Annotated in this window: 46 protein-coding genes and 1 riboswitch (2 of these 47 only partly in view); of the genes, 25 read left to right on the top strand and 21 right to left on the bottom strand. The window is 66.1% G+C overall.

The annotated features are described in order from the left end of the window. From ACLIMP_RS21020 to ACLIMP_RS21030, 3 genes are all read right to left on the bottom strand, one after another. Window positions 1-2,459: the 5' portion of a TonB-dependent receptor plug domain-containing protein gene (locus ACLIMP_RS21020; protein ID WP_443478248.1), read on the bottom strand. Its footprint begins 364 nt before the window's first position; only the first 2,459 of its 2,823 coding nucleotides appear in the window; the start codon lies at window positions 2,457-2,459; the stop codon falls past the left edge of the window. 137 nt (window positions 2,460-2,596) lie between these two features. After that, a complete protein-coding gene (locus ACLIMP_RS21025; RefSeq protein ID WP_054435995.1) occupies window positions 2,597-3,304 on the bottom strand; it encodes a TetR/AcrR family transcriptional regulator in 708 nt (235 codons plus the stop codon). A gap of 156 nt (window positions 3,305-3,460) precedes the next feature. Beyond that, window positions 3,461-3,811: a hypothetical protein gene (locus ACLIMP_RS21030; RefSeq protein WP_054435994.1), complete on the bottom strand. Its 351-nt coding sequence runs from the start codon at window positions 3,809-3,811 to the stop codon at window positions 3,461-3,463. A gap of 182 nt (window positions 3,812-3,993) precedes the next feature. On the opposite strand from ACLIMP_RS21030, the gene ACLIMP_RS21035 reads away from it, so the two are divergent. Further along, entirely contained in the window at window positions 3,994-6,054 is a 2,061-nt protein-coding gene (locus tag ACLIMP_RS21035; RefSeq protein ID WP_324699719.1) for an AsmA family protein, read from the top strand. A 235-nt stretch (window positions 6,055-6,289) separates the two neighbouring features. Next, window positions 6,290-7,780, top strand: a complete 1,491-nt coding sequence (gene proP, locus ACLIMP_RS21040) for a glycine betaine/L-proline transporter ProP (protein ID WP_443478249.1) — start codon at window positions 6,290-6,292, stop codon at window positions 7,778-7,780. Between the two features lie 60 nt (window positions 7,781-7,840). Here proP and ACLIMP_RS21045 read toward each other — a convergent pair whose 3' ends face one another. Beyond that, window positions 7,841-8,650, bottom strand: coding sequence for a S1/P1 nuclease (locus ACLIMP_RS21045; RefSeq protein WP_324699720.1), 810 nt, complete (start codon window positions 8,648-8,650; stop codon window positions 7,841-7,843). Window positions 8,651-8,858: 208 nt separating this feature from the next. Here ACLIMP_RS21045 and ACLIMP_RS21050 point away from each other — a divergent pair, with 208 nt between their 5' ends. Then, window positions 8,859-9,881 (top strand): phosphatase PAP2 family protein, encoded by a 1,023-nt coding sequence (locus ACLIMP_RS21050; RefSeq protein ID WP_443478250.1) that lies wholly within the window; start codon window positions 8,859-8,861, stop codon window positions 9,879-9,881. Between the two features lie 14 nt (window positions 9,882-9,895). Here ACLIMP_RS21050 and soxR read toward each other — a convergent pair whose 3' ends face one another. Further along, a complete protein-coding gene (gene soxR / locus ACLIMP_RS21055; protein ID WP_292636565.1) occupies window positions 9,896-10,360 on the bottom strand; it encodes a redox-sensitive transcriptional activator SoxR in 465 nt (154 codons plus the stop codon). A gap of 194 nt (window positions 10,361-10,554) precedes the next feature. Here soxR and ACLIMP_RS21060 point away from each other — a divergent pair, with 194 nt between their 5' ends. Genes ACLIMP_RS21060 through ACLIMP_RS21075 form a run of 4 tightly spaced genes read left to right on the top strand, consistent with a single transcriptional unit; the run spans window position 10,555 to window position 16,354 of the window. After that, window positions 10,555-10,710 (top strand): hypothetical protein, encoded by a 156-nt coding sequence (locus ACLIMP_RS21060; protein ID WP_443478251.1) that lies wholly within the window; start codon window positions 10,555-10,557, stop codon window positions 10,708-10,710. Between the two features lie 5 nt (window positions 10,711-10,715). Further along, window positions 10,716-11,834, top strand: coding sequence for an efflux RND transporter periplasmic adaptor subunit (locus ACLIMP_RS21065; RefSeq protein ID WP_443478252.1), 1,119 nt, complete (start codon window positions 10,716-10,718; stop codon window positions 11,832-11,834). Between the two features lies 1 nt (window position 11,835). Next, complete coding sequence (locus ACLIMP_RS21070; protein ID WP_443478253.1) at window positions 11,836-14,919, top strand: efflux RND transporter permease subunit; 3,084 nt, start codon at window positions 11,836-11,838, stop codon at window positions 14,917-14,919. Continuing rightward, window positions 14,912-16,354, top strand: coding sequence for an efflux transporter outer membrane subunit (locus ACLIMP_RS21075; protein ID WP_443478254.1), 1,443 nt, complete (start codon window positions 14,912-14,914; stop codon window positions 16,352-16,354). The genes ACLIMP_RS21070 and ACLIMP_RS21075 overlap by 8 nt, the downstream gene beginning before the upstream one ends. A 224-nt stretch (window positions 16,355-16,578) precedes the next feature. Here ACLIMP_RS21075 and ACLIMP_RS21080 read toward each other — a convergent pair whose 3' ends face one another. The 6 genes from ACLIMP_RS21080 to ACLIMP_RS21105 form a co-directional block, all read right to left on the bottom strand. Continuing rightward, window positions 16,579-16,737: a hypothetical protein gene (locus tag ACLIMP_RS21080; RefSeq protein ID WP_197282970.1), complete on the bottom strand. Its 159-nt coding sequence runs from the start codon at window positions 16,735-16,737 to the stop codon at window positions 16,579-16,581. Window positions 16,738-17,171: 434 nt separating this feature from the next. Then, complete coding sequence (locus ACLIMP_RS21085) at window positions 17,172-17,513, bottom strand: S24/S26 family peptidase (protein WP_443478255.1); 342 nt, start codon at window positions 17,511-17,513, stop codon at window positions 17,172-17,174. Window positions 17,514-17,536: 23 nt separating this feature from the next. Next, window positions 17,537-18,034, bottom strand: coding sequence for a superoxide dismutase, Ni (gene sodN / locus ACLIMP_RS21090; protein WP_324699726.1), 498 nt, complete (start codon window positions 18,032-18,034; stop codon window positions 17,537-17,539). Window positions 18,035-18,149: 115 nt separating this feature from the next. Then, window positions 18,150-18,743, bottom strand: coding sequence for a HupE/UreJ family protein (locus tag ACLIMP_RS21095; RefSeq protein WP_324699727.1), 594 nt, complete (start codon window positions 18,741-18,743; stop codon window positions 18,150-18,152). A 75-nt stretch (window positions 18,744-18,818) separates the two neighbouring features. Further along, window positions 18,819-19,880: a class I SAM-dependent methyltransferase gene (locus ACLIMP_RS21100; protein WP_185999850.1), complete on the bottom strand. Its 1,062-nt coding sequence runs from the start codon at window positions 19,878-19,880 to the stop codon at window positions 18,819-18,821. Between the two features lie 132 nt (window positions 19,881-20,012). Further along, window positions 20,013-20,612, bottom strand: coding sequence for a TetR/AcrR family transcriptional regulator (locus ACLIMP_RS21105; RefSeq protein ID WP_443478256.1), 600 nt, complete (start codon window positions 20,610-20,612; stop codon window positions 20,013-20,015). A gap of 125 nt (window positions 20,613-20,737) precedes the next feature. Here ACLIMP_RS21105 and ACLIMP_RS21110 point away from each other — a divergent pair, with 125 nt between their 5' ends. Beyond that, entirely contained in the window at window positions 20,738-22,495 is a 1,758-nt protein-coding gene (locus tag ACLIMP_RS21110) for a DUF4153 domain-containing protein (RefSeq protein ID WP_443478257.1), read from the top strand. A 31-nt stretch (window positions 22,496-22,526) separates the two neighbouring features. Here ACLIMP_RS21110 and ACLIMP_RS21115 read toward each other — a convergent pair whose 3' ends face one another. The 3 genes from ACLIMP_RS21115 to ACLIMP_RS21125 are packed head-to-tail and all read right to left on the bottom strand — an operon-like array spanning window position 22,527 to window position 26,555. After that, window positions 22,527-23,852, bottom strand: a complete 1,326-nt coding sequence (locus ACLIMP_RS21115) for a purine-cytosine permease family protein (RefSeq protein ID WP_221937317.1) — start codon at window positions 23,850-23,852, stop codon at window positions 22,527-22,529. Further along, window positions 23,837-24,940 carry an S-methyl thiohydantoin desulfurase family protein gene (locus tag ACLIMP_RS21120; protein WP_054436347.1) on the bottom strand — a complete coding sequence of 368 codons (1,104 nt, stop codon included), beginning with the start codon at window positions 24,938-24,940 and terminating at the stop codon, window positions 23,837-23,839. Before ACLIMP_RS21120 ends, ACLIMP_RS21115 begins: the two co-directional genes overlap by 16 nt. Then, on the bottom strand, window positions 24,930-26,555 hold the full coding sequence (locus ACLIMP_RS21125) for a hydantoinase/oxoprolinase N-terminal domain-containing protein (protein ID WP_443478258.1): 1,626 nt from the start codon (window positions 26,553-26,555) through the stop codon (window positions 24,930-24,932). Before ACLIMP_RS21125 ends, ACLIMP_RS21120 begins: the two co-directional genes overlap by 11 nt. 245 nt (window positions 26,556-26,800) lie before the next feature. Here ACLIMP_RS21125 and ACLIMP_RS21130 point away from each other — a divergent pair, with 245 nt between their 5' ends. The 8 genes from ACLIMP_RS21130 to ACLIMP_RS21165 all read left to right on the top strand — a co-directional run bounded on the left by ACLIMP_RS21130 (window position 26,801) and on the right by ACLIMP_RS21165 (window position 39,296). After that, the gene (locus ACLIMP_RS21130; protein ID WP_443478259.1) at window positions 26,801-29,533 is read left to right on the top strand and encodes a helix-turn-helix transcriptional regulator; all 2,733 of its coding nucleotides are present in this window, start codon (window positions 26,801-26,803) and stop codon (window positions 29,531-29,533) included. 204 nt (window positions 29,534-29,737) lie between these two features. After that, window positions 29,738-31,804 carry a TonB-dependent siderophore receptor gene (locus tag ACLIMP_RS21135; protein WP_165913248.1) on the top strand — a complete coding sequence of 689 codons (2,067 nt, stop codon included), beginning with the start codon at window positions 29,738-29,740 and terminating at the stop codon, window positions 31,802-31,804. 85 nt (window positions 31,805-31,889) lie between these two features. After that, window positions 31,890-33,674 (top strand): amidohydrolase, encoded by a 1,785-nt coding sequence (locus tag ACLIMP_RS21140; protein ID WP_443478260.1) that lies wholly within the window; start codon window positions 31,890-31,892, stop codon window positions 33,672-33,674. 1 nt (window position 33,675) lies between these two features. Beyond that, a complete protein-coding gene (locus tag ACLIMP_RS21145; protein ID WP_443478261.1) occupies window positions 33,676-34,272 on the top strand; it encodes an FMN-binding negative transcriptional regulator in 597 nt (198 codons plus the stop codon). A gap of 132 nt (window positions 34,273-34,404) precedes the next feature. After that, window positions 34,405-34,725, top strand: coding sequence for a hypothetical protein (locus ACLIMP_RS21150; RefSeq protein ID WP_054436354.1), 321 nt, complete (start codon window positions 34,405-34,407; stop codon window positions 34,723-34,725). Between the two features lie 229 nt (window positions 34,726-34,954). Continuing rightward, the gene (locus ACLIMP_RS21155) at window positions 34,955-37,093 is read left to right on the top strand and encodes a TonB-dependent siderophore receptor (protein ID WP_443478262.1); all 2,139 of its coding nucleotides are present in this window, start codon (window positions 34,955-34,957) and stop codon (window positions 37,091-37,093) included. A 2-nt stretch (window positions 37,094-37,095) separates the two neighbouring features. Beyond that, window positions 37,096-37,824 (top strand): hypothetical protein, encoded by a 729-nt coding sequence (locus ACLIMP_RS21160; RefSeq protein ID WP_443478263.1) that lies wholly within the window; start codon window positions 37,096-37,098, stop codon window positions 37,822-37,824. After that, on the top strand, window positions 37,821-39,296 hold the full coding sequence (locus ACLIMP_RS21165; RefSeq protein ID WP_443478264.1) for a PstS family phosphate ABC transporter substrate-binding protein: 1,476 nt from the start codon (window positions 37,821-37,823) through the stop codon (window positions 39,294-39,296). The genes ACLIMP_RS21160 and ACLIMP_RS21165 overlap by 4 nt, the downstream gene beginning before the upstream one ends. A 19-nt stretch (window positions 39,297-39,315) precedes the next feature. Here ACLIMP_RS21165 and ACLIMP_RS21170 read toward each other — a convergent pair whose 3' ends face one another. Both ACLIMP_RS21170 and ACLIMP_RS21175 read right to left on the bottom strand, forming a co-directional pair. Further along, a complete protein-coding gene (locus tag ACLIMP_RS21170) occupies window positions 39,316-39,552 on the bottom strand; it encodes a hypothetical protein (protein ID WP_132469219.1) in 237 nt (78 codons plus the stop codon). A gap of 12 nt (window positions 39,553-39,564) precedes the next feature. Continuing rightward, window positions 39,565-41,538: a TIR domain-containing protein gene (locus ACLIMP_RS21175; RefSeq protein ID WP_443478265.1), complete on the bottom strand. Its 1,974-nt coding sequence runs from the start codon at window positions 41,536-41,538 to the stop codon at window positions 39,565-39,567. A 148-nt stretch (window positions 41,539-41,686) separates the two neighbouring features. On the opposite strand from ACLIMP_RS21175, the gene ACLIMP_RS21180 reads away from it, so the two are divergent. Continuing rightward, on the top strand, window positions 41,687-43,645 hold the full coding sequence (locus tag ACLIMP_RS21180; protein ID WP_443478266.1) for a hypothetical protein: 1,959 nt from the start codon (window positions 41,687-41,689) through the stop codon (window positions 43,643-43,645). After that, a complete protein-coding gene (locus ACLIMP_RS21185; protein ID WP_443478267.1) occupies window positions 43,642-45,165 on the top strand; it encodes a CHAT domain-containing protein in 1,524 nt (507 codons plus the stop codon). Before ACLIMP_RS21180 ends, ACLIMP_RS21185 begins: the two co-directional genes overlap by 4 nt. A 60-nt stretch (window positions 45,166-45,225) precedes the next feature. Here ACLIMP_RS21185 and ACLIMP_RS21190 read toward each other — a convergent pair whose 3' ends face one another. From ACLIMP_RS21190 to ACLIMP_RS21205, 4 genes are all read right to left on the bottom strand, one after another. Beyond that, window positions 45,226-47,979 carry a T6SS phospholipase effector Tle1-like catalytic domain-containing protein gene (locus tag ACLIMP_RS21190; RefSeq protein ID WP_443478268.1) on the bottom strand — a complete coding sequence of 918 codons (2,754 nt, stop codon included), beginning with the start codon at window positions 47,977-47,979 and terminating at the stop codon, window positions 45,226-45,228. A 215-nt stretch (window positions 47,980-48,194) separates the two neighbouring features. Next, on the bottom strand, window positions 48,195-48,539 hold the full coding sequence (locus tag ACLIMP_RS21195; protein ID WP_443478269.1) for a DUF2322 family protein: 345 nt from the start codon (window positions 48,537-48,539) through the stop codon (window positions 48,195-48,197). A gap of 133 nt (window positions 48,540-48,672) precedes the next feature. Next, window positions 48,673-50,715 (bottom strand): TonB-dependent receptor, encoded by a 2,043-nt coding sequence (locus tag ACLIMP_RS21200; RefSeq protein ID WP_443478270.1) that lies wholly within the window; start codon window positions 50,713-50,715, stop codon window positions 48,673-48,675. A 175-nt stretch (window positions 50,716-50,890) separates the two neighbouring features. Next, a riboswitch (cobalamin riboswitch) is annotated at window positions 50,891-51,133 on the bottom strand. Between the two features lie 131 nt (window positions 51,134-51,264). Beyond that, window positions 51,265-51,717, bottom strand: coding sequence for a tRNA (cytidine(34)-2'-O)-methyltransferase (locus ACLIMP_RS21205; RefSeq protein ID WP_443478271.1), 453 nt, complete (start codon window positions 51,715-51,717; stop codon window positions 51,265-51,267). Window positions 51,718-51,880: 163 nt separating this feature from the next. Here ACLIMP_RS21205 and ACLIMP_RS21210 point away from each other — a divergent pair, with 163 nt between their 5' ends. Further along, window positions 51,881-52,135, top strand: a complete 255-nt coding sequence (locus tag ACLIMP_RS21210; RefSeq protein ID WP_054436368.1) for a hypothetical protein — start codon at window positions 51,881-51,883, stop codon at window positions 52,133-52,135. Between the two features lie 36 nt (window positions 52,136-52,171). Here the strand turns inward: ACLIMP_RS21210 and ACLIMP_RS21215 are convergent, their stop codons facing one another. Then, complete coding sequence (locus tag ACLIMP_RS21215; RefSeq protein ID WP_443478272.1) at window positions 52,172-53,911, bottom strand: cytochrome c biogenesis protein DipZ; 1,740 nt, start codon at window positions 53,909-53,911, stop codon at window positions 52,172-52,174. 156 nt (window positions 53,912-54,067) lie between these two features. Between ACLIMP_RS21215 and msrA the strand changes: the two genes are divergently transcribed. The 6 genes from msrA to ACLIMP_RS21245 form a co-directional block, all read left to right on the top strand. Next, window positions 54,068-54,778 carry a peptide-methionine (S)-S-oxide reductase MsrA gene (gene msrA / locus ACLIMP_RS21220; RefSeq protein ID WP_443478273.1) on the top strand — a complete coding sequence of 237 codons (711 nt, stop codon included), beginning with the start codon at window positions 54,068-54,070 and terminating at the stop codon, window positions 54,776-54,778. 76 nt (window positions 54,779-54,854) lie between these two features. Beyond that, window positions 54,855-55,430, top strand: a complete 576-nt coding sequence (locus ACLIMP_RS21225; RefSeq protein WP_185999865.1) for a sigma-70 family RNA polymerase sigma factor — start codon at window positions 54,855-54,857, stop codon at window positions 55,428-55,430. Next, entirely contained in the window at window positions 55,423-56,115 is a 693-nt protein-coding gene (locus ACLIMP_RS21230) for an anti-sigma factor (protein WP_324699740.1), read from the top strand. Before ACLIMP_RS21225 ends, ACLIMP_RS21230 begins: the two co-directional genes overlap by 8 nt. Before the next feature lie 83 nt (window positions 56,116-56,198). Then, on the top strand, window positions 56,199-56,759 hold the full coding sequence (locus ACLIMP_RS21235; RefSeq protein WP_443478274.1) for a fasciclin domain-containing protein: 561 nt from the start codon (window positions 56,199-56,201) through the stop codon (window positions 56,757-56,759). A gap of 84 nt (window positions 56,760-56,843) precedes the next feature. Beyond that, window positions 56,844-57,350, top strand: a complete 507-nt coding sequence (msrB, locus tag ACLIMP_RS21240; protein ID WP_443478275.1) for a peptide-methionine (R)-S-oxide reductase MsrB — start codon at window positions 56,844-56,846, stop codon at window positions 57,348-57,350. Between the two features lie 177 nt (window positions 57,351-57,527). Further along, window positions 57,528-57,671: the 5' portion of a TonB-dependent siderophore receptor gene (locus tag ACLIMP_RS21245; RefSeq protein ID WP_443478276.1), read on the top strand. 2,040 nt of this gene lie beyond the right edge of the window; 144 of the gene's 2,184 nt are visible here — the first part of the coding sequence; its start codon is at window positions 57,528-57,530; its stop codon lies beyond the right edge, outside the window.

Consider the following 57,671-nt stretch of genomic DNA (forward strand, 5'->3'; position numbering starts at 1 on the left):
CGGTCGGTCGAGGTGCCGTTGCTGATGTCCTGCCGCTGTTTCTGGAGATAGCTGGCGACAACGCGGAACTGCGTCGCCCCGCCCAGCATCCCGCCGCCGGGGCGGTAGCTCATCTCGAAGTCGATTCCCGCGCTTTTCACGCGGTTGAGATTGAGCGTCGGGGATTCGATGCGCGTGATCGCTCCGGCATCGTTACGGGTGATATTGGCGCAGAGCGCCGTCGCTCCCGCCAGGCACTGATCCAGCGTGATCTGCGGCGTCAGCGAGGAAATCACGCCGTCGAGATCGATCGAATAGTAATCCGCCGAAAACGTCAGTCCCGGCGCGAAAGCGGGGGTAAGCACGAGGCCGGCGGTGTAGGTCCTGGCGCGCTCGGGCTTGAGCTGGGCATTGCCCCGCGTGACCTGGATGATCGGCACGGTGACGCCGTTCTCGATCACCGAGCCGGTGTTCTGAACGGTGCCCGCGAACAGTTCGGGCACGTTGGGCGCCCGGATATCGCGCGAAACCGTGCCCCGCAGGCGGACACCCGAGACCGGCTCCCAGACAAGGCCGGCCTTCCACGTCGTCACCCCGCCGCTGGTGCTGTAATCGGTGTAGCGAACCGCCGCATTGAGATCGAGCGCGTGGAGGAACGGCAGGTCGCGCGCCAGCGGCACGGCGGCTTCGGCAAAGAGCTCCCACAAGTGATAGCCGCCCGAAACCGGGAAGACGTTGGTGAGCAGATAGCCGCCGGGCTGGTTGAGGTAAGCTGCTGGAAAACCGCGAATTCCGGTAGCGTCATTGACGCTCGGCCCGATGTCGTCGGAAACCTGGTCGAGCTCGATCCGCCGGTACTGCCCGCCCGCCGCCAGCGAGACTTCTCCCGCCCAGGTCGAGAACGGCCGCGCCCGTACCGAGATGTCGGCCACGTCCTGCGTGAAATCCGTCCGGTAGGCGGCCGTGCCTTCCACATAGTCGATCGCCTCCTGCGAAGGCGCGCCCTGACCGAAGAGGTTGAGCGGCACACAACCGGGGTAGAGACCGGGGTTGGTCAGGCTGACGCGGCAGACGATCTGGCCGCTGGCGGGATCGCGCACGGCATCGGCGGCGGCGTAGAGCCTTTCGAGCACCACGTTGTTGTCGGTCCGGATTTTCGTCCGGTTCTTGCTGTGGCCATAGTACCCTTCGACCAGCAGGTCCGAGGGCCCGGTGAAACGGAAGCCCGCCTTGAAATCCATCGTCCGCGCCTTGGCGGTGGCGTTGGCCGGGTCTCCGAAATCGAAGTTCAGGCGGCCCATCGCGAAGGCGGGAGTGTTGGTTGCGGTCAGCACCTGCTGCACGGAGGGATCGAGGAAAGCATTGCCGCTGTAGATCGTGAAGCCGTTGAAGCCGCCGAGGTTGAACTGCTGCACCTGGTTGTAGTGATTGCGCGCCAGGGCAAGGCTGCCTTCGCCGAACAGCGTCAGCGTCGGGGTCACGTCGAATTCGCCGTGCGCGAAGTAGCTTTGCGTGCGGATCGCGGCGGACAGGTTGCTGAACACTTGCGCGCCGTCGCCGCCCACCTGGATGAGGCCGGATTGCAAGGTGCCGCGAGAGAACGGCACGAGCGTGCCGTCCGGCGCGAACTGCTGCATCGCCAGCGGTCCGCTGAGGATCAACCCGCCGGGCTCCGCGGTCGAGGCGCGCAGGTCGTCGCGGAAGATGAGCTGGCCGGGGACCGCCGGATTGCTGAGGAAGCCGGTGGCCCGCCGCCCCCAGCTCCGCTCGGCGACGCTCTGCAGGCCGCCGGCATCGTAATAGGACGCGCTGGCGACGATCCGCCCGCGCCCTTCGGCGAAGCTGTGCCCGGCGGTGAGGCTGGCCTTGTAGGTGGGCACGTCGCCCCGCCCGGAAATGCCCGATTGCAATGTGGCCTTGAGACCGGTGAAGCGCGTGTCGAGCACGAAGTTCACCACGCCCGCCACCGCATCGGACCCGTAGGCCGCCGAAGCACCCCCGGTGACGACATCGACCCGCTTTATGAGCGGTTCGGGCAGGAGATTGATATCGGTGGAGCCATCCCGCGCGGAAGGCGCGGCGCGGCGGCCGTCCACCAGCACGAGCGTGCGCTGCGTGCCCAGATTGCGCAAGTTCAGGTAGCTGCCGGTTCCGGGGCCGGTAGCGGCGGTGAAGCCGCCGGTCGGCCGCGTGGAGCCGCGGAAGGCGGGAAGCTGGTTCAGCCCTTCCGCGATCAGGCCCGGCTGCGCCTTGGTGAGCGCATCGGACGAGATCACCGTCACCGGCGTCGGCGCCTGCGACCCGTCGCGGATGGCGCGCGATCCGGTGACGACGATGGCGGCGCCCTCCTGCGGTTCGGCCGGAGCCGCCGCGCGATCAGCCGCTTGCGCTATTTCCGCACCCGCTCCTTCCTGAGCCGAGACCGGCGCCGCGATCAATGCGGGCACACATGTCGATGCGAGCAGAATCCCTCGAAACATTCGCCGCCCTTTCAGTCGTGGGTCTGCGGCGCTTTTCGCACCGTCTGCCCATCCATCTCCTGACGGCGAAAGTCTCGCGTTGGACGGCGCGAGTCAATATATTTCTTTTCTCAAAAAGAAAGATGTTTGCGGGAACGTCAGCGCTCCGTTTCGCAAGCCTGCGCCGATGCGCAAAGCGCGCGGATTCCGCCGGCAACGAAAGCGGGAAGCCGGTCGGCGATACCGGCGAAATCCGAGGACCGGACTTCGCCTTTCGAAATCCGGTCGATGCGCCCGGTCTGCCCGAGCGAGAACGTGAAGGCGCCGGTGAGGAAGTGATACCCCCAATAGAGCGTCTCGATCGGGGCCTGCGGCATCAGGCGCTGCATGTCGGCGATGAGCACCTGGGAAACCTCGTCGAACACCTCGGACATCAGCGAGTGCATCGCGCCCTTCGAACTGTTCACATAGGCGACGATCGCCGCGTAATTGCGATGCCCCTCGTCCCGCTGGGCCATGTCGAAACCGGGGCGGACAAAGGCGTCGATCAGGCCCTCCAGCGTTCCCTTGTCGCCGTATTCCCGGCGATAGGCTTCCAGCGCTTCGTATCGGGCGGCATTGATGAGCGGGCCGCGCCGCCGGAAGACCGCCGCGAAAAGCTGCTCCTTGTCGCCGAAATAATAGCGCATCAGCGCGGTATCGACGCCTGCCATGGCCGCCACGCTCGCCAGCGTGGTGCCGTTGTATCCCTTGGACGCGAATTCCGCCTCGGCATGGTCGAGGATCAGCGTCATGGATTCCTCGCGCCGCTCGGCATTGGGACGGCGCGACGCAGGTTTCTTCTTCTCGTTCTGTTTTTTCGTCACTTACCGATCCCGGGCATGCTGCTCCGGCCGAAAGCACGACCGGGCTTGCTTCCCCAGATATCAATTTTGTCCGGCAAGTCGAAGCCGTAGACCGGCCCCTCCCACGATTTCCCTGTCGCAATCGCCGGCGCGAAGGCTCTCGCGATCGGTTACGACCTAGCGCCCGACGCTGGACAGGCGCACGAGATCGGAGCTTTCGCGGCTCGATGCATTGTCGGGATATTCGACAAGTCCGTCCGGCCGCAGGATCGTGAGGTCCGAATCCTCGACCGCGCCGTTGAGCGTTACCGGCCAGGTCACCGACATCGGCACCATCTGGCCCGGAATCCGGAAAGTATCGATCCGCCATGCCAGAATCTGGCTGGTCTCCGACATTTTCGCCGGATCGCCATCTCCATGAACGATGAAGAACCCGATCGGAGCGGGCACGCATGTCGTGGAGATCAGCTCGTAATCCATCCGGTTCTCCATGACCATGCCCCCATCGCGCCCGTCCGGAACGGACATTTGCGGCGCTCATGCCGATCTACCGCAATTCGGCTTACGGCAAACTTACAAGGTGGCAAGGCACGTTCATGCCCGCGAACCACTGCGCTCTGCGGGCGCACTTGCGCGAAGTTCGGCCCATCGGTTGCACGGCGCGTCCCGGCGGCGCAACCAAATGGCCTGCCCGCGCGCTTTCCCGCATCATGGACGCGCCTCTCCACAGCGACGATCGGGAAGCCCCGCCCGGCAATCCACACCGGGCGCGCGCCTTGCGCATCCTGCGCAATGTCGTGCTCGTGCTGGTCGGCGCGATCTTCGCGGTGTGGCTGGTGCTGTTCGTGACCAAGGGCCGTTTCCTCAAGCACTCGTTCGAGCGGATCGCCACATCGATGACCGAACGCAAAGTCAGCGTGAGCGGAGACTTCCAGCTCTACTTCGCGCCGCTGCGGATCAAGTTCGTGGCCGAAGGGCTGGACGTTGCCAACCCGCAATGGGCTAAACGGCCCAGCTTCTTCGCCGCCCGCCGCATGGAGGCGCGGATCGCGCCGCTTTCGCTCCTGTTCGGCCGCCGGCACTTTCACAGCCTTGACCTGACGCAGGGCGAGGCCGATCTCGAATGGGATGCCGCACACCGGCACAATACCTGGACTTTCGGCAGTTCCGGCACCGGCAAGCCGCTTGAATTCCCGCGCATCGACCGCGCTGCCGTTTCCGGCACCCGCATCCGCTACAGCGACCCGCAGATGCCGCTCACGGCCGACCTCCTGGTCGATCCCGTGGTTTCCACGGACGCGCGGATCGGCAAGGCCGTGGCGGTTCGCGGCACCGGCACATTGCGCAGCACCCCGTTCCAGGTCGAGGCGCGCCTGCTCACCCCCGATGCCACGGTCAATCGCGGCCGCAACGCGCTGGAGGCGCACATCCGGGCAGCGAACAACGTTATCGACGTATCGGGCACCCTGCCCTCGATCGCCGATGTCGAACGCGTCCCCCTTCGCGTGCGCGCGCAGGGCCGCGATCTCTCCGAACTGCTGGGCATCATAGACGTCGCGATCCCGCAGACCCGGCGCTACGCCCTGAAAGCGCAGATGGTGAAGGACGGCGAGACTTACCGCTTCACCGGCATGACCGGCACGTTCGGCCAGTCGGACCTGTCCGGCCGCTTCACGGTGACCAACGCCAAGCGCCTGCGGCTTGACGCCACCCTCGCCACGCGGCGGCTGGACATCGTCGATGCCGCTCCGTTCATCGGCTACAATCCCGATATCGTCGCCTCGAAAGGCGCGGTCGCGGCGGCGGCGGCAACGGGCGCGGGCGCGCAGCGCGTCCTGCCCGACGCCGCCCTGCCGGTGGAGGCGATGCAGCGCTTCGATGCCGGGCTGGACTGGAAAGTCGGCGTGGTCCGCTCGCGCAATGTGCCGGTGCAGGACATCTCGCTGCGGCTTGCGCTTGAACAGGGCCGGCTCAAGCTTTCGCCGCTGACATTCTCGATGGCGCGGGGCGACGTGTCCGCCGATCTCGTTTTCAACACCCGCCAGCGCCCTTCCGCCGTCAGTTACGATATCCGCCTCTCGCCCACGCCGATGGGCCGCCTGCTGTCGGGCTACGGCGTGGCGGAAGCGGGAACTTCCGGCACCATCCGCGGGCGGATCAAGCTGGAGGGGCGCGGCGATACCATCCACGATTCCCTTGCCACCGCATCCGGGCGGCTGGCTTTTGTCATGCCGCAAGGCACGTTCTGGACCCGCAACGTGCAGCTGGCCGAACTGGACCTCGGCACTTTCGCGTCGAAGATGTTCGAGGGCAAGCTCAAGAAGCCGGTCGAGATCAACTGCGGACTGGTGGCCTTCACCGTTCGCGGCGGCCTGGCGGCGGCCGACCCGATCCTGATCGACACCAGCAAGAACGTCATCACCGGGCGCGGTGGCTTCAGCTTCGATACCGAGGCGGTAGACCTTGCGATCCGTGCCGACGGGAAGAAGTTCAGCCTGTTCTCCGGCCAGTCGCCCGTCGGGATTCACGGCCACTTCGCGAAGCCCTCGCTCGACATCGTCAGCAAGCAGCTGGTCGGCCGGGCCGGGGTGGGGCTCGGCCTTGCGGTGGTTGCCACGCCGGTTGCCGGGCTGCTCGCCTTCGTGGACGTGGGCGACGCCAAGTCCGCCGCCTGCGGCCCGGTCCTCGCCGGGGCGACAGCAGCCGCGCAGCGCACCTCCAGGGGCAAACCGCGCGACGATCTGGGCAAGGCGGACAGCCGGAAAAAGTGACGGAGTCCTTTCGAACAAAGCGATTTTTGCGCGGCGCACGCCTTGCGCCTCGTCCCGGCCGAGGCACGGCTTGCCCATTAACGCCCCACATTTGCGATAGGCGTGCCTATGGGGGCGGTCCATCGCTTGATGCCCTGACGGGTATCGCACCCTTTCACGGCCGCCCTGCGGCCGCTCCCACCGGCTGATCGTGGCGCGCCCTTGCGTGCCTGCGCCGGTTCCATCGGAGACGTACATGACCAAACCCCATGCGCATCATGCGCATTTCGGCTGGTTCAAATCCAGCCGCGACCTCGTCGTAGACGATGTCACGCTGGTGGACCGCTCGCAGCTCAATCGCGCGGTTGCCGCCGCCGCGCTCGGCAATGCCATGGAATGGTTCGATTTCGGCGTTTACGGCTATATCGCGGTAACCCTGGGTCATGTCTTCTTCCCCACCGGCAATCCCGCCGTCCAGCTTATCGCCACGCTGGCGACGTTCGCCGCCGCCTTCCTGGTGCGGCCGCTCGGCGGGCTGGTGTTCGGCCCGCTCGGCGATCGGTACGGCCGCCACCGGATCCTCGCGCTGACGATGGTGATGATGGCCGTGGGCACCTTCGCCATCGGACTGATCCCTTCCTATGCCAAGATCGGCATGGCCGCGCCGCTGCTGCTGCTGCTGGCACGGCTGGTCCAGGGTTTCTCGACCGGCGGGGAGTACGGCGGCGCCGCGACGTTCATCGCCGAATACTCCACCGACCGGAACCGCGGGCTCATGGGAAGCTGGCTGGAGTTCGGCACGCTGGGCGGCTACATCGCCGGGGCCGGCACGGTGACCGCGCTGCAATTCGCGCTGAGCGATGCCGACATGCTGGCCTGGGGCTGGCGCATCCCGTTCCTGATCGCCGGCCCGCTTGGCCTGCTTGGCCTCTACATGCGCCTGAAGCTGGAGGAAACGCCCGCCTTCCGCATCTATTCGGAGCAGGCCGACAGGCGCGAAAGCGAGCGCCCCGGACTGCGCGCCCTGTTCAGGGGCCACTGGCGCCAGCTTCTGAAGTGCGCCGGACTGGTGCTGGTATTCAACGTCACCGATTACATGCTGCTCACTTACATGCCCAATTACCTGAGCGTGACGATGGGCTATGCGGAGAGCAAGGGGCTGCTGCTGATCATCATCGTCATGCTGGTGATGATGCCGCTCAACGTGCTTGGCGGCCTGTTCAGCGACCGGCTGGGGCGGCGGCCGATGATCATCGGGGCCTGCGCGGCGCTGTTCCTGCTGGCGATCCCTTCGATGCTGCTGATCGGCACCGGCAACGACTGGCTGATCTTCCTCGGCCTGATGACGCTGGGCGTGGCGCTGGTCTGCTTCACCAGTTCGATGCCCTCCACCCTGCCCGCGCTGTTCTACACCCCGGTGCGCTACAGCGCGCTGTCGATCGCGTTCAACCTCTCGGTCTCGCTGTTCGGAGGGACGACGCCGCTGGTCACGGCATGGCTGGTCGAACGGACCGGCGATCCCCTCATACCCGCCTATTACCTGATGGCGGCCGCCACCATCGGCATCGCCACGATGCTGCTGGTCCGGGAAACCGCCGGGATGCCGCTGCGCGGATCACCCCCCGCGGTGGAGACCAGGGCCGAGGCGATCGCCCTTGTGCGGAGCGACCAGCCGGTCACGGTGGACAGCAGCATGCCCCGTGCGCCCGAACCCGCTGCCGCCCCGGTCGGCGCGCTCCCCGCCTGACGCCGCGCTGACAGATGAAGCGACGGCGGCGGATATGCGCCGCCGCCGTCGCTCACGCGGCTACTTGCGCTTGGCCGGACGCAGGGCCGGCGCGGGATTGTCGAAAATCCAGTTGAGATAGGCCGCGATGCGGATGCCCGCCCGTTCGAGCCGGTCGTCCACCTCCTTGCGGTGCTGGTAGGCATAGTCCCACGAAAGCGCGGGGTCTGCCGGGTAGATCGTCTTGCGCAGGGCGATGCTCTCTCGCACCCAGACGGCCGGGTCGCGCTCGTTCCATTGCACGACCTGCTCGGGCGTGATCGCGCGGGACAGCCAGCCCGCATATTCCGAATAGGACAGCGATCGCTGTTCGATCAGCCCCGAATCCCACACCGAATGCAGGTTCGTGGCATTGCCGAACCACGTCACCTTCACGGTGTTGCCGCCGCGATCGTCTCCGCCACCGGCATGGAGCGGCTGGTGCAAATCGCCGATGATGTGGACGATGAAACGCAGCGCCGTGCGCCGGTCTTCCTGCGAGGCCTGCGGATCGCGCAAGGTCGCCGTGAAACGCGCAAGCGCGGTCAGCGCGTCGCCTTCGGGCGGGGCGTCGGACGGCTTGTAGGCGTCGCCCTCGCGCACGGTGACGTAGTGCCACGGGCTGGCCGTCTTCTTCCAGAATTCGGCCGGATCGGACTTCATGTCGTCGGGCCAGGTCGCGGCTTCGGCCAGATCCTCGGTCCCAAGCAGGATCCTGACATTGGCGCGGGCCATGCCGCTCAGGTTCTCCTGCGCGATGGCGCCGGTGATGCGATGGCCGATCGGCCCCCAGGCCTGGGCCGGCGAAGCCATTGCGGCAGCGGAAACGATTGCAAAGGTGAGATAACGCATCGGGCGTCCATACAACAACGCTATCGCCCTGCCACGCCCGGATTTTCAAATGTGGACATTGCACGGGACGCACGCCATGGCGCGCGCCATCGATTGTCCGGTTCATCGAGCCTTAAGCACGATTCGGGCTGATCGCCGCTCTCGTATCCCGCCCGCCGTTCATCCCTTCGGACAAGACGCAATGCCTTCGACGCAGCCATCCTGGTCCGTGCCAGCTCCTTCCGGCACGGCTTTCGGCGATCCCGGCCCTGCAGGCCCGGTTCCCGCCTGCGCCGCCGGCATGGTGACGGCCCCGTCAGCCACCGCGCCGCGCCCGGCACAGGCGTTCATCGTGCGCGGCCCCGCGATCAGGCGGCATTTCCTCGCGGGACTGCTGCTCAGCCTTGTCGTCCTGTCCGTGCTGATGCATTTCGCCCGGCTTCACATCGATCCGCTGCGCGCCAGCAACCTGCCGTACTACGCGGCGGGACTGGTGGCCGCCGCGCTGCGTTTCGCGCTGCCCCGGACAAGCTGGCGCCATGCGGAGGCAGTGGCCCGGTTCAGCGAATACGCAGCGCTCTTCACGCTCATCTCGCTCATGGGCGCTACCGCCAGCTACCCGGTCGCCGCGCTGACCCACGGCTATGCCGACGTGGCCCTGCAGCGAATGGACATGGCCATGGGGTTCGACTGGCTCGCATGGTACCGGCTGGTCGCGGCCCACCCCGCGCTCCAGTTCCTGGGAACGGTGACCTATCGCAGCATCTACGTAACGCCCGTGCTCCTGCTCTGGACCGCCGCCCGCAGCGGTCGTCAGGACGAGGCCTACCGGTTCATCGCCGGGTTCTGGCTGGCGGCGATCGTCACGCTGGTGGTGTTCAGCCTCATGCCCGCAGTCGGCCCGTTCTCGCACCTCTGGCACGGGCCGATCGCCTACATGCCCGAAAGCGAGCTGTGGCAATCGGGCCTGATCCCGGCCCTGCGCGCCCATGCCGTGCATGTGGTGGACCTCGGCCAGTTGCGCGGCATCGTGTCCGCACCCAGCTTCCACACGGCCGCCGCCGTCCTCTATATCGTGGCAGGCTGGCGCAACGCATCGCTGCGCTGGCCGATCGTGGCGCTCAATGCGGCCATGCTGCTCTCCACCCCGGTGGAGGGAACCCATTACCTGATCGACATGATCCTCGGCGCGGTGGTGGCCTCGCTCTCGCTCGCCCTGATCCGCCTTTACGAGCGCATCGCCGCAAGCTGAAAACGGCGGCGGCCTTACTCCGGCGCCTTTTCCGACTGGGCAGCAGCAAGCAGCCGGGCGCCCGGACCTTCGGATGCGAGCTGATCGCCCGGATTGCGCAGCGGGCAATCCTCCAGCGAGAGGCATCCGCAACCGATGCAACTGTCCAGCTGGTTGCGAAGCTGGATCAGGCTGGTGATGCGCTCGTCCAGCATCGCGCGCCAGTCCCGGTTCAGGACGTCCCACTGCGCCGCAGTGATCGGCATGGCCGGAAAGCGGTCCAGATGTTCCTTGATGAGCGAAAGCGGCAGGCCCGCGCGCTGGGCGATCCTGATGATCGCCACGCGCCGCAATATCCGGCGTTCGTAGCGCCGCTGGTTCCCCTCGGTTCGCCAGCCTTCGATCAGGCCCTTCTTCTCGTAGAAGTGGATCGTCGACACCGGCACGCCGCTGCGCTGCGCCACTTCGCCCACGGTCAGCGACCGGCTATTTTCCGCCACCCTCTATTCCTCAATCATGGTTCAGGATTTCCACGCGCGTATAGCCGTTAAAACCGCGCGAACATAATCGCTAAACACCCGCATCCTGATCGGAAAATACGATATTGACCTTAACTATAGTTGAGGTTGTAAGAGGCGTGTCGGCTTGCTCCGCGCAAGCTTCCCCCCATGGGAAATCCCCAAGAGGAGCCGACATGATCCTGTTTTACGAGCCCTTGAACCCGGCGATCCGTCCGCCGCTCGGCAAGCCTGCCGCGCACCGGATGGGGACCGGGCGGCAAGCGCCGCCCTGCACCGCCGCGCTTCCCCAGGCGGATGGCGGCACCTCCGGCCATGGCATGGCGGGGTGACGGCCATGGAGGAAACTTCGTCAGGCGAAACGCGCGCCCGGCCGGTTCGCGCCGTAGCGGTCACCGGCGTCGCCCTCGCCGCTCTTCTCGGCGGCCTTTTCCTCTGGCGCGGGCTGCGCAGCGGCGCCGAGGAGCAATGGCCGCAGCAGGCCGTCCCTGTCGCTGCGGTGATCGCCACGCCGCGCGAAGTGCCCCAGGCGATCGAGGCCATCGGCGCCTTGACGGCGGTGCGCGAAGTCACGCTTTCGCCGGAAGTGGCGGGACGCGTTTCCGCGATCCAGTTCGAAGCCGGGCGGCAGGTCTCCGCCGGAGACCTGCTCGTGCAACTCTACGACGGGCCGGAACGCGCCGACAGGCAGGCGGCGGCGGCCCGGGCGCAGTTCTCGCAGCTTCAGTTCGCCCGCTCGAACGGACTGGCGCCCACCGGCGCGGAACCGCGCGAACTGCTCGAACAGCGCCGCGCCGAACGCGACCAGGGCCTGGCATCGGTCAGGCAGATCGACGCTAGGCTGGTGCAGAAGCAGGTGCGGGCGCCTTTCGCGGGGCAGCTCGGCATCCGCCGCGTCAATCTTGGCCAGTATCTCAACCCCGGCGATCCCGTCGTCACGCTGACGGCGCTCGATGCGCTCTACGTCGAATTCGCGGTTCCGCAGCAGGAACTGGCGCGGCTCAAGCCCGGTGCCGGCGTCGCCGTCTCCACCGACGCCTTCCCCGGACGCACTTTCACCGCGCGCGTCAATGCCGTGGAGCCACAGATCGGCAAGGACACGCGCAACGTCACGGTGCAGGCCCGGCTCGCCAATCCCGATCGCGCGCTGCGACCCGGCATGTACGTCACCGCCGCAATCGCCCTGCCCCCGCGCAAGGACGCGCTGGTGGTGCCCGCCACCGCGATCCAGACATCCGCACAGGGCGACAGCGTGATCGCGGTGCGCGGCAGGGATGCCCGCAAGGGCGGCACGGCGGAGATCGTGCCGGTGCAGGTCGGCGCGCGGATCGGCAACGCAGTGGTCGTGACAGACGGCATCCGCGCGGGAGACGTCATCGTTTCCGAAGGCCAGCTTCGCGTCCAGCCCGGCGCGCAGGTCAGGGTCACCAGGCTTTCCGCGCAGGAGGCCCGCTGACATGCGCTTCACCGATCTGTTCATCCGCCGCCCGATCCTGGCGATCGTGGTCAGCCTGCTGATCCTGCTCGTCGGCCTGAGCGCGGTCTTCGCCCTCCAGATCCGCCAGTATCCGCGCATGGAAAGCGCCACGATCACCATCGACACCGGCCTTCCCGGCGCGACGCAGGACGTCATGCAAGGCTTCGTGACGACGCCGATCGCCCAGTCCATCGCGACTGCTGGCGGCATCGAGTACCTCACCTCCACCTCCACGCAGGGGCGGAGCCATATCGCCGCCAAGCTCGTGCTCAACGCCGATGCCGACCGCGCCATGACCGAGGTTCTCGCCAAGGTGCAGCAGGTCAAGTACCGGCTGCCGGAAGGCGTCACCGATCCGGCCATCGCCAAGATCACCGATGGCGCCTCGGCCATCCAGTACGTCGCTTTCACCAGCGAGCGGCTTTCCGCCTCGCAGATCGCGGACTTCGTGAACCGCGTGGCGCGCCCGCTCATCACTTCGGTGCCGGGCGTCGCCTCGGCCGAGATCAGCGGCGGCGCGCCGCCCGCGATGCGCATCTGGGTCGATCCCGTCAAACTCGGCGGACGCGGCCTTACCGCCGGCGATATCGGCGCGGCCCTGCGCGCCAACAACGTCCAGGCCGCCCCCGGACAGCTCAAGGGCGCGAGCACCGCGATCAACATCACCGCGGGCACGGACCTGCGGGATGTGGAATCCTTCCGCCAGATGGTCGTCAAGGGCGGCTCTTCCGGCGGGCTGGTGCGGCTTGGCGATGTCGCAACGGTCGAACTCGGCGCCCAGAACTACGACGCGCAGGCACTTTCGGCGGGGCACAAGTCCGTAACCGTGGCGATCGCTCCCACACCGGACGGCAATCCGCTGGAAATCGTGGCCGGCGTGAAGGCGCTGCTGCCGCAGATGCAGCGCGTCGCCCCGCCGGGTCTCGAAGTCCGCAGCCAGTTCGACACCGCACACTTCGTGGAAGCCTCGATCGACGAAGTGGAACATACGCTGATCGAGGCGGTGGCCATCGTCATCGTCGTGATCTTCCTGTTCCTCGGCACGTTCCGCGCGGTCATCATTCCTGTCGTCACCATCCCGCTTTCGCTGCTGGGCACGGCGGCGCTGATGCTGGCCTTCGGCTTTTCGCTCAACCTTTTGACCCTGCTGGCGATGGTGCTGGCGATCGGCCTGGTGGTGGATGACGCCATCGTCGTGGTGGAGAACATCCACCGCCATATCGAGGACGGCGCCAGCCCGATCGAGGCCGCGCTACGGGGCGCGCGGGAGATCGTCGGCCCGGTAATCGCGATGACCATCACGCTGGCGGCGGTCTATGCCCCCATCGGCCTGATGGGCGGGATGACCGGCGCGCTGTTCCGCGAATTCGCCTTCACGCTGGCCGGTTCAGTGATCGTCTCGGGCGTGATCGCGCTCACTCTGTCGCCGATGATGAGCAGCCGCCTGCTTCACGCCAAGATGGGCGAGAGCAGGCTGGAAAAGGCGCTGGAGCGCGCCATGCACGGCCTTACCGCACGGTACGACCGCCTGCTGGGCCGCACTCTTGCCGCACGGGGGGCCGTGCTTCTGGCGGGCCTTGCCATACTGGGCGCCAGCGTGGTGTTCTTCACCGGCGCTGCCCGCGAACTCGCCCCGCAGGAGGACATGGGCTACGTCTTCGTCCAGACCAAGGCCCCGCAATACGCCAATGTCGATTACACCGCGCGGTTCAGCGCCGAAGTCGAGGCGCTGTTCCACAAGGTGCCCGAATATGCGGACAGCTGGTTCGACATGGGCGGCGCGAACGGCTCCAACATGGGCTTCGGCGGCATCATCCTGAAGGAATGGGCGGACCGCACCCGCAGCGCCGATCAGGTTCAGGCCGAGATCGCCGGGTCGGCCGCCGCCGTCACCGGGGTCTACACCGCCGCATTCCAGGACAGCCCGCTCCCGGCGGGCAGCGGCGGCCTGCCGGTGCAGATGGTGATCCGCTCGTCTGACGAGTTTCCCGAAATCCATCGCACGCTGGAAGCGCTCAAGGGCGCGGCATGGGGCAGCGGGCTGTTCGCCTTCGTCGATGCCGACCTCGCGTTCGACAGCCAGGAAGCCCACGTTGCCATAGACCGCGCCAAGGCGGGCGAACTGGGCGTCTCGATGGCGGAGATCGCCGATACGCTGGCGCTGATGGTGGGCGAAAACTACGTCAACCGGTTCAACTGGCATGACCGGTCCTACGACGTCATCACCCAGGTCCCGCAGGACCGGCGCCTGACGCCGGACAGTCTCGGCGGCTTCTACGTGAAGACCGGGTCCGGCAGCCTCGTGCCCCTGTCCACCGTGGCCAGCATCACGATCAATCCCCAGCCCAACAAGTTGCCGCAGTTCAACCAGATGAACTCCGCGACGATCTCGGCCGTGCTGATGCCCGGCGTCACGATGGGTCAGGCGGTGGACTTCCTGAAGGCCCAGCCGCTGCCGCCGGGCATGACCGTCGACTGGCTGTCCAACAGCCGCCAGTACGTGCACGAGGGCAACCAGCTCACCGTCTCGTTCGCCTTCGCGCTGGTGGTGATCTTCCTCGTGCTGGCCGCCCAGTTCGAAAGCTTCCGCGATCCGCTGGTCATCCTCGTCACCGTGCCGCTCGCGGTCTCGGGCGCGCTGGTGCCGCTCTACCTCGGGTTCACCACGCTCAACATCTACACGCAGATCGGCCTCGTCACCCTGATCGGGCTGATTTCCAAGCACGGAATTCTCATGGTCTCCTTCGCCAACGAAATGCAGCACGCGCACGGCTGGAACCGCGCCGAAGCGATCCGCCATGCCGCCGCCGTGCGCATGCGCCCGATCCTGATGACGACGGCGGCGATGGTCGCGGGCCTCGTTCCCCTGCTCTTCGCGGGCGGCGCGGGCGCGGCCAGCCGCTTTGCCATCGGCATCGTGGTGGTCATGGGGATGCTGGTCGGCACGCTGTTCACGCTCTTCGTCCTGCCCACGATCTATACGCTGCTCGCCGGGGATCATCGCCCGAAAGCCCGGGCAGAGGCCGACAGCGCGCCTGGCGAAGGAGGGCTGGCCCATGCGTAAGCGCCCGATCGCAGCCGCGCTCTGCACGCTGCTCGCCGCAGCCTGCGCGGCGGGGCCGGACTACCGCCGCCCTACCGCCCCCGCCTCGGCCGGAGAAGCCTTCGTGACCCGCGCAGAGGGGATCGATCCGGCGTCTCCCCTGCCCGACGACTGGTGGCGGCTCTACAACGATCCCGTGCTGGACGATCTCGTCGCCCGCGCCTTTGCCGCCAACACGGATCTTCGCGCGGCATCCGCCAACCTCGCCAAGGCACGCGCGGTCCTGTCCGAAGCGCGCGCCGGGCGCCTGCCTTCGACCGCGCTTTCGGCGGGCGGCGGCTACGGCGATTCCGTGCAGTTCGGCGGCGGACAGGGCGGATCGGCCCAACTGGCAGGCGCTCAGTGGTCCGGAAACGCTTCCGCATCGCTGTCATGGGAAGCCGACCTGTTCGGCCGCGTGAGCCGCACTGTCGAGGCCGCGCAGGCAGATACGCAAGCGGTCGAGGCCGCGCGCGACGGCGTGCGCGTGCTGGTGGCGGCGGAAACCACCCGCGCCTATCTCGGCGCCTGCGCCAATGCCCATGCGCTGGAGGTCGCCCGCGAATCCGCCACGGCATCGGCCCGCAGCCGCGATCTGGTTTCCGCGCAGGAGAAGGCAGGCTCAGCCGCCCGCTTCGATGTCGAGCGCGCCGCAGCCGCCGCGGCCGGTTCCCGCGCCGCGATCCCGGCGCTGGAAGCGCAGCGGCAGGTCGCGCTGTTCGAACTGGCGGCGCTGCTAGGGGAGACACCCCGCTCCATCCCCACTGCGGCGCAGGCCTGTTCCCGTCCGCCCGATCTCGCCGGCACACCGCCCTTGCCGATAGAAGACGGCGCCGCACTGCTGCGGCGCCGGCCGGACCTGCGCGAGGCCGAACGACGGCTGGCGGCGGACACCGCGCGGATCGGGGTGGCGACGGCCGATCTCTATCCCCGGATCAGCCTTGGCGGTTTTGGCGGCTTCCTGCGCAGCGAAACGGTGAAGGGCAGTGATTCCCTGTCCTTCTCGCTCGGCCCGCTGGTTTCGTGGAGCTTCCCCAACATGGCGACCGCACGCACACGGTTGCGGCAGGCCGAAGCGCAGGGCGACGTGGCGCTGGCGACGTTCGACGGCCGCGTGCTCACCGCCCTGAAGGAAGTCGAACAGGCGCTTGCCCGCGTGGCCCAGGGCCAGCGCCGTCTCGACGATCTTGCCGAAGCCGAAGCCAGCGCCCAGCGGGCGTGGGCCCTTGCCGACCTGCGCTACCGCGCGGGTTCGATCTCGCTGCTCGACCTGCTGGTGGCGCAATCGGCGATGCTGGAAGCACGCTCCGTCCATGCAGCCGCACTCACGCAGCTTTCGTCGGATCGGGTAGACCTGTTCAAGGCCCTTGGCGGCGGATGGCGTCAGGAAAGCACGGCGGAAAGCGCGAAACGCTGAGGTTCGCCCGCCCGCACCGACATTCGCGGCGCGCGCCATCCGGCGCGTCGATCCTCGCGAATGGGAAAAAGTGCAGCCGCAGGAATGCGCGCTGCGAATAGAGGCCGCTGGCGATGGCGGCGGCGCGGGCCGAAATCGATCATCCGCGCGGCAGGCCCCCTAACGGGCAACCTGCATCAGGAGTCCAAGGGTGTGCGTGCGCTACACGCGCGCGCCCCTGGCACTCAGGCAGCCAGCGGCAGTTCGCGGGCAACAGTCTCGGGCTCGGCAGCGACGGGCGCTTCGGCAGCAGCAGCAGCGGTTTCCGCAAGAGCGGGCATGTGACGTTCGGCCATCACGACATCGCGGCGATAGGCGAAATAGAGGGACATCAGAGAGAACATCGGGATACCTCGTGAAGCAGCGTTCTGCTGCATTGCAACATGTCTGCTATGTGATCCCCGATGGCTCTCGCTGCAAATGCAAGCACCTCGCCTTCGGTTGCAAATCGCGCAACCTACCGATTTGGCCTTCCCCGAGCCGTAAAGTGTGCCCCTGCACGTCCAACGCAAGACGCGGCCTTCCGCTACGAAATGTCTTAAAACGGCTGATTTTTGCGGATTGAATGTCGATACAGGCGGATACCGCTGCCGGTTCGACTGCCATCCCCTTGGCAATCACGACGGCGAATTCGCCCCGATCAGGGCTGAGGCGCACGCTTGCGGTGACAACAACTCAGCCCTCCATTGCATCGCAACGGACGCGAAATGCCGTGAGACTCGCGAAACTGCGCAAGGCAATTCACCCGAACTTCTTTCTATTGCGCGAAACGCAAGATTCAGCGCGTAAAGCGGCATCGACTTGCGCGGCGCGGCCTGCGCCTCAGCAAACGGATCGATCCCCCCGACAGGCAGGCGACAGCGCGGCCCACCACCTCTTCGGGGGAGACCCGGCCCAGATCGACCGATGGCTGCGAGGCCGCACCATCGCCGGACAGCGCATATGTGCCGTCACCCGCCCGCCTGCCGAGCCGCTTGACCATCATCGGCTCTCCGCACCGGTGCACACAGACGATGTCGCCCTCACCCGGCGAAAACCAGCGCCCGCGCCGCCGCAGGAGGATGTAGTCACCCTCGCGCAAGGTCGGGAGCATGCTGCGCCCCCGGACCCGGACGAGCATCCAGCCAAGCCACCAGCCCGCGCTCACAGCACCGGGTAGACCACCTCGATCGACGGCGGATAGGGACAGGGACGGCGCACCGTCTCGATGTCCTTGGTCACCCAGAATATCTCGGCAAAGCGATTGACCAGTTCGACCAGCTTTTCGCCGTCGGCCCGGTGCACATCCTGCTTGCAGGCGCTGCCGACCATCATGATCCGGTGCGCCAGGTCGTGGATCTCGGGATATTTCTCGATCTGGGGCGCCTTGAAATAGTCGCCCCAGATAACGCGGATTTCGGACTTCACCTTCTCCGCCTCGATCTCCTTCATCGCGATGTTGCGCGACATGGTGTTGTGCCGGGACACCGGATCGGCATCGACCTTCGCCGCGATCTCGTGAAGGATATCCATCATCCGCACCACCGAAACGGCCGCGATCAGCGCCGGGCCGGGATCGTAGATCTTGCAGGGAATGTCGCAGTGGGCCTGGGCTTCCTCGATGCCGGGAATCCGGTCGAGCATGTTTCTGATGAAGAACATCGGCAATCCCTCAATGTCTGGGAGAAAACTCGTCAATGAACCGCAGCGCGATCGCGCGGGCACAGCTTCCATCCACCGCGACATTGCCGAAACGGCGACAAAGCGCGAACAGCAATCAGCCCGCCGCCAGCAGCAACCCGGCCCCGGCCGCGACACCGCCGACGATCCGGGCTGCCGAACGGGCGCGTCCCTGCGCAAGCCCCGCCATGGCCACGCCCGCCGCGATGCCTGCCGCATGAAGGCCGAGCGTGCCGGCAAGGAAGCCGAGGATATAGCGGCTGGACACCATCCCGTCCGCTTCGGCGCCGTGGGCATGGCCGTGGAGGAGTGCGGTGGCTCCGACAAGCACTGCCGCTGCCGCCAGCGGCAGGCGCGCCTGCAGCGCGACGATCAAACCGAGCGCGATAACCGATAGAGCGATGCCGAATTCGACGGCCGACGCGCCGATCGCCGCAGCGCCGATCGAACTGCCCGCCGCCATGCCGGCAAGGAACGTCGCCGGCAAAATCCAGATCGCCCGCCCGCCCAGTTGCACGGCGAGCAGACCCACCAGCACCATCGCCAGAACATGGTCGGCCCCTGACAGCGGATGCACGAACCCTTCGATGAAGCTGGCCTTATGTTCATGGCCCGGATGCGCCAGTGCCGTGGCGGGAAGCAGGAACGCGAAAGCAGCGGAAAGGACGGGGATCGAGGTTTGCATCCGCATGAACGGCTCCTTCCAGTAAGGGAACGAAGCCTATAATTCATGCTAATGATTCGCAATAGTATTTAGAGAACTGGTCTATCGGGCTTCCAGAACCATGTTGAACGGACCCTCCGTGGCCCGCCTGACAGCGTGGAAACCGCCGTCATGAAGGATTTGCGCCAGCCTCGCTTCCCCGGCCTGCGCCCCGAGCCCCTCACCCACCTCCTGATCGAGCGAAGTCGGAACGCAGATCATCGTGGAGGCATTGTAATAGAGCCGCCCGACGGGGTTGAGATTGTCTTCTGGCCGGTCTCCCGCGATCGGCTCGACGATCATCCAGGTGCCGCCCTGCACCAGAATCCGCCTCATGTGAGCAGCGCAGCCGCGCGGATCGCCCATGTCGTGCAGACAGTCATACATGGTCACGAGGTCGAACCCGGTTTCCACAATGTCCTTCGCCTTGGCGACCCGGAAGTCGACCCGTTCGGCAAGGCCATGTTCGGCAGCATGGCGGCGCGCTTCCTCGATCGACGGTTCGTGGAAATCGTATCCGGTGAAATGGCTCTCGGGATAAGCCTTTGCCATCAGCAGCGTGGAGAATCCCACGCCGCAGCCCACGTCCGCAACCGCGGCGCCGGCGCGCAGCCGCTGCTCCACACCTTGAAGTGCGGGTATCCAGTTCTGCACGATGTTGTTGACGTAACCGGGGCGGAAAAACGCCCCCGTGGCACAGAACAGGCATCCGGCATGGTCGCCCCAGCGCACCCCTTCCCCGGTTCGAAAACACGCCTCCACCTTCGGTTCGGCCTCGATCATCGCGGCGGCAAGTTCGAACGCTCCGGCAAGATAGACCGGACTGTCCCGGTGAACGAACACCATCGCCTGCTCGGGTGAAAGGCTGAACCTGCCGCTCGCCGGATCATAGGCCAGATAGCCGTTCGCCGCCTGCGCCATGGCCCATTCGCGGACATAGCGTTCGTGAAGACCCCCGGCCCGGCCTGCCAGTTCCTCGGCCGAAGCCGGTGCCTGCGCCAGCGCATCGAACAGGCCAAGTCGTATTCCGATCCTGACGGTAGGCACGCTGAGCGCGCCGCCGAGATCTCCCAGCATCTTTCCGACAAAGGCATGAAGCCTCGCCTCGTCGAGCGGTTCCGTCATGGCACCCTCCAGCGACTCTTTCAGTTGCTGCTGGCGCCGGAGACTAGCACATCGGGCGCGTCACGCGGGGCGCCGGAGGTGTGACTATTATGGATGAACCCGATGCGAAGCGAAGGCGGGAAAGCGGCTGCTTCAATCCTCGGCCTGCACGGCGGCCAGGCTTTCCCGCACACGGGCTAGCGCCATTTCCACCGGCTCCCGTTCGCCCATCAGCGCGAAACTGCCGTTGATATCGAACACGCAGTGGCCATGGACCGTCGCCACCAGCGACCGCGCCAGCCGGGGCGCCTTTGCCCGCAGGTCCGCAGGGAGGACTTTCTCCACTTCCTCCACCACGAGATCGGTCAGCCTGCCCCGGATCAGGTCATGCTCTTCGGGAAGGCCCATGTCAGGCGGCAGGTGATGGTCGTAGATTGCCGTCCAGGCATTGCGATTGGCCCGGGCAAAACCGAAATAACCTTCCACCAGGCAGCGCACGCGATCCTCGCCCGAAGCGGCCAGCGCTTCGCGCATGTAGTCCGTCCACAATACGAAAGTGCGCGTGTTGATGGCTATGATGAGCTGGTCGTAATTGCCCATCACGTTGTAGAGCGTGCCGATCGAGTAGCCGATCCGCTTCGCCACCTCGCGCGCGGAAAACCGCGCAAAACCGACGTCGGCCATGTGCTTGTGGCCTTCGACGATGAGCATCTGCTCCAGCTCCTGGCGGCTGTGGTCGGATCGTCTTCCCATGGCCGGCGATTCTAATCGCCTCTTAAAAAATGTACAGCGTACAATTTTATATTGAACATCGCTTAATTTAAAGATAGCGCTTGCTGAACCTAGAGCGCGACCTTCCAAGATCGAGAGGACCGGCGATGACCAGCCCCGAAAGTTCCGAAGCACTGCCATCCGGCGAACCTGCCGCCGATTGGCCCTTGCGATCCTGGGGCCTGGCCCTGCTGGGCGGGCTGGCCGGTCTCGCGGTCCACTGGATCGTCCCGCCGGACCTTGCGTCCGGCAATCTTGACGCCATGCAGCTGCGCATGGCGATGGCCACCTTCATCGGCATCGGCACGCTGATCTTCGGGTTTCTGGTCGAACGCACGCGCATTCACTGGAGCGTAGCCAGCGCGGCGATCGGTGCGGCGGTAGTGGCGCTGACGATCTACTGGAACGGGCCTTTCGGTGCGGCCAGGGGCGAGGAGCCGTGGCGGATCGTCTGCGCGGTGCTGGCCGTCGTCATCGCCGCCCCGCTGTTCCAGGCCTGGCGGGATGCGCGGACCGCTGCGGAAAGCGCGGATGAAGGGCGGCGTTTCGCCATTCCCTATCCCGAGGCTCATGGCCATGCCTGGACCAATGTCGTCCTATGGTGCGCGGCCTGGGTCTTCGTAGGGGTGAGCTGGGCCATGGTGCTGCTGCTCGGGCAGCTGTTCCGCCTCATCGGCATCAACCTCCTTAACGACCTGATCGAAAAGAACTGGGCGATCCTGCTGCTTACCGGCGCCGCACTGGGGGCCGGCATCGGGCTGCTGCGCGATCGCGACGGCATCCTGCGGCTGCTCCAGCGGGTGGTGACGACGATCCTCTCGGTCCTTGCCCCGGTGCTGGCGATCGGACTGCTGGTTTTCCTTGCGGCGATCCCGTTCACTGGCCTTGCGCCCTTGTGGGATGCAACCCGTTCTACCAGCCCGATCCTGCTCGGCTGCGTGATCGGCGCCCTCTCGCTTGCCAATGCCGTGATCGGCGACGAAACCGCGCATGAGCCGCGCAGCCCGGTCCTGCGCGGCAGCGTCGCGGCGCTAAGCGTCGCCATGCTGCCGCTGGGCGTGATCGCCGCGATTTCCACCGGCCTGCGCATCCAGCAATACGGCCTGACGCCGGACCGGCTCTGGGCCGTGGTCTTCACCGGCATCGCCTGCGCTTACGGACTCGCCTACCTCGTCGTGCTGCTGCACTGGAGGGTGGCGGCCGCGCCGCACCTGCGCTTGGCGAACCTGCGCCTCGCAGGCGGGCTGTGCCTTCTGGCGCTTGTCCTGTCGACACCGCTGATCAACTTCGGCGCCCTTTCCGCGCAGGATCAGGTCGCCCGCCTGAACAGCGGCCGGACTTCGCCGGACAAGTTCGACTGGCGGGCCCTGCGGTTCGACTTCGGCCGCGCGGGCGAAGCGGCCACACGGAAGCTTGCCGCTGGCGGCCCTACGCCGGACATCCGGGCGGCCGCGAAAAAGGCGCTCGATGCGCAAAGCCGCTGGGCCATCGATCCTGTCTCGATAGAACAGGACAATCCGGTGATAGACCCGAAGCGGCTGCTCGTCCTGCCGCGCGGCACGCAGCTCCCCAAAGCGCTGCAGGAGCATCTGCTGGAATACAACGCCTGCTCGCTCGGCGATGCCTGCACCGTCCTGTACCAGCCGGGGAGCAAGGAGGCCGTGATCGTCACCGGCACGCAAAGCAGCCTGTGGAAGCAGGAGGGCGGCAGGTGGAGCACCAGTCCGGCCCGCCCGCTTATCACCGGCAAGGAAGCGCACGACCGCATCGAAGCCGCGCTGAAAGCCGGACGCGTGGAAGTCCGCGAGGTAAAGCGCCGCCAGGTCTTCGTTGACGGCCAGCCGCTGGGAGACGCGCTCGATTAGGTTGCAAGCACCCGCCCTGCCTGAACCCCGTTCAGGCAGGGACAGCTGCGAAAGGGCGCCGCCCTGCCAGGTGAAGCAGGGCGAGGTAGAGCAGGCTCGCGAAGACCGTGGCGTCAAGCGCGGGCACCGTGCTGATCGAGAAGTCATGATGCAACGCGATCGCGGCCAGACCGCTGGTGATCGCCCACGTCGCCACCGCCGGCCAGTGGATGCCCTGGAGGTTCTCGATCGAACGCGCGGAATCGGCGCCCCTGAACCTCGTCAACCCGTCGATCACATAGATCGCCGCGAACGGCGGGATCGTTACGCCGAGCAGGACGAGGAAGGGAATGAACCCCTCGATGATCCCGGCGAGCGCGAGGCCGGTGCCGATCACCGTGCCCAGCAGGATGAAGGCCCAGCGCGGCACGCGCGGGAAGGTCGCGGAAAGCGAGAGACTGGCGGAATAGAGGTTGAGCGAATTCAGCGTCCATGTCGGCATGACGAGCAGCAGCAGCGCCCAGGCACCGAAGCCGAAGCCGGTTATCATGCGCATGATGTCGGTCTCGCCCGTCGCCAGGGCGGCGATGCCCGCGCCCGCCATCAGCAGCGGCGCGGTGATCGGGTAGGACAGCGCCATGCTCATCACCGCGCCGCGCGGGGTCCGGGTATAGCGCGAAAGGTCCGGCAGGGTGGTGATCGTCAGCATGTCAGCCCCGATCAGCGCCGAAAGCGCTATGCCGAAAGTCATGTGGAATTCGCTCTGCGCGGGCGCGGCAAGCACGATCCCGTGGCGGCGGGCAGCTGCCACGCAGACGGCGACGATCATCGCCGCCAGAAGCGGCACGCCGATCATCGCCAACCGGTCCAGCGCCCGGAAACCGACCAGGGTGGTCAGCGCCATCAGCACCGCGCCGCAGATCACCACGACCGGGAAATCGGGCGCGAACCCGAAGCCCTCGCCCGCGGCGGCGATGGCGTCCCCCAGAAACGAGACGTTCACGCCGAACCAGCAGAAATGCACCGCCGCGATGATGACGTTCACCAGTCCTGCCCCGCCCCGTCCGAACGAACGGCGGATCAGCAGATACGTGTTGAGCCGCGAACGGACCGCCACCAGCGAGGTGAGACAGCCGCCGAGGCACAGGCAGGCGCCGGCAAGGAAAGCCGCCAGCACCGCAGGCCACAGGCCCAGCGCCAGCGAGGTCTGCGCGCCGTTCAGGAACGTCGGCAGCGAGATCGAGAAGCTGGCGATGATCAGCGCCACCCGCCAGCCGCCCACGGTCAGTCGCTCCGGCAGCGGGGCATTGGCGTACTGGTCGCCCGGTTCGTGATGGGCGTCCGGGCCGCCTGCAGGCCCGCTCACGGTTTCAGCCAAGCGTCGATCTCCTCGATGGGTACATAGTCTTCGGCAAAACCGAACGCGCGCGGGCCGACGAAGTCCAGCGCCCGCTGTTCGCGCAGGGCGGCCGGCGCCGCCGCGCCCACCACCTTGACGCGCTGGCCGTATTTCAGTCGCTCGGTGGTGATGCTGTCGGCGGTTTCCCGGTCCATCACCGTCAGGATATCGGGCACCATCGCCACCACCCGCCCGTCGCGGCGGGCGATGAGGTTCTCGTTCTGGAAGTCCAGCTCCATGCGGCTCGTGCCGTCGAAACTCTCGAACGAGACCTGGCCTACCGAGAAACCGCCTCGCGTCTCGCGCTCGATATCCACGATCTTGCCGTCGAACAGTACGCCCGCCTGGGGATAGAGCCCGGTGGCAGCCAGTGCAGCGAACATCGCGGCGAAGGGATCCTGCCCGCTCTCGCGCGCCTCGCGGATCGCGGCGCCGGCGGCCCGTGCCGCGCTGATCGTGCCGTGGATGGCATGGTCCTTCGCCTGCCGCCCGGTCAGCGGATATTCGACGAGGTGCGCGATCCCCCCCACCGCCACCGAAAGCGCGCGGGCGAGCCGTTCGTGCATGAGATTGTCGTCCGTCTCGATCAGGCTGAGCGCGCCGCAGGCCGAAGTCAGGATCGAGGGGCAGGCGGACAGGCCGCGAATGTTGAAGATCGCCATCTGCGATTCCGGGAAAGCGCGGCCCATGCCGTCGCAGTCAAGCACGGGAACGCCGAACTGCGCGGCGGCGAACAGGGGTGCCAGGCCGTTGCTGCCGCCGATCTCGATGGGGATCACCGCGTCGATCCGGCGCCCGACGATCTGCTCCAGCCGCTTCAGCCCGTCCACCGCCTCACGGCCGTTCGGCAGTTTCTCGACCGAGACGGTCGGCGCGCCGATCCAGCCGCAGGGCACCACGAGGGCATCGTCGGCCAGCGCATCGAGGCCGATCACCTCGAAGGGGCCGCGCCGCTCGAATTCCGCTTCGGCAAGGAGCTGCGCGTAGTAGGGATCGCCGCCGCCGCCCGATCCGAGGAAGGCGGCGCCGCGTGCAAGGTCGCCGAGGGCTTGACGGTCAAGCTTCATGAGGAACTCCGATGGCTGCCGCTTCGCCGCCCGCAGGAGCCTCGAAGGCAAGGTCCGCAACTGCGCGAACCCTTATCTGCACGGCGCGGCCCGGCAAGTAGCTGAGATAGGTTTCCTCGACATCGGCAAGGATCAGGCTCGCCGGATCGCCGCCCGCCGCCAGCACTTGCTCCCGTGCGAGCGCGGCGACCTGCTCGATCGCCTCCTCGCGGGCCAGGGCATCGTAACTGACGACCCGCTCGACCTGCGCGCCGACCTGCGCGATGGCCGCGCCCACTGCATTGGCCACCACGGCATGAGGCGGGCGGATCACTTGCGCGGCACCGCCGAGGCTGTCGGGAATGAGGAAATTTCCGCCGCCCACGGCAAGGATCGTCACCTTGTCACGGCCGGTCTTCATGCGGTCCAGCCCCTCCTCGAGGATGGCGCGGATGCGTCCGTCAACCGCCGCCACGACCGCGTCGGACATGGCCGGAAGCAGTGCGGGATCGCCGAAATCGGCCTGCCCGGTGCGCAGCGCGATGTCGCTGGCCGTCAGGGTCTGGCCGCCGAACAACATCCCCTCCTGCGCGAGCCGGTAGCCCACCGAATCCGGGCCGACACGCAGCGCCGCCCCGGCCGGTTCCCCGGCTTCGTAAAGCGCGGGATCGAGGTGAATGCGCGTGCCGCCGCCGAGACCGATGGCCAGAATGTCCGGCATGCGGAAATTGGTCCGCGCGCCGCCGATATCCACCGAAATCGAGGATTCGCGCGGATAGCCGGAAGCCAGCACTCCGATGTCGGTCGTGGTGCCGCCCACGTCCATGACGATCGCATCGGCCACGCCGCTGAGGAACGCGGCGCCGCGCATCGAATTCGTCGGCCCGGAACCCATCGTCATCACCGGATAGGCTTCCGCCTGCGCGGCGGAAACCAGCGTACCGTCGTTCTGCGAGATGAACAGCGGCGCCTCGATCCCGAGAGCCGCCACGGCGCGGCCGAACGAGCGGACAACCCGCGCGGCCAGACTGGTGAGCGCCGCATTGAGGATCGCGGAATTCTCGCGCTCGATGAAACCGATCCGGCCGATCTCGCTCGAAAGGGTGATGGCGGCCTCCGGCCAGACCTCGCGTAGAAGCGCAGCGACGCGCTGTTCCATCGCCGCATTGATCGGCGAGAAGGCGCAGCTCACGGCGATCGCGGCGATGCCGCGCGCCTTCAGGTCCAGAGCGGCATCCCGCAGCCGCACTTCGTCAAGCGGCGCCATTTCCCGCCCGTCCACCTCGTAGCCGCCGGGAAGCAGGTGATAGTGACGGCCGATGCAGGCGGCGAGGTCTTCCGGCCAGCCGGTCAACGGCGGCAGCGCCTCTCCCGACGGGCTGGCGAGCCGCAGCACGCCCACACGGTCCAGTTCACGCCGCTCCACCAGGGCATTCACAAAGTGCGTGGTGCCGATCATCACGGACGAGACATGGGCCGCGCTCGTGCCGGAATCCTCCAGCACCGCGCGGATCGCGGCGGTAACGCCGCCCTCCACATCGGCCGAGGTCGGCTGCTTGGTCCAGGCGAGCACGCGCCCGCCGTCCATCAGTACCGCGTCGGTGTTCGTACCCCCGACATCGACGCCAATCCGCACACGAACCTCCTTGCAGCACCACGGGAAAGCAATGCCAACGGGGTAGGAGGCTGGCCGGGTCGGCGGCAACGCGCAAGACGGGTGCGGTTCGTGGCAAAACGGGTAATCGGGCACCCCGGCGCGGGTAGCGACCGCAGGCGGCAAGCATCGCCCCTTGAGCATCCCCGCTGCGTGACATAGGCTTCCGCGAAGGGAGAGCACGCCTGAAAACAGTATAATCGGGTTTCGCGACAGGACGATGACGCGTGCATGAGTTGATCCGCACAAAGGTAGCCCCTCCAATCTGGCTGGGGAGCCAGATCCGCAGGGACATCCTGCTCGAACGGCTGGACGGCGCCCTGTCCCGGCGGCTGACGGTGATCCATGCCCCGGCCGGATACGGCAAGACCAGCCTGCTTTCGCAGTGGCGCAGTCGCCATGAACATGGCGCCATCGTCACCGCATGGCTTACCCTGGAACGGGAGGATTCGGACCTCCAGCGCCTGCCGCGCTACATCCTGCTCGCGCTGGACGAAGCGGCGGGGCAATCCGCCGGGGAGGACGGCGAAAACACGGCGGCCGACCTGCCGCCCCGGTCTGCCCTTTCCGCGATCGTCAACCGCATCGCGCACGAACCTCGCCCGGTCGTCCTCATCTTCGACGATTTTCATCGCGCGGAGGGCAGCGAGGTCAATGCCTTCCTCCAGTCCCTGATCCGGCTCGCGCCCGGCAACTGCCACTTCGTCATCGCCTCGCGCGATTATCCCTGGCTGGGCCAGTCGATGCTCGCCGCCGAGGAACAGCTGATCGAACTGACCAGCGACGATCTCAAGTTCAACCGGTCCGAAGCCGAAGCCCTGCTGGACCGCGCAGACGTGCCGCCACTGCCGGACGACGTGCTGCAACGCCTTGTGGAACGTTCCGAAGGCTGGCCGATCGCGCTGCAACTCACCTCCCTCTCGCTCAAGCGCGGGATCGATCACATCAAGTTGATGGAGCGCTTCAGCGGGTCCAGTTCCGATCTCGCCCGCTACCTTTCGGAGCAAGTGCTCACCTCGCTGCCGCCGGAAACGCAGGATCTGGTGATCCGCACCGCCCTGCTCGACCGGCTGACGGGAGAGGCGGTGAATGCACTGTGCGACCGGACCGACGGCTGGCTCGTGCTCGAACGGCTGGAGCAACAGGGCGTCTTCCTTGCCCCCGCCAGCGAGGCTCGCGAATCCTATCGCTACCACCAGCTTTTCGCCGAATATCTGCGCGACCGGCTGGCGCGGCAGGATCTTGCCCGGTTTCGGCTGCTGCATGGGCGCGCCGCGCGCCATTTCGCCGATTCCGGCGCGATTTCCGCGGCGGTCGAGCATGCCCTGCTTGCCGAGGACCGCGAACTGGTCGGCACGATCCTGGAAGAGAGCGGCGGCTGGCGCCTGATCCCGCAGGGCCATCAGGCCATGATCGAAACCGCACTCGGGCGGCTATCCCCTCACCAGATCGCGGGCAGCGCAAGGCTGGGACTCGCGGCGATCTACCTCCAGATCAAGCACGGCGAACTGGCCGCCGCACGAGAAGCCTACGACAGGCTTGCCGCCGAGGCCATGGACGGCGAAGTGTCGGCGGACCTGCGCACCGAACTGCGCGTGGTGGGTGACACTCTGGCCGATTACGAAAACCTGCCGGTCACGCTGGACGACCTGCTGGCGCGCGAGGCCCTGCTGCGCACCCTGCCCGCCGACGATCATCTCGTGCTTGCCAACTTCACCGAGACCCTCGCCGCCAAGTACCTCGAAGGTGGCTGGCTGGAGCGTGCGCTGGAACCGGTGCTCAACGCGCGCGGGCATTATCAGGCGCTGGGATCGCCTTATAGCGAGGTCTTCACCCACTTCCTCGAAGCGCGTATCCGCCATGCCCAGGGGCGCATCAACGATGCCGCCGCAATCATCGCCTCGGCCCGCACGCTGATCGAGGCCCATTTCGGCCCCCGTTCCGACCTTGCCGCCAATTGCGCCGCCTTCGAGGCGGAGATCCTCTACGAGCAGAACCGGATCGAGGATGCGGGCGCGCTGCTGGCCTGGGCGCTGCCCCACATGGAGCAGTCCGACGGCTGGGTGGACGTCTATGCCGCCGCCTATCTCACCGCCGCGCGCTGCGCGGCCGCACGCCATGCGCCGGAGGAGGCCTTCGCGATCCTGGAACGCGCGCAGGCCATCGCCGCGGCCCGCCGGTTCCGGCAGCTCGCCCTGCTTGCCGCCCTGTGCAGGCTCGAAATCACGATCGCGGCGCAGGGCCCGCTCGAAACGGCAATTGACGCCGCCGGCGCCATCGGGCTGGACGGACTGGCGGACCAGATGGCGCTGGAATCGCCGCATTACCGCCCGGTCGCCACCGCCGCCGCGAAGTGCCGCGCGGCACTCAGGCTGGCGGCGGGCGATCATGCAGGGGCGCTTGCGGATATCGCAGTGCTCCGGCGCTGGGCGGAACGACACGGCGCCGGCCGCGCCTTGGTCGATATCCTCATCCTGCAGTCCCACGCCTTGCGCGAAGCGGGAAAAGAAAGCGATTCCCGCGCCGCTTTCGACGAGGCCGTGGGCAATGCCATGTTCCAGTCGCTGGTGCGTCCGTTCGTGGACTGGCGCGGCTTCGTGCAGGGCGCGCTGGATCATGCGGGCGGCGGAGCAGGCGAAGGAAACCGCTATCGCGCGCAGTTCCTTGGCGGACTGGCGCGTGCCCTGTCATGCCAGGCGCAGCCCCCGGACGACGGCGTGCTCAACGAAGCCGAAGCGGAAATCCTTCTTCATCTCAGCCATGGCTACTCCAACAAGGAGATCGCCCGGCTGATCGGCATGTCGCCCGATACGGTGAAGTATCGATTGAAGTCGATCTTCCGCAAGATCGGCGTCGACAAGCGCCGCGACGCGGTGCGCGTCTCGCATGAGCGGGGCCTGCTTCCGGGCGGGAGCGCTCCCGCCGAAGAGGCGGATTTACTGCCTCCAACCGGTGCCTGACCCTCTCCAGGCCGCGACCTTACCCGTCGAAACACACCGATTACCCTGATTATGACGTGGTTCCCGGGCCGCCCTGTTGTTGAATGCGGGCTCAGCAGGAGGATCCTCCCGGAGGCCAGAACAACAGCCACGGGATCTGGTTCCACGTCTTTGAACAAGGGGAATAACATGGGCATCCCGTACAGCTCGCGAGGTCGCGTCCGCATGGCGCGCCTTCGCCTCACCGTCATGTCCGCCTGCTGCGGCGTCGCGCTCCTGCCGTCCGCGGTGCTGGCCCAGCAGGCCGAGGCCGATCCGAAGTCCGACATCATCGTCACCACCGGCCGCTCTAACACCGGCACCAAGACCGACACCGACATCATGCAGCTGCCGCAGTCGGTCAGCGTCATCACCACCGAGGAATTCACCGACCGCGCGTCCGTGAACTTCCAGGACGTGTTCCGCTACAGCGCCGGTGTCTCCACCGAGACGCAGGGCGTGGATACCCGCGGCGACTTCTTCGCGGCGCGCGGTTTCGCCACCGTCCAGTATCTCGACGGCGTGAACCGGATGCCCAGCTTCGTCTACGGCGGCCGCCTCGACATCTTCACGCTGGAACGCGCCGAAGTGCTGCGCGGACCGTCCTCGGTACTTTACGGCGCGGGCGGTGCCGGCGGCCTGTTCAACGGCGTTTCGAAGCGTCCGCAGGAAACCTTCGGAGGCGAGGCCGACGTGATCGTCGGCACCGATTCGATGAAGCAGTTCAATCTCGACGTCACCGGCCCGATCACCGATGGCATATCCGCCCGCTTCGTGGGCGTGGCGCGCGATGCGGAGCTTCAGCAGCCCGGCCAGCGCAACGACCGCCTGCTGGCGATGCCCGCCGTGACCTTCAAGCCGGGCCCGGATACCGAGATCACGCTGATCGGCCTCTACCAGAAGGACCGCCTCGGCAGCCAGACCTACCTGCCGATCAGCAAGACCATCGGCGCGGACAACGACAGCGAGAAAATCTCGTCCGACACGTTCCTCGGCGAACCCGGCTTCAACCACACCGATACCGACTACAAGGCCGGCACGGTGCTGCTCACCCAGCGCTTCGGCCCGAACGTGACCTTCAGCAGCAGCACCCGCTACTTCGACACCGATGTCGACTATGCGGAAGTCTATGGGCTCGCCAGCTACTACGACGCGGAACGCACCCAGGTCGCCCGCGCATGGTACAAGCGGCTTGAGCATGACAAGGGCATCGGCACCGACAACCGGCTGCTGGTGAAGGTCAACACCGGCCCGATCGAGCACCAGTTGCTGGTCGGCATCGACTATACCCGCTTCAAGCAGTCCAGCGACGAAGGCTGGGCCTACGACCTTCCGCCGTTCGACATCTACGACCCCGTCTACGGCCAGGAAATCGACGCCTCGCTGTTCTACTTCACGCGCACCACCAACACCCAGCTCGGCGTCTATTTCCAGGACCAGATGCGCGCCTGGGACCGCGTCTCGCTCGTGCTGGGCGGACGGCATGACCGGGCCACGTCGAAACTCAACGGCGAGAAGCTGCCGACCAACAGCGCCTGGACCTTCCGCGCGGGTCTCGTCGCGGACCTCACCGACACGATCTCGCCCTATGTCAGCTATTCGGAATCGTTCCTGCCGGTGTTCGGCCGCAACGTGGAAGGCGTGAACTTCGTTCCGCGCACCGGCCGCCAGTACGAGGCCGGCGTCAAGTGGCAGCCCTTCCGGGGGGCGCTGCTCACCGCTTCGGTGTTCGATATCACGGAGAAGAACGGCGTCACCAGCGACCCGGACAACATCCAGAACCAGATCCAGACGGGCAAGGTCGGTTCGAAGGGCATCGAACTGGAAGGCACGCTGCGCATGCCCGGCGACGTGCAGGTCTCGGCCGCCTACACCTATCTCGACGCCAAAGTGCTTGAAGACACCACCGGCCGGGAAGGTTTCCAGGTCGCCAACCTGCCGAAACATGCCGCCTCGATCTGGGCTTCGAAGAACTTCGCCCTCACGCAGGACATCGGCGCCCGCATCGGCGGCGGCGTGCGCTATACCGGCGAGAAAGTGGACAGCTTCGAGAACTTCACGACGCCGTCCTACACGCTGGTCGATGCCATGTTCGAGGTCACTTACGGCAAGTGGTCGCTCGGCCTGAACGCCAGCAACATCTTCGACGTTCAGACCTACACGTTGTGCAACTACGATCCCAGCGCGACCGAGGGCTACTGCTACCTCGGCAAGGACCGCACCGTAATGGCGACGCTGCGCCGCTCGTTCTGACAATCCACCCTGCCTGCGGGAGCCGCCCCTCACCGGCTCCCGCTTTTCCGCCTGACGGCGTACCGAATTCAAGGACTTCCCGCGCATGATCCGCTCCGAGCACGCCCCCTTCCGCATCGCCATGCGCCGCGCGATTGCAACGCTTTCGCTGGCGGCAGCCTCGACGACCGCGCTCACCGCGCTGGCGCCTGCGCCTGCCCTGGCGATGGCCGAGGGCATGGCCGATCTCATCCTCACGAACGGACGCATCTACACGGTGGACGAAGCGCATCCCTGGGCCGAAGCCGTGGCCGTCCGGGACGGGCGGATCATCGCCGTGGGCACCGCGAAGGAAGTGGCGGCCCAGAAGAATGCGCAGACCCGCGTGGTGGACCTCAAGGGACGCCTGCTGCTGCCCTCCTTTGGCGATGCGCACAACCATCCCGTGTTCGGCGGCATGAGCCATGCCCGCTGTTCGCTTCACGCGGGCAAGTCGATCGACGACTATCGCCGCATCATCGCCCGGTGCATCGCCGAAAATCCCGAAACCGGTCCGAACGGCGGGGTCATCTTCGGGGTCGGCTGGGAAGACGGCCTGTTCCCGCCGAACGGCGTTCCCACCAAGGACATCCTCGATGCGCTGTCCACCACCCGCCCGCTGATCTTCCGCTCGGTCGGCGGGCACAGCCTCTGGGTGAATTCCAGGGCGCTCCAGCTTGCCGGTATCACCAAAGCCACGCCCGACCCGGTGAACGGCAAGATCGACCGCGACCCGAAGACCGGCGAACCGGTCGGCGGCCTCCAGGAAGCCGCGCAGGCGCTGGTCGACGGGATCATGCCGGAAACCACCGCACAGGATCTCCAGGATGCCATCGCCTACACCGTGCGCCACTTCAATTCGCTCGGGATCACGAGCTGGCACGATGCCGGGATCGAGTGGGAGGACGACGGCTCCAGCGCGGTGATCGACGCCTACAAGGCCGTTGCCGACAAGGGCGCACTGACCGTCGATGTCGCCATCGACCTCAAGTGGAAGAACGACAAGGGACTGGAACAGCTTCCCGGCCTGCTGCGCGCTTCCGAGCGCGCCCGCACGCTCGGCATCACCGCGCGCAGCGTGAAGTTCTACATCGACGGCGTGATCCCCCAGCAAACCGCCTACATGCTCAAGCCCTATGAAGGCACGCAGGAAGTGGGCAAGCCGCAGATCCAGCCATCCGTGCTGGCCGCCGCCACGACCGCGCTCGACGAAGCGGGCATCCAGTCGCACTACCACACCATCGGCGATGCCGCCGTGCGCGAGGCGCTCGACGCCGTTGCCACCGCCCGCAAGTTCGACGGCACCGCCGATACCCGACCGATGATCTCGCACATGAACGTGATCGACCCGGCCGACCAGCCGCGCTTCGCACGCCTCGGCGTAACCGCGATCTTCCAGCCGCTCTGGACCTGCAACGAACCCTACATGGATCTTACCAAGGAGCGCATCGGCCCGGTCCGCTCGCAGTACATCTATCCGGTGGGCAGCATCGAGAAGTTCGGCGGCCGCGTGGCTTACGGCGCGGACTGGTCGGTTGCCTCAGCCGATCCGCTGCTGGGCATCGAAGTCGCCCTCACCCGCATCGCCCCCGGCGAGGATCGCGCGCCGCTGGGCGCCTCCGAAGCCGTGACCCTCGCGCAGGCAGTGCGATCCTATACGCTGGACGTTGCCTATGTGAACCACCTCGACCAGGAAACCGGCTCCATCGTGCCCGGCAAGAGCGCCGATTTCGTGGTCCTGGACAAGGATATCTTCCGCCTTCCGGCCCGCCAGATCGGCACGGCCAAAGTCATGGTCACGCTGTTCAAGGGCGCGCCGGTGCACGGCGATCTCGCGGCTCTGGCCAACTGACATGGGACTGTTCGATCCGCGCGGCCCTGAAGACGTGGCCCGGCTCGTGGCGGAGGAAGTGCTCGGCCTGGTGACGACGCACGACGACCTCGGCTATCTGGCGACGCCGCTGCCCCTGCTTGCGGAAATCGGCGAAGACGGCGCGGTGACCGGCTTCGTCGGCCACTTCGCCCGCGCGAACCCGCATTGCGAGCGGGTTCGCCAGACACCGCGCGCACTCGTGACCTTCCTGGGGCCGCACGGCTACATCTCCCCCTCGATGGTTTCCGCGCCTGGTTGGGGGCCGACCTGGAACTACCGTTTCGCGCAGTTCGAAGTGGATATCCGGCTTGAGGAGGAACGCGCGCCGGAAGCGATCCGCGAACTGGTCTTCGCCATGGAAGGCACCGCCTGGGACGTGTCCCGCATGGGCAGCAGGTTCGGCGAACTCGCACGCCATGTCGTTGCGTTCCGGGCAAGCGTGGTATCCAGCCATGCGCGCTTCAAACTGGGGCAGGACGAAACCCCGCAGACATTCGGCGAAATCGTGGACGCGCTCGGCTCCTCCGCGCTCGCCCGTGCCATGCGCGATCAGGTTTCAACCGCCCAGAACGCCTGAAATCCGGGCGGGCGGGCCTGCCTCCCGGCAGGCTTGATCGTCCCGCCCGTTTTCACAAAGCGAAAGTTCGCATTCGCCGGTTCCATGCCGAAGTGTCAGGGTGGCATTCTCGATCATGCAGGGAACCAGAAAATGGCCGCCAAGGGGAACAGCCACATTCGCGAGATTTCGGCGAAGTGGGACGAAGTGCTGCTGGTTTGCCGCAAGTGCAGCAGGAAATTCCCCGGCGGTTTCGGCAAGAAGGGCGAACAGCGGCTTGAAAAAGCGCTCAAGTCCGAACTGAAGACGAAGGGCCGCTACAAGGTGGTGCCGGTCTCCTGCCTGGATATCTGTCCGAAGCACGCAATCTGCCTGGTCAGGGCGAGCGAACCAGGAACCGTCCATCTGATCAAATCTGGCGCCACGATGGAGGACGTGATCGAGACGCTGCTTCCTGCGCCTGCGGAGCAATAGCGACTCGAAAAAAATCCGCGTTTCCAGCGATCTGACAACGCCCGGCGCCGCCGAAGGCACACTGCAAAGATAACGAAAAGGCACCGCCTCTCGCGCCCTGCGATACCAGAACCGCCCCTGAAACCAGGCGGTTTCCTGTACCGAACGCGAAATGCAATCGTTACTATTGCAAATGACTCGCAGTTTTAATAGTTGGCGGGCAACAAGGGTCGAACAGGGAAACCTTCGAATGTCAGATTTTGCCGTGGGCCGCCGTGCCTGCTCGCTCACGCTCGCCTGGACGCTCGCGCTTGCTGCCTCGCTGCCGCAAGCCGCCCATGCCGATGAAGCCGAGGCCGCGCCGGATCAGGTCAAGTCGTCCGAAATCACCGTGCTGGGACAGCGCAGCGAGGACTACAAGGTCGAGCAGCTCACCACCGCAACCCGCACCGGCACCGACATCATGGACGTGCCGCAATCGATCCAGTTCGTGCCGCGCGATGTGATCGACGACCAGCAGGTCCTCGATCTCACCAGCGCGCTCCGCAATGTCAGCGGCATCCAGGCCGGAACCAATGCCGGCAACCGTTCGGAAAGCTTCACGATCCGCGGGTTCCGTTCATCATATTACGCCGTCGACTCGATCATGCTGAGCCCCGCGATCGAGACCAACGACAGCTACCGCGACATGGCCAACATCGAGCGCATCGAAGTGCTCAAGGGGCCCGCCTCCGTGCTTTACGGTCGCGGCGATCCGGGCGGCCTCATCAATATCGTGACCAAGCAGCCGCGCTTCGAGCGGGGCATGAGCTTCTCGGTCCAGGCCGGCAGCAACGACTTCGCGCGCGGCCAGCTCGATGTGACCGGCCCGGTCGATGCCGCCAAGACGCTTGCCGTGCGCTTCATCGCCGCCGCCCAGACAGGCGACACCTTCCGTGACATCTTCCAGCCCTACCGCCGCCAGTTCCTGTCCGGATCGGTGCTGTGGGAGCCGGACGACAAGACCCGCGTGATCGCCAGCCTCACGTACGCGCACCAGCATAACCAGACGGACCGCGGCATCGTCGCCACCCCGGACGCCGACGGCGATCTGGTGGTCAATCTCCCGCGTACGCGGTTCCTCGGCGAACGCTGGGCGACCACGGAATCCGAACGCTACGAATTCAACTACCGCATCGAGCGCGAACTGACCGACTGGCTGACGATCCGCCAGATCGGCCACTACGACGAAGGCAAGCTCGACCTGTTCGGCATCAACTACGGCAACAGCGTGGCCGTGAACGCCACCACCGGCGCCCGCACGATCACGCGCACCGCCGTCGAGCAGCACGAGAACAACCACAACTACGACGCGCAGGCCGACATGGTCGCGCGCTTCAGCACCGGCGGCATCGGCCACACTGTCGTCGTCGGCGGCGAATATGTGAAGTCCTACCGCTTCCGCACGTTCGCCCGCGCCACGCTGGCGGCCATCGACATCGACAACCCGGTCTACGGCGCCGAGCCCGGCACTTTCGTCCCCGCGGCCGACCGCAAGGTGCAGGCCAAGTCCTATTCGGCCTACTTCCAGGACCAGATCGACATCGGCGATCACTTCAACCTGCTGGCAGGCGTGCGCTACGACCATGCGAAGCAGTCCGACTTCGGCACCACGCAATATGCGTCGAACGACAAGGCCTGGTCGCCGCGCGTCGGCGTGGTCTACAAGCCGATCGAGAACGTATCGCTGTTCGCCGATTTCACCCGCTCGTTCCAGTCCAAGCCCGAACCGACGATCGACGGCAAGCCGATCGATCCCGAGAAGGGTAAGCAGTACGAAGCCGGGATCAAGGCCGAACTGTTCGGCGGCAGGCTCGGCACCACCCTGGCGGTCTACGAACTCACCCGCGAGAACGTGACGCAGCAGGACCCCAACAACGTCGGCTACAACATCAACGCCGGCGTCCAGCGCTCTCGCGGTGTGGAACTGGACATGTCGGGATCGATCAGCCCCAGCGTGAAGGTGATCGCCAACGGCGCCTATACCGACGCGACGGTGCGGGAATCGACCGACTATGCCAAGGGCAACCAGCTGATCGGCGTGCCCAAGTGGAGCGGCAGCGTGTGGCTGACCTGGGAGCCGGTCGACGGCCCGCTGCGTGACTTCGGCGTGGGCGGCGGCGTGTTTGCGGCCAGCAACCGGCAGGGCAACCTCGAAAACACCTTCTCGATCGGCGGCTATACGCGGCTCGACAGCAGCCTGTGGTACAAGCTGGCCGACAAGGTGCGCCTGACGCTCAACGTCAAGAACATCACCAACGACTACTACATGGAATCTTCGGTTTCGCGCTCGCAGGTCGTGCCGGGTGAAGGCCGCAGCTTCCTCGTCGGACTGAGCGGGAGCTTCTGACGATGCGGGGGGCGTTTGCCGCTGCCCTGCTGCTCGCAGGCGCCGTCCTTCCTGCATCCGTCCAGGCGGCGGATGCGGGACGCATCCTGTTCCTGATGCGCGCGGACCCTCCGGGCGGCTCGGCCGATCCGCAAGTGAAGGCGCATCTGGAGCAGCTCGGCTACCGGGTGACCGCCAGCGAAGGCTTGCCCGCTATGCCCGATCCCTGCGGGTTCGATCTCGTGGTGATGTCGTCCACGGTGCGGTCCAACCAGTTCACCGCCGATCGCACCGTCATCACGCGGCTGCGCGACATGGGCGTACCGCTGGTGACCTGGGAGAACGACCTGCTCGACGACTTGTGGATGACCGGGCTGCGCCGCGATACCGATTTCGGCGAGCTGGAAACCGGGCACTACATCTGGCTGGTCCGCGCGCCGCATCCTCTGGCGGCAGGCGTTCCTGCCGGGCTGGGAACCTGGACCGAGGCCCGCACGCCCGCCGGTTGGGGCAAGCCGGGCCTCGGCGCCGACATCATCATGACCTGGCCGGGCGAACCGGACAAGGCGACGCTGTTCGGCTACGAGGCGGGGGTAACGATGGACCACGATCACCTCGCTCCGGCGCGGCGCGTGTTCATCGGCATGGAGAACAACAGCTTCACCCGGATGACCGATACCGGCCGCAAGTTGTTCGACGCCGCGATCGCATGGGCGGCATCGGGACGCAAAAGCTGCGGAGCCAAGAAATGAAGGCCGGGCGATATGCAGCCTTGCTGGCGGCGGCCCTCGTTCCCCTTGCCGCTTTCGCGCAGGAAGGGGCGATCCCCGAACCCAAACCTCTCGTTGCGCGGTATCGCGCCGAGGACGGGCGACTGACGATCGGCGGCGGGCCGGAGGCCGAACAGGTGGCAGGCGCGGCGGCAGGCAAGCTGACGGCCCGGATATCCGGCCCTGACGGCGCAGTGCCGCTGCTCACGCAGGGCACGGTCATGCTGGCGATCCTGCCGCGCACATTGACAGCCATGGAAAGCGCCGCGGTACGGCGTTTCTCCGGCGGAGTGCCGTTCACGCTGCCGCTGATGCAGGGGCTTTACGCCCATCTTCGCCGCGACGCGGCGGGCACGGTCGACGCACGCGCCCTGCCGATCGCGGCGTCCCTGCTCGCGCCCGGCGGCCAGACGGCACTGACCCGCTCTCTGCCCGCCTACAAGCCGCTCTCTCCTGAAAAGCTGGACGAGGCCCTGCAAGCTCTTTCCGCCCTTCCCGGCGCGACTTACGCAGAGGCCGGTTCTGGATATAGGGCCAAGGACGGCACCCTCGCGATCGTCGGCAGTGACACGCTTACCGAACTGCTACCGGACATCCTGCAGGCCTATGCCCGCCGCGCGCCGGACGTTCGGTTCACGACCGACTTGCGCGGCTCCTCCACGGCGATGCCCGCGCTTTCGGCGGGAACATCGCTGATCGCGCCGATGGGGCGGGAGGCATGGCAGAACGATATCGATGCATTCCGGCAGGTAAAAGGCTACGCCCCCACCCGCATCCGCATCGCTTACGCCAGCCATGGCCCCCGGCCCGACGGCAAGACCCCGCCCGCGATCTACGTCAATGCGAGCAATCCTGTTTCCGGTCTGACCATGGAGCAGGTCCGCCGCATCTTCGCGGCGGGTGCCGATGGCGGGGACATCGCGGACTGGGGACAGTTGCAAGCCGCCCCGCATTCGGACCGGCCCGCTCCGATCCACGTCTACGGCGCCCGCGATGACGGCGGCTTCGGCACCGCGATGCGCCTCTCAAAGCTGGACGGCCTGCCCTTCAGCGCCCGCTATCGCAGCATGGCGAGCGGCAAGGCGATCCTCGCCGCCGTTGCCGCAGACCCGCTTGCCATCGGCTATGCAACGTGGATGGATGCGGGAGATGCGCCTGCGGGCGTGCGCGTGCTTCCCTTGTCGAAACGGCAGGGCAGCCCTTACGTTCTTCCCGCAGCCGATGGCCACCGGGGCGAATGGCCGATCTCCTACTTCTTCAACGTCTACGTCGACGCCCGGCCCGAACCGGGGTCAGGCAGCCGCACGGCGCCCGAAGCCACGGCGCTGCTGCGCTTTCTGCTTTCGGACCAGGGCCAGTCCATCATCGCCCGGCACAGCAGGGAGGAAAACGGCTATCTCCCGCTGGACTCTGCCGACCTTGCGGAAGAACGCGCCAAAGTCGAAGCTCTCTGACGAAAGAGCCGGCAGCCGCTCAGGGCCTGCGTCCCGTGTCGTTGCCACGCTCGTTATCCGGCACGGCATCGTCGACCATCGCTCCTGCATCGTCTGCGGTCGGCTCGCCGGTCGGCAGCGGCGCGAAAGTCGCCGTGGGCTGCGAGGTCGGGGTTTCGGTATGATCGGGCACCACCGTCGTATCCGGCGAGGGGCTGCAAGCGGCGAGCGCGAGCACGGCCGTTCCCATCAATGCGGCTATCCAGGTCCTTGTCATGGCATCTCCCCTTCAAACGACTCGATCATGGTCGATTCCTATCTGATGCAAGACTGTCTGAAAGCGGGGTTCCTGTCTAATCGGGTCCAGCAGCGGATCGGTATTGGCAAGCACGAGGCCCGCGTCTCCGATAGCGAGGCCGCGTTCCAGCGCCGCGAGCGCATCGTCCTTGCGGCCCCATTGCGCGAAGACCAGCGCCTGCTGGTAAAGGCAATTATCCCCGTATTCCCGTTCCATTTCCGCCAGATGGCGTTGTCCGGCGGCTTCGCCTGATAGGCGCGCGTCGGCAATCGCCAGCCCGCGAATGCGGGACAACGGGCTGGTTTCCGCTTCGAAATAGCCGCGTGCCGCCCCATAATCGCCCTGCACCAGGGCAATATCGCCAAGGATGCGATGGACGTTGTTGACCTTGGGATTGAGCGAGAGCGCACCGCGAACGGCCTGCTGCGCGGCGTCGTAAGCGCGTGCACAGAACTCGGCGATAGCCTCGGTCCGCAGCACCGAGGCATTGAGCGGGTCCAGCCGCAGCGCCCGGGCCACGGCCTTGCGGGCATCGGCAAAGGACCCGGTGAAAGCGGCATAAAGCGCGAAACTGCCCAGGATGGCGGCATTGCCATAGCCCAGCTCGAAGCTCTTCTCATAAGGCTGCCGCGCCCCCGCAAGATCGAGCCGCCCGTTGGAGAGCACGAAGCCCAGTGCGGAATGGCCCTCCGCCAGTCCGGGCGCCAGTTCGATCGCCTTGCGGGCCGCCGCGATAGCCTTGTCGAAGTACCCGGCCAGTTCCTTGCCGCTTGCATAGCTGCTGCCGATCACCGTCAGCGCGCGGGACCGCGCCGCTTGCGCTGCGGCATAGCCCGGATCGAGGGATAACGCCCGGTCGAACGCCGCCAGCGCCCCCCGGTCGGAGGGTTCGTCCGCCGCCAGATTGTAAAGCGCCATGCCGTGCAGATAGCTGTCGAACGCGGCGACGCTGGACGTGCCTCCGATCCTCTGCTTGCCGCTCGCCCCGTCTCCGCTGCCGCCGAGCGAGACGATCAGGGAATCGACGACATTGGCCGCAATCTCGTTCTGCACGTCGAGCACGTTGGCCAGCTTGCGATCGAAAGTCTCCGACCAGGACTGGAATCCCGTCGCCCCGTTGACCAGCCGCGCGGTCACCCGCAGGCTTTCCCCGGCCCGGCGCACGCTCCCCTCCAGCACGAAAGCCACGCCCAGCGCACGCGCGATCTGGGCAATCGTTCGGGCGCCGGTGCGAAAGGCGTCGGACGATGTCAACGCGGCAACGGAAAGCCGCGGATTGAGGCTGAGCGCGGCGCGCAGTTCTTCCGAGAGGCCGTCGGAGAAATAGGTCTGCTCGGGATCGTCGCTGAGGTTTTCGAACGGCAGGACGGCAATGCTGTTGCCATCCGCCTTAGGCGACAGCACGCCAAGCCGCCATGCCGCAAGCCCGCCGCCCAGCACCGCGATGCAGGCCCCGCCCGCGATCAATGCCCGCCGCCGTGACAGCTTCGTCCCGCCCTCTCGCGCGGCCGGAACGGGCCGCTCGACGCTGAGAGAGTTTCCGGGGTCCGCCGCAACCGCCTCGATCGCGCGCAGCAGCTCCCGGAATGCCGGGGATGCCGTCCGCTTTCCCCAATTGCCGAGATCGATGTACTGCACCTGCCGAAAGCCCAGCGGCGGTTCGGCGCCGTCCAGCGTGACAGAGACCATGCGGCCACGATCCCGGCCGCGCGTGGCTTCATCGCGAACCCAATGGGACTGGATGGAGCGGGCCGTCCACACCACCACGACCACGTCGGCACTTTCCAGCGCGCTTTCGGTGGTGTGGGCAAAGCGTTGCCCGCCCGCCAGCAAACCGTCCCACCACACGAACAGGCCGCGCTTTTCCAGCGCAGCAATGATCGGCAACACGCGATCGCGATCATCGCGCGAGTAGCTGAGGAATATCGTCCGGCCAACTATTTCATCGGGCGAGGAATTTTCCATGCTTCCCCCGAATTTGAGCAGAACGCCGCCCTTATCGTCTTAGACGTTAGGATAGCTTGACTGTTAACATGAACACGCGGAACTTTGCACTACCGTCACCGGCGGCAATTCGGGATATGTTTCCATGCAATCCGGGGGATGCCGCCAGATGGTTCAAGTTCCGCCGCTGCCTGCCCTTCGCCTGACCCTGGGCGTTACCGGCCACCGGGAAGACAACCCCTCCTTCGCCGCCCACCGCCACGCCGTTGCCGCCGTGCTTGCCGAGATTTGCGATACGATCCAGTCCGGCCTCGCGGGTGAAGCGTTGGCGCTGGGGCCGATCGAACCGGTGCGCCTCTACGGCCTGCTGGCTGACGGAACCGACCAGATGGTCGCCGCGATGGCACTGGCGCTCGGCTGGGAAGTGATCGCCCCATTGCCGTTCGGCCGGGCGCTCTACCGGGCCGTGGCCAGCCACACAGCCACCGGGGCTGACGCGCGCGCCTTGCTTGAAGGGCGTCCTCCCGCCGATCCGCAAGTGCTGGAACGCGCGCTCGCGCTGGATCGAATTTTCGAGACGGTCCGGCTGTTCGAACTGGCCGAACGTGACAGCGAAGTGTCGAACGCTCTTCTCGCCATGCTGGACGATCCCGGCTGTGCCGCCAAGACCCAGACCTTCTCCGCCTGCTGTTCGGAGCGGGTGGCGCTGGCGGGGCGGGTGATGATCGAACAGGCGGACATCGTGATCGCGGTGTGGGACGGCGCGACCCGGAGCCTTGTAGGCGGTACCGGGCATACCATCGCAAGGACGCTCCAACAGAACGGCGCCGTGATCTGCATCGATCCCGCCGCGCCTTCGGACTGGCGGATCATGCAGTCTCCCGAAGCGCTCGTCACGCGTCCTCCGGCGGAAGGCCGCGACGCCGTGCTGCGCCGGCTCATCCGATCCGCCTTGCGCCCGGAAAGCGATGCCCAGCTTCCGGCAGGCGCCGCCAGCCTCGGGGACGAGGCCTGGCCCTCCCGCAGTCACCCGCTTTCAGGCGGATACCGCCGGATCGAGGCGATGTTTTCCGGCGACGGCAGGCCGTTCCGCCCGCTGGCCCTGCGCTATGAACCGCCCGAGGCCTTCGCCAGCGGCAGCGGCGCGCCGCTCCTGGCCGACATACGTGCCCTTCCAGGACTGGACGGCGACTTTGCCGACACCGTGGAGCGATCCCTGCTACGCCGCTTCGCCTGGGCGGACGGGATATCGACGCACCTGTCCGATGCCTATCGCGGCGGCATGGTGGCGAACTTCGTGCTTTCCTCGCTCGCGATCGCCGCCGGCATCGCCTATCAGCCTCTCGGCGCGCAGAAGTGGTTCTTCGCCGGGATCGAATTCCTGCTGCTGATCGCCATCATCCTGATTACCTGGCAGGGCGTGCGGCGGCGCTGGCACAGCCGCTGGTTCACCACTCGCCGGGTCGCCGAATACCTGCGCCACGCCCCGATCCTGCTCGCCCTTGGCGTGGCGCGCCCGCCGGGCCGCTGGCCCCAGGGGATCTACACCAGTTGGCCGGAATACTATGCACGTGCCGCCTTGCGCGAGGTCGGCCTGCCCGCCGCACCGATGACGCACGAATACCTGCGCACCGCGATGACGCGCCTGCTCAGCCCCCACGTCGCCGAGCAGCGGGACTATCACATCGGCAAGGCACGGAGGTTGCAGCATGTCCATCACAGCCTCGACCGTATTTCCGAGACGCTGTTCATTCTCGCAGTGGTTTCCGTATCAATCTACCTGCTGATCGAAATCGCCGCGGCCACGGGCCTGCTTGCCGAGGGGTTCCCGCACGCCGCATCGAAGGTCTTCACTTTCCTCGGCGTATGCTTCCCCACCTTCGGCGCGGCCATCGCGGGTATCCGCTACTTCGGCGATTTCGAGCGCTTTTCCGCAATCTCCCGGATCACCGCCGAACGCCTCGACGGGCTGGACCGCCGTATCGAAATTCTCGCCGCCGACGATGAGCCGCGGATCGACTATGCCGTGGTGGCGCAGCTTGCGCATGACATGGATTCCATCGTCGTGTCCGAGATCGAAAGCTGGCAGGCGGTCTTCGCCGGAAAGCAGATCACGGTTCCGGTATGAAGCGACCGCGCCAGATCCCGGTCGCCGTCCTCGCCCTGTCTGCGCTGGTTCTTTCCGGCTGCAACGCCGAGCCGCGAAAGCCGCCTGCCGACCGCGCGGCAAGCAGCGAGAGCAAGGCCGCTTCCCCCGCCCCGCCAGCTTCTGCCGCGCCGCCCCCCGCACCGATTCCTGCGGAGCTTACCCCCGGGGATCGCGCGCTGCTTCTGGAAGCCATCGCGGGCTCCGAACTGTTCGCCAGGGTCCTGCGCAACAAGGAGCGCACCGGAAAAGTCGTGGCGCCTGGAAAGGAGCGCGATCTGGCCAAGGCCGAACGCGACCTTGCCACCATTCGCGAACGGCTGGCAGCACTTTCCGGCGATGGCATGCCGACCTTCGCGCTGATCCACACCTTGCGCGGCGGCGCGGCGATGAACGCCTGGCTCATCGGCCCCGACGGGGGCGTGGCGCACGGGTTCTACGATCGGGACTACACCGGACTGTCGCTGATGGTTGACGGACTGGGCGTGCGCCGTCTCGCCGCCACGCGCGGCAACCGGCCCAAAGGCACGCCGCCCCCGCCGCCCGATGTCGAACGCGGCAACCTGATCCGGGACCGCTCCCCCGAGGTCGTGCAACTGCGCGGAGAAACACTGGAGCGCACCCGCGAAATGCTGCTGCCCGGCGCGGTGGGCGATGCGCTGGGAACGCGGAGCGGCCGGCTTCTCGTGATCCCGGCGATGGACACGGGAACCGCCCCCTATGCCGCGCTGCCGCTTCGCAATGGCACGGCAGTGTCGCACTGGTCTTTCGTGATCCTTCCCGATGTCGACACGCTGACAGGCGCCGATCCCACGTTCGACTATCGCGCGCTCGACATCGGCAAGGCCATTGTCGTGGGCAACCCGGACTTGTCGAGCGACAGGAAGTTCGATTGGGCGCCGCTTCCCGGCGCACAGCGAGAGGCTGTCATGGTCTCCAGGGAACTGGACGATCCCGCCACGGTGCTGATGACGGGAACACAGGCCACGCGCGGCAACCTGACACGGGCCATCGCAGCACGGCCGGACGCCGGACTGGTCTATCTGGCGACACACGCGGTGTCCGACCCCAGGAACCCTCTTACCCGCGGGTTCATCGCCATGTCGGGCAAGGAAGGGCACTATTATGCCGGAGATATCCGGCAGGCCCGTTTCCCGGACTGGAAGCGGCACCACCCGCTGGTCGTCATCAGCGCCTGCCAGACCGCGCTGGGCCGCGTGTTCGACGGCGGCGGCTTCGGCGTTGCCCGCAGCTGGACTACAGCAGGCGCGGGACAGGTCGTGGCCAGCCTCTGGAATGTGAGCGATCAGGCCACCGCAATCCTGATGACCCGGTTCGTCGAGCGGCTGAAGGCCGGGGACGTACCGGAAATCGCCATGCAGAAGGCTCAGTTCGCCACGATGAATGCCCGAAACGCAAAAGGCGAAAGACCCTATGCCAACGATCCGAAGATGTGGGCCAGCTTCATGATCTTCGGAAAGCCCTCGGCACCGCTGCGGTAGAGGCCGCCTTCACGATCTGGGCCACATTTCGCCTCTCCAGCCGGGGATGACATTCTGGCGCTAGCCGGGGTCGCCTGTAGCGGTGGGCCTCAGGTCGATGCCTTTACGTCTCAGGCATTCGGATATCTTCGCGAAATCTCCGAGTGCCGCCTCGCACTGGCGGGCGGTCTGCTCGAAGTCCGGCCCTTTCCACAGCGTGGCCCCTGCCGAGGGCGAATTGTCGAAGGTACGCTTGTTGTTGGCATAGAAGTAGGTCGCGCCTCCCGTGCCTTCCGGCAGCGCGGCGTCGTTGAGGAATATCCAGGCCGTTCCGCTCATGGTGGGAACGAAGGAACCCATCCAGCGGATTGCGGGCGGTTTGCGCTGGCCCTTATCGCTCTCGTCTGCTTCCTTGATGACCGGCGCTACAGGCGTCAGCCGCTGGATCATGATCGTGCGGCGATAGCCACTGGGCGACAGGTCAGGTTTCGAGTCTCGAATCTCGACCAGCGGCTCAAGCCAGCGCGCGAGGACCACGCGCCGCAGCGGCGCCCCGCCCGCCATCACGACATTCGCAGGAAACGGAAAATCGAAAGTGTTGCGCCCTGCCGCAGCCACAGGGTGAGTCTTGTCCCGCCACGGATCGCCCCGTTCGGGCCAGGTCAGGATGACATAATAGCGCTGCCCTTTGATGACGGTGCCGTGCGCCGCCACTGCCGCCTTGCTTTGTATCGCGGGCGATGCTTGCCCCCGCCCGGCTGCAAGCGGCGCGAACGGCAGGCAGGGGTTTTTGGGATCGAGTGCCAGCGGCGCGGATCGCGTTTTGAGTACGGCTTTTGGGGTATCGTTTTCGGCGGATTCCTTGCAGAAGGCCACGCCGCGTTCCAGCCCGATCAGGCTCGTCTGCGTCCAGAGTACGAGAACGAGCCAGGGTACGCACAGGAGGATCGAAACACCGAACAGGAACGGCAGGACCCGCCATTTCCAGAACTGCATCACCGCCTGATAGCCGAGGCTGTTGCGAAGCGCGCGCAGGGCGGTGGGCTCGAACCGTTCGAGTGTCTGCCCGGCCAGCGCGTCCCACCAGGCAATGCGGACACGGTCCCTGAGGTCGGCCTCCAGCGCCCGCATCGCATTGGCTATCAGCCCGATGAGCCCCAGGATCACAAGGCTCAAGGCCCAGTTGGCGGTCCAGGGATCGTACCATGCCAGGAGCCAGGAAGGCACGAACTTGCGCCCCAGCACGAAAATGTCACTCAGCACCCATCGCGAATCCATTCCCGGCGTGAAGCCCGACCCGTCCCCCCAGAACGGAGCGAGCGCCAGGAACGCGGTCAGCAGGACAACGGCGAAATAGCAGGTCCGCCGCAGCCAGACATTGTCCCAGGCATTTTCCTGGATTTCGCCTCGCCCCTTTGCCCGGTCCCGCTCCTGCAAAGTGCGGCTCGCGGCGGCCAGCGCGGACTTGTCCGCAGGGGCATAGGGGGGCTCGACCTCGAACTTGCGAGGCAGCACGATCGGCGCATAGTTGTCGTTGCCGAGACAGATCCGCTCGATCACGCTGCGATGGACATGGCACGCCGTCAACAGGCCCTGCGGGCGATGGCGCTTTTCCCCGATGATCGGATCGCGCAGGACCCGCGTCTGGTTCATGCCAACGGTATCGGCAATGCTGCGATGAAGCATGGCTGCGATCTTGCGCGGCTGGTAGCGATAGTATCCGGCAAGCCCGCTTCGGGAATCGTGCATCGGCCCCAGCGGGTTCGCAAAGGCGCGGATGCGGGCTTCCTCGCTCTGGATCAGCGCCAGCCGGTCAGGCCCGAGGGCGTTGATCTCGTCGATCATCCACTTGAGCGACACATAGGCGAGGCTGTCATCGGGATAACCTCCTCCCACGTCCGAATGCATGCCGGCGAACCATACCTGCTTCAACCGCGAACCGGCCCGCAGACGCTCCGCCGCATTCCAGTCCCTGCACTCCTTATTGATGCCGGCATGCGCCCGCTGATCGGCGATTTCATCCCAGAGCAGCGGCCAGAAGCTGTCCCGCTCATCATCGAGCGCCAGCGCATGCCGTGCCACCTTGACCCGGCGATGCAACTCGTAATCGGTCATGGTGAGCGGCCAGACGTACTGATCGATACCGCGCGTGATCTCCACGATGGGCCCGCCATAGGCGGCCACGGTATCCCATACGCCCACGAACTCGATGTCCGGGAAACTCTCCGCCTCACGGTTGAAAGCCTGCCCCCGCAACCGGCGCCAGCCTTGTATGATCCTGTCCCTGAACCAGCGGACGGTCTGGAAAAGCCAGGGGAACAGGTCCGGCGCATTCTCGCCCAGGAAGCGCCGCACCGCATCGGCGCAATTGCGCTTCAGTTCGCGCTCGTCCTCATAAGGAACGATGCCCTGCGTGCAGATGAGCGCCACGAGAAGCCGGATCGTGAACGCGCCCCGGCTGAACCCAAAGGCATAGATCGTGTCGCCCTTGTCCGTTCCGGGATACTGGCCATTGTAGTTGCGGCAGACATATTCGTAGAGCCGCAGAAGATTGCGCTTCAGCCCGAAGCCGAAAATGCCGCCCAGAACCGCCAGGAAACGAAAACTCGAAGTACCTACGCCATTGTCGTAATAGGCAATCTGATCGGGGCCGCCGGGCCTCGATCCCAGATCGAGCGCATCATAGAGGCGATAGACGTTGGTGCGGAACAACGCGCGGCTGCTGTTGCCCGTGCCGTCCGAGAACACGACGATCCGCTTGGGCTCGGCAAGCGGCGCAGCCGCATCGGCACGCCGTTCCGGCGCGATTTCTTCTCCGGTAGGTGCGCTGGACACATTCCTGCCCCCCGATCGCTGTCATGAAATGACAATCTGCAAAGCCCCCGCTTCGCACACGACAATGAGTGACATTTCCAACGCGGGCAGACAACAGTAAACGCGCGATCGAATGGGAACTATACTTAAGATCCCATCCGTATGATTAACAATTCTTACTGAATAATTTGCACACAAAGGGAAACGTCAGGTCCAACCCCCGCCCGTACCTGCGATCAATGCCCGGCCGGAATGACCTCGATGCCCAGCCGGCCGCCGCGTGCGGCGATATCCAGCAGAAGGTCGACATTCGGATGTGCACCGGGACGCTCGCGTGCATCCGCGGTATGTTCGGCGAACACCACAAGGCCATGCTCGGCAGCAGCCGCATCCAGATGGTCGAACCGCTGCTTCAGGTAGTTGTAGACGGCGAGCGAACCCTGCTTGCCCGGCTGGTTCGATATGGAGGCCACCACGTTCCCCGCATCATCGACGAGGTCGATGCGTTCCAGGCCGTCTATCGGCGGCAATAGCTGAAGATTGTCCTTGAACGTCGCGCCCGGTTCGATTGCCGCCAGCATGTCTCTTGTTCCTGATTCACTGCACTCGCGGCGCTCTTACACCTTCTTCGAATGACCGCAATCGGTCCCGGAAGCACCACCTAGAACCACCAAGCAGTGCCGCGGCGCATGAGGGCCGCGGCACGCCCTGTCCTCAGAAGGTGTACCGCGCGCCGATCTTGACGGTGCGCGGCTCTATCACCCTGCTCAAGCGCCCGTCGACGGGACCTGCCGCATCGTAAGCCGGAATGTAGGATTCGTAATAATAGGCAATGTCCTTGTCGCGACTGTCGAGGATGTTGAGCACTTCGCCATATATCTCGATCCGGCCTCCCTTCCAGGCGGCACGGGCATTGACTACGGTGCTGCCGCTGTCCCGCACGCTGTTGTCCTCGACCAGAGGGTAAGGGCCGAGATGGCGAATGCGGATGCTCGTCTCCCACGGGTCCAGCACGATGGATGCCCCCGCTGACACTGCATTCTCGAAGGCGTTGGGAATGCGGTCGCCATTGTCGTATCGCGAACGGCTGGCGGTATAGTTGCCATCAAGCGCAAGCCAGGGCAGCGGCCGCCAGAAAGCGACAAGTTCGTAGCCATGACGCTTGCTGGCGCCGGTCGGCTCGACCGCGTTGGAATCACCGACGAAACGCAGTTCGCTTCCAACGTCGAGCCACCAGTAGGTTCCTGTCAGCGAGAAACCGTCTGTCTGGAAACGGGCGCACAGCTCCTTGCCGGTGCCGCGCACCAGAACAGGCACCGGCGTTTCGGCATTCACCGCCCCTCGCACATCGTTGGAGTGGAATCCGCGCCCCCAGTTGGCATAGAGTTCGAACTGCCGGGTAACTTCATAGGCCGCCGAGAACTTGGGCGAAACGATCGAATCGTGCCCGCTTCCCTCACCAAGCTCTTCCGCCGCTGCGTTTCTGGCGCGCACGGAATAGTGATAGTAGTCGCCCCGCAGACCGCCCGTCAGGCGCAGGCCCGCCAACGGCTGCCAGGTTGCCTCGCCATGGATCGCACCGGAAAGTTCCTCGACGTGATAACGGCCCAGCGAGTACAGGAATTCGCGACTTTCCGTGCGATTCACGCCAACGCTGCCGATATGGTCGAAGCGGTTCTCGGTGCCGATGGAGAGTTCCAGTTCCGGCGCCGGATTCCAGTGCTTGCGTGCCGTGAGGCCGGTAACCCAGCGCTTGTCGAACTGGTCGATCTGGGCGCTGGTCCCGTCGGGATCGACATAAGTCGGGTTTGAATACATGTTCCAGTCGTAATACTGGGCGTAGACGTTGGCGCTCCAACTCGCCTGCGTGATCCCCACATTGCCGACGAACCGCGTGGTCCGGCCGCGCGCCGTCGGGTCGGGCGAACAGAACACGTCGGCGCATATGTCGGAACCGACGATCCGCTCGGGAATCTGCTCGGTTGGACGCCATGTCGCGTGGTAGGCATGAAGCGAAGCCTGGAGCGCACCTTCGCCCAGCGGCATGCTGTACTTCGCAAAGCCCGCATAATGGCGCAGGTGCTCCTCCTGCTGCCACGGCCCGTCATAGCGCTTCGCCTGCCCCACCACCGTAAGATCGCCGGAACCAAGCCTTTTGATCGTGCCGCCCGCTGCAAGACGGCCGGTGCTGTACGAGCCCCCCTCAAGCGAAACCCACGGGCGGTCGAAGCCGGCGATCGTCGTCATGTAGGCCGTGCCCGCCAAGGCGAAATCGCCGCCGTCCGCGCGATAAGGCCCTTTGCGGAAGTCTTCACGCGCAACGATCTCCGGGATCAAACCGTTGAGATCGAGATACCCCTGCCCATGACCATGGGTCCGCAGGTTCATCTGCACGCCGTCGATATAGGTCGTGAAATCGCTACCATGATCGAGGTTGAACCCGCGCAGGAAATACTGGTTCGCCTTGCCGCTGCCCGAATGCTGGGCGGCGACCATGCCGGGAATAGCCTCGAGAAGTTCGGCCACGCGCAGCAGCGGACGGACCAGCAGGTCGGAGCCTGCCACGCTGCCTTCGCTGGCGGCATGGGCTTCGCCGATCTTGGTCTCTCCCCGGCCGAAAACCAGGATTTCGCTGTTGCCGCCATCCGAAGCCGACCCGTCCGAAGCCACTTCGCCGGCAAGAGCCGGAACGGAGGCAAGCGCGACGATCCCGCCCATGGCGAGGCGGGCGAATGCCGCCTTTGTGTTGATTTGCATTACAATTCCCCCGGCGCCTGCGACTGGGAGTGGAAGCGTGCCGTCCAAGACGGTCGGCACGCGCCATCGGCCGGACGCCCGAGGCGACCGCGACACGAACCGATGCGGCTTCCACCGCTCGTTCGTCGCTCAGACGGAAAAATTACCGGGCCTCGGCCATCCCCTGGACCAAAGCGAGAGCGACCAGACGCCGGCAGGTCTCCTGGCTTGCGGGTCATCGCTTGATGCACGGCCTTCCCAGGCCTCGCAGGATTTAGCGTCCGGCCCAGTGGCTGCGGCCAGGCTCCTTGGCCTGCCGCGATATGCATCGCGCTCACCGCTTACAGTTGCAGGGACAGCCTCGGATTCGAAGGCCGAAGCCCTCTCACCGCGTTCCCTATTAAGCCTCTTTCGAGGCACCGGCGCGATCTTGCCCGCCGCCTTCGAAAGAAGGAAACGGTTGCAGTCCGCTAACCCACGCAAGAAATGTGTTCAAGAGTGTATGGCAGGTGAGGTATTGTTACGGCGATGCTTTCGCCCGCCGCGCCGGGAAAGCGGGCCGGGTAGCCGTCACCCCGGCAAAGTCGCGGTCTGGCGAAGGGCTTCGCCAAGCGCGAGCGCGGCCGACGTGGCGAGATTCAGCGAGCGCACCTCCGGCCGCAGCGGTATGCGCACGCGCGCATCACAGACATCCGCCACTGAGGGGGGCACCCCTGCGCTCTCCTTTCCGAAGAGCAGGACATCGTCTACCCTGAATCCGAATTCATAAGCCGAATGGCTGCTCCTGGTCGTGAACAGCACCAGTCTGCTCGGCCCGATATCGGCCCTGAAGGCATCGAAGCTGGCGTGTCGTGTAATCGTGACATGGTCGATATAGTCCATGGCAGCCCGCCTTACGCGCCGATCGTCCCATACGAAGCCCATCGGCTCGATAATATCCACGCTCGCGCCCAGGCACGCGCCAAGCCTCAGCACGGCGCCGACGTTTCCGGCAATCTCGGGTTCGAATAGAGCAATACGCATCCGGACCGATTGGCGGCAAGACAGCGGCCATGCAAGCCCTTCGGCAGTTCCCGGATAACGAGGCGGGGCGGCGCCCTTTCCGGCCTGTGCCGCAAGTGGCGGATATTGCGGGAATAAAGCCGTTGTGCAACCTAGGGCATCCGAAACCTTGAAGGACCGAGGGATGCCCACGATACAGGACAAGCGACACGACTTCCTCTGGCTCGTCCAGCTCTGGATGCAGCGCGAACGGGATATCGCCGGATGGACGGCAACCTGCGGCGATGCGGTTGCCGCCAGCTATCGTATCCCCGCATCGATGACCGCGCGCGACGCCGCGCACGATTTCCTGTCCTTCAACAGCGCTTCGTTCCGTGGCGGCGTGGAGAACGAATGTCCCGCCTGGATGAACGCGCTGGAAGATCCTTCCTACGGCTGAGCCCCGCATGACGGGCCGAAACGGCGCGCCGCCTCCTCAGCCGAACGTGAAGGCGAAGGCCTGCACGCCCGGATCGAGGAACTCGATGGTGAAGGTCCGGTCGGTCACGGTGCCCTGCTGGCGAACCAGTTGATAGAGCCGCTGCGTGGTCACGGTGCCTTGCCCGGCCGCGTCCGCGTCCATGCCGTGATCGCCGCCCGGAGCCTTGCCGTCCACGGTGACGCGGAAGCGGACCGGGCGTCCTTGCGGCCCCGGCCCCAGCACGAGATGAAGATCGCGGGCATGGAAGCGGAAAGCGATACGCCCGCCCGCCGCATCCAGCGAGACGAACTCCGGCCCGGCGGTCCACGATCCCGCAATTCCCCAGTCATTGCGGCCGGGCAACTGCCCCAGCACATAGCTGTGGGGCCGGTCCGGCACATAACCGCCCGCCGAAGCGAAACGTTCGCCTCGTGAATAGCCCAGATAGGTTTCGGGCGAGCGATTGGTGGCCTTCTGCGGCGCCTCGCCCACGCCGGAGCCCTTGACCGCCACGACCTCCAGGCTGGGCGGGGCATTGCCGTTCTCGGCCAGCAGGCGCTGGATGACTCTTTCGGATTCCGCGTAATCCCCCTCGCCGAAATGATGATAGCGGATCCGTCCCTTGCCATCGATGAAGTAATGCGCGGGCCAATAGAGGTTCTGGAAGGCGCGCCAGATCGCGCGATCGTTATCGAGCGCCACTGGATAGGAAATGCCGAGATCGCGTATCGCGCGGCTCACGTTCGCCGGGTTCTTCTCGAAGGCGAATTCGGGCGCGTGAACGCCGATGACGACGAGCCCCTGATCCTTGTACTTTTCCGCCCATGCACGGACATAGGGAAGCGAGCGCAGGCAGTTGATGCAGCTGTAGGTCCAGAAATCGACGAGGACCACTTTCCCACGCAGCGCCTCGGCGGTGAGCGGCGGCGAATTCATCCATTCGCTCGCCCCTGCCAAAGACGGAAACGCGCCTTCGTCTCCCAGTTCGGCCCGGCCGGCGCGCATGGCCGAAGCGGCAGGCGTACCGGGGCGGAACTTGGCGAGCAGCCTCTCTTCGACTTGCGCCGTGCCCGAAAGCGAAAGGCGGGTGAGAAGGCCGGTATCCAGCCCCAGCGCGATCGTGGCCACCCCGGCGAGCACCGCCACGCCCAGCACGCGGCGAACACCGTTACCAAGGCCGATGGATCGCTTCATCGCCGCAAACACCTTCCCGCCCACCAGCAGCGCCAGCGCCAGCGAAGTTGCCGCGCCCAGCGCATAGGCGAGCAGCAACAGGGAGGTATGCGTACTGGCGCCGTTCAGCGCCGCTCCTGTCAGGACAAGTCCGAGCACCGGTCCCGCGCAAGGCGCCCAGAGCAGCCCGGTGGCAACCCCGAGCAGGAGCGACGCGGAGAACGTGGCGGAGGAGCCGCCCACGTCTCCTTCCGCCGAACGGGACAGCCGCGCGCCCATCGCCACCAGCGGCCGGGTCGCGCGATCGGCCAGCGACGGGAAAAGCAGCAGCAGGCCGAACAGCGCAAGCACCGCCAGAGCCACGATCCGCCCCAGGCCGTTGGCCTGAACCGCCCAGCCCCCGCCCACGGCCGCCAGTGTGGCAACGCCCGCGAATGTCACCGCCATGCCGATCAGCATGGGCAATCCGCTGCGCAGGAACGGCTGATCGGCCCGCGCGAAGACGAAGGGCAGAACCGGCAGGATGCAGGGGCTGATGATGGTCAGCACACCGCCCAGATAGGAAAGGACAAAGAGGATCATCGGCTGTTTCCTCCAACATGAAGCCTGCCGATCAGGCGCATCGGCGCATGAACCTGCGCTGTCCGCGATCGCATCGGAAACTATATTTTCGCGCCTGCATCTTTCCGGCTTTCCGGGACGTATCTTCCGGTACTCGAACTTTGCCGGGAGGACGAAATGAAGGCTTTTCCTTGCAGGCGACCGCTCCTCGTATTCATTGCCTGCGGCCTCGCCGTCGCGGCGCCCATTCTGGAGAGCCGCTCCACTGCGGCCCCGCAGCGCGCAGCCGTGCAGGTTCCCGCCCCTCTCCACGACAGTCCCAACCCCGCCAGGAGCGAAACCGCCGTTATTGCCGGTGGATGCTTCTGGGGAATCCAGGGTGTGTACCAGCACGTCAAGGGCGTGCGCAGCGCCGTGTCGGGCTACTCGGGCGGCGACCGCACGAACGCAAGCTACGCTGCCGTCGCAAGCGGGCGGACCGGACATGCCGAAGCGGTGCGGATCACTTTCGATCCGGCACAGGTCAGCTACGGAAAGCTGCTGCAGATCTTCTTCACCGTGGCCGCCGACCCGACCACGCGCGATTTTCAGGGACCGGACCACGGCACGCAGTATCGAACCGCCATTTTCCCGCAGTCCCCCCGGCAGCAGGAGATCGCCCGGCGCTATATCGACCAGCTTGCGGCCGCCGGCGTCTGGAAGCGGCCGATCGTCACGCGCATCGAACCGTTCAAGGGCTTCTACCCCGCCGAAGCCTATCATCAGGATTTCCTGACGCTCCACCCCGATTCCGCCTATATCCGCGCGAACGACCAGCCCAAGATCGCCGCGCTCAAAAGGGCCTTCCCCGCGCTCTATCGCAGCACGCCCGTCCTTGTCCGGCCGTGAGCCGGCAGGCGGCGAGCGACAATCGTTGATCTCCTCGCGGCGAACGGGCAGGATCGCCGCATCGGAGAAGCTGGCAGTGCGAAACGGGAGCAGCGCTAAACCAACGGAGGAGCGGGCAAGGCTCGTCGCCGCGCTCCATCTTGCCGCGGCCAGCGAACCCTCCGGCCTGCGCGCCGTCTACGAAATGACCGCGCCGAAACTATTCGGCATCTGCCTGCGTATCTGCGGCGACCGGGGGGCCGCGGAGGATGTCTTGCAGGATGTCTATGTAAAGGTCTGGCGCCGTGCAGGCGCATTCGATGCGGAGCGCGCCAGCCCGATAAGCTGGCTCGCGGCGATCGCACACAACAGCGCGATCGACTGGCGCCGGTCCCAGCATCGGCATGTCGCGGTGTCGGAAGAAATTCTGGCGGCCATCCCTGACGAAGCGCCCCTGGCGGATGCCGTGTTTGCCGATGAGCAGGAAAATCGGCGGTTGCTCGGCTGCCTGGAAGGGCTCGACAGCTACCAGTCCAACGCGATCCGGCGCGCCTTTCTCGATGGCCTGACCTACCAGCAGCTCGCCGACGAGTTGCAGACGCCGCTCGGGACGATCAAGAGCTGGATCAGGCGCGGAATGCAGAGACTGAAGGACTGCCTGAGCGATGGCTGACCCCGCCGATCCCTTCGGCCGCAGTGATGTGGCGGCGGAACTGGCTCTCGGCCTGCTCGAAGGCGAGGACCGCGCCGCCGCACAGCGCCTGCGCCTGTCCGATCCGGTCTTCGCGGGCGAAGTGGATGCATGGGCCGCGCGCCTGTCACCCCTGCTGGCGGCGATCCCTGCGGCAGAACCTCCAGCACACCTCTGGGACAAGGTTGCCGCCCGCATCGATTCCGGCGCGCCCCGGAACCCTGAACCGGCGCTCATCCGCCGTCTGCGTGCCTGGCGCGCGGGCGCGATTTTCGCCGCTTCCATCGCCGCCTGCCTGGCCCTGTTCATCCTCGTCCGTCCGGCCGAAGATCGCACGAAGATGCCCATGTCGGTTTCGCAACTGGCCGGGGCCGAAGGCTCCGCCACCATGGCGGTCGCTTACGATCCCAAAGCCGGAATGCTCCACCTCAGCCCCCATTCGCTGGGCGGCAACGGCAAGAGCCCGGAACTATGGGTCATCCCGGAGGACGGCGTGCCGCGTTCGCTGGGGGTCATGCAATCGGCGGTCCTGGCGATATCGCCCGACATGCGCCCGATGCTGACGGACGGGGCGACGCTGGCGATCACGCTGGAAGACAGCGCCGGCGCGCCGCACAAGGCACCCAGCACCGCGCCGATCCTCACCGGAAAAATCACCACTATCTGAAGGCCGCTGCGTCCATCGCCGCTTCGGCTCCGTATCTTCCGCGCATTCCAGAAGAATGGAGTGCGGGAAGAAGGATGCCTCAGATGAAAGTGCGATCCAGAACACTAGCAGCGTTGCTCGCCACCGCCGTTCTCATGACCGGCGCGGCGGCCGTCGAAGCGAAGGACCCCATGGTCGGCGGGGCCGCGATGTATGCGAACAAGGACATCATCGACAATGCCGTCAATTCCAGGGACCACACCACCCTTGTCGCCGCGGTAAAGGCGGCCGGACTTGTCGACACGCTCAAGAGCGCGGGGCCGTTCACGGTGTTCGCCCCGACCAACGCCGCGTTTTCCAAACTTCCGGCGGGCACGGTGGATATGCTCCTGAAGCCCGAGAACAAGGCCATGCTTACCGGCATACTGACCTATCACGTGGTGCCGGGACGGATGAGCGCCGCCGATATCGCCGCGAATGCCAAGGCTCACGGCGGAAAGGCCATGCTTACCACCGTGCAAGGCGAAATGCTGACCGCGTGGAAGGACAAGGCAGGCGCATGGTGGCTGACCGATGCCAAGGGCGGCAAGGCCAGGATCACCATCGCGGACGTCATGCAGTCCAACGGCGTGATCCATGTCGTCGACACGGTGCTGATGCCGTGAGATGATGAACCGGCTCATCCACGGGATTCCGGCGGAAGCCGACTTCCCGTGGACGGCCTCCGCAATCCTTCAGGATGACGGCCGATGAACACCCAGGATCAAGGCCCCAAGGATCAAGGGCCCAGCCGCCGCGCATTCCTTGCCGGTTGCGGCTTCATCGCCGCGGCCCTCTGCTCGGCCCCATGCCTCGGCGCGGCGGCAGAGCCGTGGCTCTCGCTGTCGGACACCCAATGGCGGGCCCGCCTGCCACCGCCGGCCTTCGCCGTCCTGCGCCGGGGCGCCACGGAACGTGCCTATTCGAGCCCGCTCCTCGGCGAACACCGCAAGGGCCGGTTCCTCTGCGCCGGCTGCGCCCTGCCGCTGTTTTCATCGCAAACCAAGTTCGACAGCGGCACGGGCTGGCCCAGCTTCCAGGATCATCTTCCCGGCGCGATCACCCTGCGGCAGGACCGCAGCCTGGGAATGATCCGCAAGGAAGTTCGCTGCGCGCGTTGCGCGGGGCACCTCGGCCATGTCTTCGACGACGGACCGCCGCCCACGGGCCTGCGCTATTGCATGAACGGCGCCGCGCTACGCTTCAGCGCGGGCTGACGGTCGCCCTTAAAACGATACTGCGACCTATTTGCAACAACATAGCATAATCTGACCGATAAATTACTGTTCGTCCAATCGAACATTGCCAGTATATTGCATGTGAGAAGCATTCTCATTAGTGGCGCCCCCAACTGATGCCGGGTTCTCCGGACATCGCCATGAGGGGACCCCAGAATGTCCGTCAGAGCCAAGATCCGCGCGTGTTGTTCCCTTTCATCCGTGCTCGCGATCAGCCTGTTCACGGCTGCCAATGCCCATGCCGCAGCCGCCACCGAAGAAACCGCCCCTGACGCAGCGGTTACCGAAGGGCCCGACCCT

This window comes from Novosphingobium aeonii, from assembly GCF_052279045.1.
In the GTDB taxonomy this organism is placed as follows: Bacteria; Pseudomonadota; Alphaproteobacteria; order Sphingomonadales; family Sphingomonadaceae; genus Novosphingobium.

Coding starts and splice junctions, on each gene's coding strand:
- ACLIMP_RS21150 (WP_054436354.1), top strand. CDS start 34,405: ATGGCCGCCAAGGGGAACAGCCACATTCGCGAGATTTCGGCGAAGTGG.
- ACLIMP_RS21065 (WP_443478252.1), top strand. CDS start 10,716: ATGGAGGAAACTTCGTCAGGCGAAACGCGCGCCCGGCCGGTTCGCGCC.
- ACLIMP_RS21060 (WP_443478251.1), top strand. CDS start 10,555: ATGATCCTGTTTTACGAGCCCTTGAACCCGGCGATCCGTCCGCCGCTC.
- ACLIMP_RS21045 (WP_324699720.1), bottom strand. CDS start 8,650: ATGCGTTATCTCACCTTTGCAATCGTTTCCGCTGCCGCAATGGCTTCG.
- ACLIMP_RS21140 (WP_443478260.1), top strand. CDS start 31,890: ATGATCCGCTCCGAGCACGCCCCCTTCCGCATCGCCATGCGCCGCGCG.
- ACLIMP_RS21075 (WP_443478254.1), top strand. CDS start 14,912: ATGCGTAAGCGCCCGATCGCAGCCGCGCTCTGCACGCTGCTCGCCGCA.
- ACLIMP_RS21070 (WP_443478253.1), top strand. CDS start 11,836: ATGCGCTTCACCGATCTGTTCATCCGCCGCCCGATCCTGGCGATCGTG.
- ACLIMP_RS21135 (WP_165913248.1), top strand. CDS start 29,738: ATGGCGCGCCTTCGCCTCACCGTCATGTCCGCCTGCTGCGGCGTCGCG.
- ACLIMP_RS21030 (WP_054435994.1), bottom strand. CDS start 3,811: ATGTCCGTTCCGGACGGGCGCGATGGGGGCATGGTCATGGAGAACCGG.
- ACLIMP_RS21165 (WP_443478264.1), top strand. CDS start 37,821: ATGAAGGCCGGGCGATATGCAGCCTTGCTGGCGGCGGCCCTCGTTCCC.
- proP (WP_443478249.1), top strand. CDS start 6,290: ATGACCAAACCCCATGCGCATCATGCGCATTTCGGCTGGTTCAAATCC.
- ACLIMP_RS21095 (WP_324699727.1), bottom strand. CDS start 18,743: ATGCGGATGCAAACCTCGATCCCCGTCCTTTCCGCTGCTTTCGCGTTC.
- ACLIMP_RS21175 (WP_443478265.1), bottom strand. CDS start 41,538: ATGGAAAATTCCTCGCCCGATGAAATAGTTGGCCGGACGATATTCCTC.
- ACLIMP_RS21195 (WP_443478269.1), bottom strand. CDS start 48,539: ATGCTGGCGGCAATCGAACCGGGCGCGACGTTCAAGGACAATCTTCAG.
- ACLIMP_RS21155 (WP_443478262.1), top strand. CDS start 34,955: ATGTCAGATTTTGCCGTGGGCCGCCGTGCCTGCTCGCTCACGCTCGCC.
- ACLIMP_RS21215 (WP_443478272.1), bottom strand. CDS start 53,911: ATGATCCTCTTTGTCCTTTCCTATCTGGGCGGTGTGCTGACCATCATC.
- ACLIMP_RS21235 (WP_443478274.1), top strand. CDS start 56,199: ATGAAAGTGCGATCCAGAACACTAGCAGCGTTGCTCGCCACCGCCGTT.
- ACLIMP_RS21035 (WP_324699719.1), top strand. CDS start 3,994: ATGGACGCGCCTCTCCACAGCGACGATCGGGAAGCCCCGCCCGGCAAT.
- ACLIMP_RS21170 (WP_132469219.1), bottom strand. CDS start 39,552: ATGACAAGGACCTGGATAGCCGCATTGATGGGAACGGCCGTGCTCGCG.
- sodN (WP_324699726.1), bottom strand. CDS start 18,034: ATGTTCTTCATCAGAAACATGCTCGACCGGATTCCCGGCATCGAGGAA.
- ACLIMP_RS21210 (WP_054436368.1), top strand. CDS start 51,881: ATGCCCACGATACAGGACAAGCGACACGACTTCCTCTGGCTCGTCCAG.
- ACLIMP_RS21180 (WP_443478266.1), top strand. CDS start 41,687: ATGGTTCAAGTTCCGCCGCTGCCTGCCCTTCGCCTGACCCTGGGCGTT.
- ACLIMP_RS21080 (WP_197282970.1), bottom strand. CDS start 16,737: ATGTTCTCTCTGATGTCCCTCTATTTCGCCTATCGCCGCGATGTCGTG.
- ACLIMP_RS21205 (WP_443478271.1), bottom strand. CDS start 51,717: ATGCGTATTGCTCTATTCGAACCCGAGATTGCCGGAAACGTCGGCGCC.
- ACLIMP_RS21185 (WP_443478267.1), top strand. CDS start 43,642: ATGAAGCGACCGCGCCAGATCCCGGTCGCCGTCCTCGCCCTGTCTGCG.
- ACLIMP_RS21160 (WP_443478263.1), top strand. CDS start 37,096: ATGCGGGGGGCGTTTGCCGCTGCCCTGCTGCTCGCAGGCGCCGTCCTT.
- ACLIMP_RS21100 (WP_185999850.1), bottom strand. CDS start 19,880: ATGACGGAACCGCTCGACGAGGCGAGGCTTCATGCCTTTGTCGGAAAG.
- ACLIMP_RS21085 (WP_443478255.1), bottom strand. CDS start 17,513: ATGCTCGTCCGGGTCCGGGGGCGCAGCATGCTCCCGACCTTGCGCGAG.
- ACLIMP_RS21200 (WP_443478270.1), bottom strand. CDS start 50,715: ATGCAAATCAACACAAAGGCGGCATTCGCCCGCCTCGCCATGGGCGGG.
- ACLIMP_RS21110 (WP_443478257.1), top strand. CDS start 20,738: ATGACCAGCCCCGAAAGTTCCGAAGCACTGCCATCCGGCGAACCTGCC.
- ACLIMP_RS21145 (WP_443478261.1), top strand. CDS start 33,676: ATGGGACTGTTCGATCCGCGCGGCCCTGAAGACGTGGCCCGGCTCGTG.
- ACLIMP_RS21230 (WP_324699740.1), top strand. CDS start 55,423: ATGGCTGACCCCGCCGATCCCTTCGGCCGCAGTGATGTGGCGGCGGAA.
- msrB (WP_443478275.1), top strand. CDS start 56,844: ATGAACACCCAGGATCAAGGCCCCAAGGATCAAGGGCCCAGCCGCCGC.
- ACLIMP_RS21120 (WP_054436347.1), bottom strand. CDS start 24,940: ATGAAGCTTGACCGTCAAGCCCTCGGCGACCTTGCACGCGGCGCCGCC.
- ACLIMP_RS21105 (WP_443478256.1), bottom strand. CDS start 20,612: ATGGGAAGACGATCCGACCACAGCCGCCAGGAGCTGGAGCAGATGCTC.
- msrA (WP_443478273.1), top strand. CDS start 54,068: ATGAAGGCTTTTCCTTGCAGGCGACCGCTCCTCGTATTCATTGCCTGC.